The sequence below is a fragment of the Streptomyces sp. NPDC004732 genome (genome assembly GCF_040609235.1).
In the GTDB taxonomy this organism is placed as follows: Bacteria; Actinomycetota; Actinomycetes; order Streptomycetales; family Streptomycetaceae; genus Streptomyces.
The window spans coordinates 1-55,204 of record NZ_JBEXJR010000018.1 but is presented as its reverse complement, the minus strand read 5'-3'; the positions used below and the strand labels follow the sequence as shown (position 1 = coordinate 55,204).

The following is a 55,204-nucleotide window of genomic DNA, read 5'->3' as shown; positions in this document are numbered from 1 at the left end:
ATGACGCCGAGCGGCAGCTCGCGCGGGGCCACCACGGTCCGCGACAGCAGGTCCACCCAGACCATGAAGACGGCCCCGGCCAACGGGGCGACGGCGAGCACCCGGGCATGGGTGGCGCCGACCACCATCCGCACCAGGTGCGGCATGACGAGCCCCACGAAGCTGATGGCGCCGCTCACGGCCACCATCACGCCGGTGATCAGGGAGACGAGGACGAGCAGCGCCGTGCGGTGCCGGTCGGGGCTGACACCCAGGCTGGACGCGGTCTCGTCGCCGAGCGCCAGGACGTCGAGGGCCCTGCTGTACCGGTGGAGCACGGCGAGGCCCAGGAGCACGACCGCGGCGACGACGGGCAGCGCGCCCCAACTCGCCGCGCCGAAGCTGCCCATGGTCCAGTACAGGACCATCGACGTCGCCTCGCTGTCCGGCGCGAAGTAGATGATCACGCTCATCACGGCCTGGAACCCGAGGGACATCGCCACGCCCGTCAGGACGAGCCGCAGCGGCGAGAGCGCGCCCCGGCTTGAGGAGGCGACGTACACGAGGAACGAGGCCACGAGCGCCCCGACGAAGGCGCCGGCGGACACGGCGTACACACCGAGGGCGGCAAGCCCCCCGGTGACCGTGACACCGACCGCGCCGACCGACGCACCCGAGGACACCCCGAGCACGAAGGGGTCGGCGAGCGCGTTGCGCACCATCGCCTGGATGGCCACGCCGACCGCGCTCAGCCCGGCGCCCACCAGGGCCGCGAGGAGCACGCGCGGCGTGCGGATCTGCCAGATGATCTGGTACGTCGTCGTCTCGCCCGCGTCGATGTGCCCGCCGGTGAGGGCGGCCCACAGGAGGCGGGCGGTGTCGGCGGGCGTGACCACGGCTGCGCCGAGACCGATGGCCACGACCACGGAGACCAGCAGCAGGAGGAACAGGGCGACGCAGGTCAGCACGAGGACCCTGGGCGAGGAGAGCCGCTCCCGCAGGTCGGTTGGGGGGAGGTCGGTGGGGTGCGGGTCGGTGTGGGACAGGTCTGTGTGGCTGGTGGTGCTCACGTGGTGTCTGTCCTCTCCCCGACTGCGCCGACTCCGCCGACGGCCCCGTCCACCCCGTCCACCCCGTCCACCCCGTCCGCCCCGTCCGCACGGTTCGCGCGCAGTACCAGCGCCGCCGCGCCGAGCGCCGCGACGACCAGGGCGCCGAAGACCGCGGCGGTGCCGGGGTACCCGGCGAGGCCGAGGCCCGCGCCGCCGAGCGCCGCGCCCGCGAACACGCCGAGGCTCTGCCCCGCCGCGTTGAGGCTCAGCGCCGAGCCGCGCAGCGTCGTCCCGCAGCGCCGCACGATGAGGCTGACGACGCAGGCGGCGACGACGGCATGGCTCGCCGCGTGCAGCGCCGTCATGGCGAGGGCGAGCGGCAGCCAGTGCGTGAAGTAGAAGCCCACGACCGAGACGAGCGCGGCGACGAGGCCGACGGCCAGCAGGCGTTCCGTTCCGATGCGCGGCTCGGCCGAGTTGGTGAGCCGCCCGGTGAGGAGGTTGCTGACGAAGAACGACGCGCCGCTCAGCGTCCACACGAACGCGAAGAGCCCGGCATCGAGGTCGAACCGCTCCTCGTAGAAGGCCGCGAGATACGACAGATATCCCATGAACACCGCGGTGCGCAGGAACCCGATCAGCAGCACCGGCACCACGCCGCGCACCGCCGCCAGGGCCTTGAACGAGGCGAGGTAGCCCAGGCGCGGCCCGTCCGCGACGGCCTCCTCGTCCGGCCGCGCGTGCCGTCCCCGCCGGGCCACGAAGACCGCCGCGAGCAGCAGCGACAGCACGGTCACCGCGAACAGGTCGCCCTGCCAGCCCCAGAACAGCGCGGGCAGCGCGATGACCGGGGCGGCGAGCATCGCGGTCATGGACGTGGTGGCCGTGACCAGGGTCGCCGCGCGCCCCGCCGCCCTGCCGGTGCCGAAGCGGTCGGCGGCCGCGGCGGTGAGCGCCGGGTTCAGGACGGCCGTGCTGGCGCCGATGAGCAGGCAGAACACGGCGAGCAGCAGGAAGTCCCCGCTGGCGCCGAGGGCCGCCGAAGCGCCGAGCGCGGCGAGCGCGCCCGCCGCCGCCCACTCCCTGGGCACCCGGTCGATGAGCGGGGCCAGCGCCGTGCCGACCAGCAGGGCGGCGAGCCCGCCGAGTCCGCGCAGGCCGCCCATCGCCGCGACGCTGCTGCCCGCCTCGTCGGCGATGGGCACGAGGTACGTGCTGAAGACGGTGAACGGCAGCAGTCCGACCGCCGAGGCGAGCAGCACGGGCCAGAGCGTGCGCGCCATGCGCAGATCGCCGGGCGGCGCGTCCTCGTCGCGGTCTTCCGCGCGCTCCTCGGCGGCATCGGTGGCATCGGTGCTCACGCCGCCGCCCCGTTCGGCGCGAGGGCGGCGCGGTAGCGGTACATCGGGGTGGCGTCGGCGCTGAACTGGGAGAACGTGAACGGCTCCGCATTGAGTCCGGTGACACCCGCGCCGAGGAAGGCGCGGGCGACGGCGCTGCCGCTCTGTGCGTAGACGATCAACGGCACGCCGTGCTCGACGCAGTGCCGCAGGATCAGGTCGAACGTGCCGTTGCTGAGCGTCATACCGGTGGCGATCACGGCGTCGGCCCCCGCGAGCACTTCGGTCATGTCGTCGGTGACGGGCTCGCCCCACGCCGTCGTGCGCAGGTTCAGGTCGCAGGGCAGGCAGACGCCGCCCCGCTCGCGTATCGCCGCGACGAGCGGGTTGACCACGCCTATCAGGGCGACCCGCGCGCCGGGCTCGATGTCGAGCAGCCCGGCGACGGCGGCGTCGCGGGCTGCGGCGCGCTCCTCTGGCGTGCCGGTCGGCAGCATGACGCGCTCGGCGTCGTCCGCGTCGCGGTGCGGGAGCACCCGGGCGAAGTACGCGTCGAGCGCGGCGGTCCGCACGGGCGCGGCCTCGTCGCGGAGCAGCTTGTCCAGGGAGTGTCCTGAGGCGTTCTCGCAGAAGCCCGGGGCGAGTTCGCCCGCTTCGAAGGAGCAGGCGCCGAAGGAGTCGCCGACACGGAGCAGCAGGTAGTGGTTGTGGTACGTGACGTCGCCGCCGGCGAGCCGCGTGGTGTTGTAGAGCCAGAACGCGCTGGTGACGGTGAGGTCGGCGGGGTCGGGTCCGTGGGCGCCCGCCAGGACGGCGTCGATGAGCTCGGCGACGGTGTGGGGCGTGGTGTGCGACATGGGGGTGGGTGTTCTCTCTGGGATTGGCGGGGTCGGTGGGGTCGGCGGGGTTGATGGGGCGATGCGGAGGTTCACGAAGCGGTGGCGGGCCAGGCCGTCGTGGACCAGGGGTGCCGCAGCTCGTCGAGCGAGGTGATCTCGTGCGGCTTCAACGTGTCGATGTCCAGGGCCTGTTCGTGCCGGGCGTAGGCGCTCTCGACGTAGCGGTGACCGGTGTCGGCCGCGATGAAGACGTACGTGCGCGTGCCGTCCCTGCGCCGCTCCCACAGCGCGGTGAGGTACGAGGCACCGGCCGAGAGCCCGGCGAAGATGCCGCTGGTGCGCAGCAGGGCGACGGCGCCCGACACGGCGCTGTCGAAGTTCACCCAGTGCACGCGGTCGTACAGCTCGTGCCGGACGTTGCGGAACTCGATGGCGCTGCCGATCCCCGCGATGATCATGTCCGGATCCGCCACGTGCTCGGATCCGAAGGTGACGCTGCCGAAGGGCTGCACGCCGACGAGTGACACGTCGCGGCCCGCCTCGCGCAGATAGGTGGCGAGGGCCCCGGTGGAGGCACCCGAGCCCACGCCGCCCACCAGGGCGAGCGGCCCCGCGGGCAGGTCCTTGTCCATCTCCGCGGCCACGTCGCGGTAGCCGCGGTAGTGGATGTCGTCGTGGTACTGCCGCATCCAGTGGTACGAGGGGTTGTCCGCCAGGATCTCGGCGATGCGCCGCACCCTCAACTCCTGGTCGAGGCGCAGGTTCTTGGAGGGCGCGACCTGCTCCAGCGTGGCGCCGAGTATCTCCAGCTGCACCCGGGTCGAGTGGTCGACGGTGGTGGAGCCCACGATGTGGCACTTCATTCCGTACCGGTGGCAGGCGAGTGCGAGGGCCTGGGCGTAGATGCCGCTCGAGCTGTCGACGAGGGTGTCGCCGGGCCGGACGGCGCCCGACGCGAGCAGGTGCCGGACGGCCCCGAGGGCCGAATAGATCTTCATGGTCTCGAAGCGGAGGCAGGCCAGATCCGGTGCGAGGGATATGAGATCGGGTTTCTTCACCGCTTCGGCGATGTGTGCGTGCATGACGGAGTTCCCCCGTAGGGCGAGCGGGCAGGGAGGTGCGCCGGGGGAGTGCGGGCGGCCCCCGGGACGTCGAGAGCATCACACTAGATGAAAATGATTGTCAAGAGCGGTTGACTTCGGCACACTGGTCCGCGCGGGGTGCCGTGCCGGGTGCGCCGCGATGTCGAGAGGAGTTGCGTGAAGCTGTTCCAAGAGGTCGGAACCCGGTCTCGCCCGCCGCGCCGAGAGGCGCCGTCAACGGGGGTCGGCACTGCCTTCGGCACCTTCGGTGAGCTGCTCCAGGGTGTGCTCCCCGAGGAGGACGGGGACTTCCTCGTGACGCTGCCCGTGGCGCGCTGGACGATGGCCGCGTTCCGGCAGGGTTCGGTGTCGGGGGAGCTGGAGGTCCGGCCCGCGCACAAGACCAAGGCGCTCCAACTGGCGCGCATGATCGCCGACTTGGCGCCCGGCGAAGCGGGGCGCCCGCCCGGCGGCGTCCTCACCCTCAGCAGCGTGATCCCGGAGGGGAAGGGGCTCGCCAGCTCCTCCGCCGACCTCGTCGCCACCGCGCGGGCGGTCGGCCGGGCCCTCGGCGTCCCCATGCCGCCCGCCAGGATCGAACGGCTCCTGGCCCGCATCGAGCCCACCGACGGCGTGCTCTATCCCGCGATCGTCGCCTACCACCACCGCAGCGTCCGCCTCCGCGCGGTCCTCGGCTCGCTGCCCGCCATGGCGGTCGTCGGCGTCGACGAGGGCGGCTCGGTGGACACGGTCGACTTCAACCGCATCCCCAAGCCGTTCACGGCCGCCGACCGGTACGCCTACGCCGGGCTGCTCGGACGGCTCACCGACGCGGTGCGCGGCCACGACCTGGCCGAGGTGGGCCGGATCGCCACGCGCAGCGCCCTGATGAACCAGTCCCTGCGCCACAAAAGGTCGTTGGAACCGATGCGGGCCATCTGCCGCGAGGTCGGCGGCCTCGGCGTGGCCGTCGGGCACAGCGGTACGACCCTGGGGATCCTGCTGGACGCCACGGACCCCGCGTACACGCGCCGCGTGACGGCCGCGGCGGAGGCGTGCGGCGAGCTGGCGGGCGGGGTGTCGGTCTACCGGACCCTGAGCTTCGGCAACGTACCCGTCCCGCCGGGGGTGCCGTGACGCGGGCCCCGTCCGCAACGAGTGGCCACATGATCATGGTCCGCAAGGATCCGGCCAGTATCCGGTCCTGTGGGAACTCGGGCCCCACCGCTTCCGACTCCTGGAGCGGTGCGGACCGGCCGGTCCGCGACGTGGTGCGATTCAGGAGCGGTGATGGCTGAGGACTACCGGCGCAGATTCGTGCCGCCGCCCGCACTCTGCGGCTTTCTGTTGCTGATGGTGCTGGTCTTCGCCGCGTCGTACGCCGTGGGCAGGGCGGCCGGTCCTGTCGCGCCCGGCATGCACGACTCGACGACGGACTCCGGTCCGGGACCGGGCTCGGGGACCGGCAACGGTTCCGATTCCGGCAGCGGATCGGGCGGCATGGGCGGCATGCACGGCGGCGGCCACTGATGGGCGTCGGAGCGGCGGACGCCGTGGTGACCACCGACCTGGCCGTCGGCGGCATGACCTGCGCGGCCTGTGTGAAGCGGGTCGAGAAGCGGCTCGGCAGGCTGGACGGGGTGACCGCGACGGTCAATCTCGCGACCGGCCGCGCCCGGGTGAGCCACCCGCCGCACGTCACCCCCGACGAACTCGTCACCACCGTCCAGCAGGCGGGCTACACGGCGGAGCTGCCGGAACCGCCGCGGCAGCAGAAGCCCGGACGGCAACAAGAGGAACAGGGCCAACAAGAGAAGCAACAGCAAGAAGACCGCAACCGCCGACAACAGCGGCAACAGCTCCTGATCACCGCCCTGCTCGCCGTGCCCGTGCTCGTCCTCTCCATGGTCCCCGCCCTGCAGTTCCGCAACTGGCAGTGGCTGTGCTTTGCACTCAGCGCGCCCGTCGCGACGTGGGGCGCGTGGCCCTTCCACCTGCGCGCGCTGCGCGGCCTGCGGCACTCGGCGGCGACCATGGACACGCTGGTCTCGCTGGGTGTCGCGGCGTCCTTCGGCTGGTCCGCGTACGCGCTCTTCCTCGGCGGCGCGGGCGACCCCGGCATGACGATGCCGTTCACCCTGCTGCCGTCCGCCGACGACGGCACCGCGCACGTCTATCTGGAGGCGGCCGTCGGCGTCCCGCTGTTCGTTCTCGCCGGACGGTTCCTGGAGGCGCGGGCCAGGCACGGCACCGGACAGGCGTTGCGTTCCCTCGCGGGGCTCACGGTCAAGGACGTCGCCGTACGCGAGGGGGGTGCCGAACGGATCATCCCCATCGCACAGTTGGGCGTGGGCCAGGTCTTCGTCGTCCGGCCCGGCGAGCGGGTCGCCACCGACGGCGTCGTCGTGGAGGGCAGCTCCGCCGTGGATCTGTCCCTGGTCACGGGGGAGAGCGAACCCGTCGAGGTCGGGCCGGGCTCCGGGCTGACCGGCGGCGCCGTCAACGCGGGCGGGCTGCTCCTCGTCCGCGCCACGGCCGTCGGCGCCGACACCCAACTGGCCAGGATCACCCGGATGGTGACCGACGCCCAGGCCGGAAAGGCGCGCGCACAGCGGCTCGCCGACGAGGTGGCGGGCATCTTCGTGCCGGTGGTGCTCGCGCTCGCCGCCACGGTGCTCGGCTTCTGGCTCGGTGCCGGAGCGGACCCGCAGGCCGCCGTCACCGCCTGCGTGGCCGTGCTCGTCGTCGCCTGCCCGTGCGCCCTCGGCCTGGCCACCCCCACCGCCCTGATGGCCGCCACCGGCCGCGGCGCCCAGCTCGGCGTGCTGGTCACCGGGCCGCAGGCCCTCGAAGCCCTGCGGCACGTCGACACCGTCGTCCTGGACAAGACCGGCACCCTCACCTCGGGACACATGAGCGTCGTCGCGGTCACCGCGGCGCCCGACGGCATCGGCCGCGAGGCGGCGCTGCGGCTCGCCGGAGCCGTGGAGCAGGGCTCGGAACACCCCCTGGGCCGCGCGATCACCTCGTACGCGCGAAAGTCCCTGCCAGAGAAGCCCCTGCCAGAGAAGCCCCTGCCAGAGAAGCCACTGCCCGAGGAACAGCTGCCCGAGGTGCGCGGGTTCGGCGCCGTGGCCGGGCAGGGCGTCCGGGGCGAGGTCGACGGGCATGTGGTCGAAGTCCGCGCGCCCGGCGACGAGTTGACCGGACCGCTCGCCCGCGCCCTGACGGAGGCCGAGGACGCCGCGCACACCCCGGTCCTGGTCCTGGTGGACGGCGTCCCCGAGGCGGTCATCGCCGTCGGCGACCTGGTCCGCCCCGGGAGCTACCGCGCCGTGGACCGCATGCGGCGCCTCGGCGTGCGCCCCGTCCTCGCCACCGGCGACCGCGAGGCCACCGCCCGCGCCGTCGCGGGGAGCCTCGGCATCGACGAGGTGCACGCCCGCTGCACGCCCGAGGGCAAGGCCGCTCTCGTACAGGAGCTGAGGGAGCGCGGCCGCCGGGTCGCGGTCATCGGCGACGGGGTGAACGACGCCGCGGCGCTCGCCGGTGCCGACCTCGGCATCGCCATGGGCAGCGGCACCGACGTGGCGATCGGGGCCGCCGACGTGACGCTCGTCCGCGGCGACATCGAGGCCGTCGCGGACGCGGTCCGCCTCGCCCGCCGCACCCTGCGCACCATCCGGGTCAACCTCCTGTGGGCCTTCGGCTACAACGCCGTCACGGTGCCGCTCGCCGCCGTGGGCCTGCTGAATCCCATGGTGGCCGCGGCGGCGATGTCGGCGAGTTCCCTGCTGGTCGTCGGCAACAGCCTGCGGCTGCGCACCTGGCGGCCGACGCGCGGGCCGTCCCCGGGCAGGACTTCGCGCGCGGGCCTGGGAGGCCGACGATGAGCGACACACACTCCTGGCGGCCGTCCCGCCGCCGCATCCGCGAGGGCCTCGGCGGCGCGCTCGAACCCGTCGCCGCGTGTGCGGTGGCCCTGGGGCTGCTGACCGTGTGGACCGGGTCGGGCGCCGCGGGCAGTCCGGCCCACGTCGAGGTCGCCGCCGGGACGGTGTTCCTGCCGTTCGGCAGTACGCAGGAGAGCGCCGCGTTCTTCCGGATCTCCAACTCCGGCGGCTCCGACGACCGGTTGACCTCGGTGGCGTCACCCGTCCTCGACGACGTGATGCTCGGCCGGTACGCGCCTACGGGCCGCGGGGCCGCTGGGATGCGCATGGTGGACTCCGCCGCCGTCCCGGCCGGTGAGGGCCTCACCATGTCGCCGTACGGCGTGGACGTCATGGTGCGCATCCGTGAGCCGCTGCATCTGGGCGACCGGATCCCGTTCGTCCTGAAATTCCGGGAGGGCGGGACCATCAAGGCGGAAGCGGTCGTGATCCGCCCGTCCGTGGGCAGCGAAGGACGGCACGACTGAGCGGCAACGGGCGGCACGGTCGAGCAGGCGATGGGCGGCACCGCTGAGAGAGTGACGCGCATTCCGCACGTATCCGCCCGTCTCCGCTCTACTCTGTCCGAATGTCCGAGCGAAAAGATCAGGCCGAGCGGGTCACCGCCGCGTGGCAGCAGCTGACCGGCTGGCTACGGGTGCACGCCCCCACCTCGTACGCCTCGCTGCTCCCGCCCGCCACGGAGGAGGAGATAGGCACGGCCGAGGCCCTGTTGAGGGAGTACCTCGGATACGGACTGCCCGCGGAACTGGTTGCCGTGTGGCGGCTGTGCGGCGGTGTGGAGCATCAGTACATCGAGCCCAACGAGGACGAGGGCGAGGTCGGCTCCGGGGCGTTCCTGCCGGACGGGGTGCTCCTCGGCCCGGTCGACGCGCTGCGGCCACGGCTGCCGGGGACCGGCGAACGCGACTACTGGAACGGGGCCGAGGTGGTCCCGTGGCTCACGGGGGACGAGGCCGGGCCGGAGTACGGCCAGTACGTGTCCGCGCGAGGCGTCGGACGTTGGTCGACGACGGCGGGGCCCGAGGTGTCGGGACCGGCCCATGCGTCGGCCGCCGACTACCTCGAAGCCGTTCACCGCACGCTGGCCGAGGGACCGGGCGACCTGCTGGGCTCCGACGTCCCCGGCATCGTGTGGGGCTGCCTGGTCTGGGACGACCCGCGGGACCCGCGACTGGACGACGCCCTGCCGCACTGGACACCCCTTCACCAAAGTGCACGGCGTGGTTGCGAAACTGGTGTCGGCAACTGATGTGAATGTGAGCTGTCCGGTCATCCGACCCCAGGGGATGGGAGTGCCTTGTGAAGATCCTCATCAGCGCCGACATGGAGGGCGCCACCGGCGTGACCTGGCCGGCCGACGTGCTGCCCGGCACCCCGCAGTGGGAGCGGTGCCGGGCGATGTTCACCTCTGACGTCAACGCCGCCGTGCTCGGGTTCTTCGACGGCGGCGCCGACGAGGTGCTCATCAACGAAGCGCACTGGACCATGCGCAACCTGCTCCTCGAAGAGCTGGACGAGCGGGCCGAGATGCTCACCGGGCGGCACAAGTCGCTCTCCATGGTGGAGGGCGTGCAGCACGACGACGTGGACGGCATCGCGTTCATCGGGTACCACGCGGGCGCCGGAATGGAGGGCGTCCTCGCGCACACCTACCTCGCCAACCAGATCACCGGCGTGTGGGTCAACGGCGTCCGGGCCAGCGAGGGGCTGCTCAACTCGCACGTCGTCGCCGAGTTCGGCGTCCCCGTCGTGCTGGTCACCGGCGACGACCTCGCCTGCGAGGACGCCCTCGGGTACGCGCCCGGGGCGCTGAAGGTCGCCGTCAAGGACCACGTCTCCCGGTACGCGGCGGTCTGCCGCACCCCGGCCCGCACCGCAGGGGACATCCGCGGCGCCGCGAAGGAGGCCACCGCACTGGCGGTGCGTCACGAGCCGGTGGTCGGCGGGCCGTTCACCGTGGAGGTCGAGTTCGACGCCGAGCACCTCTCCATGGCGTCGACCGTGGTGCCGGGTGTGCGCCGTACGGGGGAGCGCAAGGTCGCGTACGACAGCGAGACGATGTACGAGGGGATCCGTACCTTCAAGGCGGTTACGACGATCGCCTCTGCCGCGGTGGAGGAGCAATATGGCTGACCAGCAGGATCAGGGACAGGAGCAGGAGCCCGGCGATCACGTGGACGCGCGGGCGCTCGACGAGGTCGTCACGTTCACCTCCGAGCTCATCCGCATCGACACCACCAACCGGGGAGACGGCGACTGCCGTGAGCGCCCCGCCGCCGAGTACGCGGCCGAGCGCCTCGCCGACGCGGGCCTGGAGCCGACGCTCCTGGAGCGCACCCCGGGCCGCACGAACGTCGTCGCTCGCATCGAGGGCACGGACCCGGGCGCCGACGCCCTGCTGGTCCACGGGCACCTGGACGTCGTGCCCGCCGAGGCCGCCGACTGGAGCGTCGACCCGTTCTCCGGCGAGATCCGCGACGGCATCGTGTGGGGCCGTGGCGCCATCGACATGAAGAACATGGACGCGATGATCCTGTCCGTGGTCAGGCGGTGGGCCCGGGCCGGTGTGCGGCCTCGGCGGGACCTCGTGATCGCCTTCACCGCCGACGAGGAGGCCAGCGCCGCCGACGGCTCCGGATTCCTCGCCGACCGGCACGCGGCGCTCTTCGAGGGCTGCACGGAAGGCATCAGCGAGTCCGGGGCCTTCACCTTCCACGACGGCAGGGGCAATCAGATCTACCCCATCGCCGCGGGCGAGCGCGGCACCGGCTGGCTCAAGCTCACCGCGCGCGGCAAGGCCGGGCACGGCTCCAAGGTCAACCACGCCAACGCGGTCAGCAGGCTGGCCGGTGCCATCGCCCGCATCGGCGAGCACCGCTGGCCGGTGCGGCTCACCCCGACCGTGCGCGCCTCGCTCGTCGAACTGGCCGCGCTCTACGGCCTGGAGACCGACCCCGAAGCGCCGGGGTACGACGTGGACGCCTTCCTGGAGAAGCTCGGTCAGACCGCCGACCTCGTCGCGCCGACCGTCCGCAACAGCGCCAATCCGACGATGCTGCAGTCGGGTTACAAGGTCAATGTGATCCCTGGTGAGGCAGTGGCCTATGTCGACGGCCGCTTTCTGCCCGGCGGCGAGGAAGAGTTCCAACGCACGCTTGACCGGCTCACGGGGCCTGACGTCGACTGGGAGTTCCACCACCGCGAGGTGGCGCTGGAGGCGCCGGTCGACTCGCCGACGTACGCGCGGATGCGGGCGGCCGTCGAGGAGTTCGCGCCGGAGGGCCACGTCGTGCCGTACTGCATGTCGGGCGGCACGGACGCCAAGCAGTTCTCGCGGCTCGGCATCACCGGCTACGGCTTCTCGCCGCTGAGGACACCGGAGGGCTTCGACTACCAGGCGCTCTTCCACGGAGTCGACGAGTGCGTCCCGGTCGACGCGCTGCACTTCGGCGTCCGTGTCCTCGACCGCTTTCTGCGTACGGCCTAGCAAAAATGGGGGAAGAGAAGGACATGATGCAGACCCTGGCGTACGGATCATGGCCGTCGCCGATCGACGCCGAGCTGGCCGCCGCCCACGACGGAGCCCCGGGATACGTCGGCTTCGTCGGCGCCGAGACCTGGTGGACCGTGCCACGGCCCACCGAGGCGGGCCGTCGCGCCCTGGTGCGGCGCCTGCCCGACGGCGAGGAGCGGTCGGTGCTGCCCGCGCCGTGGAACGTGCGCAGCCGCGTCGTCGAGTACGGCGGCCGCCCCTGGGCCGGGGCCGACCGCCCCGAGGGTCCGCTCGTGGTCTTCGTCGACTTCGCCGACCAGCGCCTGTACGCGTACGAGCCCGACGCCCCCGGCGCCGGACCGCGACCCCTGACCCCGGTCTCGGACGTCGGCGGCGGGCTGCGCTGGGCCGACCCCGTGCTCCGCCTCGACCGGGGCGAAGTCTGGTGCGTCCTGGAGGAGTTCACCGGCGAGGCACCGACCGATGTGCGCCGCGTCATCGCCGCGGTGCCGCTCGACGGATCGGCGGCCGGGGACCGCGGGGCCGTGCGCGAACTGTCCGACGACGGGCACCGGTTCGTCACGGGCCCCCGTCTGTCGCCCGACGGCGCCCACGTCGCCTGGATCGCCTGGGACCACCCGCGCATGCCGTGGGACGGCACGGAGCTGATGCTCGCCGAGGTGCGCGACGACGGCACGTTCGGCGCGGCGCGGGCCTTCGCGGGCGGCCCCGAGGAGTCGGTCGCGCAGGTCGAATGGGCCCACGACGGGCGGCTGCTGTTCTCCAGCGACCGCACCGGCTGGTGGAACCTGTACCGGGCGCATCCCCGCGACGGCGCAGACTCCGACGACACTGCAGGCGTACAGCCGCTCTGCCCGCGCCAGGAGGAGTTCGCGGGCCCGCTGTGGCAGGTGGGCTGGAGCTGGTTCGCCCCGCTGGACAGCGGACTGGTCGCCGTCGTGCACGGCAAGGGCGCCACCGCGCTCGGCATACTCGACCCCGAGACGGGCGAGGTCGTCGACGCGGCGGGCCCCTGGACGGAGTGGGCCTCGACGGTCGCCGCGCACGGATCGCGCGTGGCGGGCGTCGCCGCGAGCCCGCGCAGCGCGTACGAGGTCGTGGAGCTGGACACCTGCACCGGCCGCGCCCGGGTCGTCGGCGCCGCCCACGACGACCCGGTGGATCCCTCGTACTACCCGGAACCGCAGATCCGCACCTTCTACGGCCCGGCAGGACGCGAGATCCACGCGCACATCTACCCGCCGCACCACCCCGGCCACATCGCACCCGACGACGAACTGCCGCCCTACGTGGTGTGGGCGCACGGCGGCCCCACCGGCCGCGCGCCCCTCGTGCTCGACCTGGCCATCGCCTACTTCACCTCACGCGGCATCGGCGTCGCCGAGGTCAACTACAGCGGCTCCACCGGGTACGGCCGCGCCTACCGCAACCGGCTGCGCGAACAGTGGGGCATCGCCGACGTCGACGACTGCGCCGCCGTCGCCCTCGCCCTCGCCGACGAGGGGACCGCCGACCGCGCCCGGCTCGCCGTCCGCGGCGGCAGCGCGGGCGGCTGGACCACGGCCGCCTCGCTGACCTGCACGGACGTCTACTCCTGCGGGACGATCATCTACCCCGTGCTCGACCTCACCGCGTTCGCGTCGGGGGAGACCCACGACCTGGAATCGCGGTACCTGGAGTCGCTGGTCGGCCCGCTCGACGCCGTACCGGGGCGGTACGCGGAACGCTCGCCGGTGCGCCACGCCGAGCTGATCACCTCGCCGTTCCTGCTGCTCCAGGGCCTCGACGACGTCATCTGTCCGCCCGCCCAGTCGGAGCGGTTCCTCGCCAGGATGGAGGGGCGCGGCATTCCGCACGCCTACATCGCCTTCGAGGGCGAGGGGCACGGATTCCGCCGCGCCGACACCATGGTCCGCGCCCTGGAGGCGGAACTCTCGCTGTACGCGCAGGTGTTCAGGATCGATCTCGCGGGGCGTGTCCCCACTCTGGAGCTCGCCAAGTGAGACCTCTCGTACGTCCCGCGCGCCTCGTTCCCGGCGCGCGGGTGGCCGTCGTCGCGCCGAGCGGACCCGTCCCCGAGGAGAGCCTGGAAGCGGGCCTCGACATCCTGCGGGGCTGGGACCTGGACCCCGTCGTCGCGCCCCATGTGCGCGACCGCCACCCGGAGTTCGCCTACCTCGCGGGGGCGGACGCCGCCCGCGCCCGCGACCTGGAACAGGCGTGGTGCGACCCGTCCGTGGCCGCCGTGTTCTGCGCCCGCGGCGGGTACGGCGCACAGCGGATGGTGGACCTCGTCGACTGGGCCGCGCTGCGGCGGGCGACCCGGGCCGCCGGGCCCAAGGTGTTCGTCGGCTACAGCGACATCACCGCGCTGCACGAAGCCTTCGCCACCCGCCTCGGCATCGCCACCCTGCACGGGCCGATGACCGCCACGAACGGCTTCCTCAAGAACGAGCGGGCGCGGGAGCACCTGCGGACGACGCTCTTCGCCCCCGAGGAGGCCCGGGTGATCCGGGCGGGCTCCCCGCACGCGGCGGCGCTGACCGGCGGCCGGGCCCGGGGCGTCACGCTCGGCGGCTGTGTGTCGCTGCTCGCCGCCGACCTCGGCACGCCCACCGCCAGGGCCTCCGCCGGCGGCGGCCTGCTCTTCATCGAGGACATCGGCGAGGAGGCGTACCGCATGGACCGGATCCTCACCCAGCTCCTGCGCGCCCGCTGGCTGGACGGCGTGGCGGGGATCGCGCTGGGCTCGTGGGAGGAGTGCGGGGACCGCGACGAACTGCGGGCGCTCTTCGCGGACCGGCTCGGCGGGCTCGGGGTGCCGGTGGCCGAGGAGTTCGGGTTCGGGCACTGCGAAGCGGCGTTGACCGTGCCGTTCGGGGTGGCGGGTGAACTCGACGCGGACGCGGGCACGTTGACGCTGGAGGAGCCCGCGCTCGGCTGACCTCCCTTCACGGAATCTCCCCGCAGAAACCGCTGTCACAGCCGTTGACCTCTACATGACACGTGTCACAACATGACTCCGGCCGGTACTTACCGGCCAGTAGTCGCCGGTCAGTCGTCGGCCGTCCTCAGCGTGGAGGTCCCCTTGTCCCGTCGCCGTGCCCTGACCCTCGCCACCGCGGCGGCGCTCGCCGCGCCGCTCGCGCTCACCGCCCCGGCCCCGGCGAGCGCGACGGGCCAGTACACCGTCACCGCGCTGAAGTTCACCGTCCAGGCGGGCGGCAGGAGCTGCACGGTCGACGCGGACCTGTACCGGCCCGCGGGCGTGGACGCCGCGCATCCCGCCCCGGCCGTGGTCACCACGAACGGGTTCGGCGGCAGCAAGTCCGACGGGACCGCCGCGACCGGGAAGGCCTTCGCCGAGCGCGGCTACGTCTCGCTCGCCTACTCCGGCCTCGGCTTCGGCAAGTCCGGGTGCCTGATCTCGCTGGACGACCCGGAGATCGACGGCAGGGCCGCCGCCGGGCTCATCGACTTCCTCGGCGGCAAGCGGGCCGCCGACGACGGCACGCGGATCGACTACGTCACCGCCGACGGCGAGGGCGACCCGCGCGTCGGCATGATCGGCGGATCGTACGGCGGTGCCGTCCAGATGGCGACGGCCGCCGTGGACCACCGCGTCGACGCGCTCGTCCCGATGATCACCTGGAACGACCTGGCGTACTCCCTCGACCCGAACAACGCGGCCGACCGCAGCGTCCCCGGCGCCGCCAAGTGGCAGTGGATGAACGGCTTCTACCTCATCGGCGAGGGCCAGCCCCTGCTCGTCCCCAGCCTGGACCCCTCCCGCATCAACCGCCTGGGCTGCCTGCACTTCGTCACCAAGGCCTGCGACACGATCCGCACCCTCAACTCGGGCCGCTACCCGGCGGACAGGACCGAGGCGCTGCAGAAGTTCGCGCGGGGCGTCTCCCCGGTCTCCTACCTCGACAAGGTGAAGGCGCCGACGCTCCTCGTACAGGGGCAGGCCGACAGCCTCTTCAACCTCAACGAGGCCGAGGCGACGTACAAGACGCTCAAGAAGCAGGGCACCACCGCCAAGATGATCTGGCAGTCCTGGGGACACAGCGGCGGCCTGACCGACCCGGCGTCCGGCGAGCTCAACCTGGACGAGGGCAACCTGGAGACGTCGTACGTCGGCAAGCGGATCCTCGCCTGGTTCGACCGCTACCTCCACCAGAAGAAGGGCGTCGACACCGGGCCCGCCTTCGCCTACCGCCGCGACTGGATCGGCGACCCGGACAGCACCTACGCGACCGCCGCCGAGCTCCCCGCGCTCAGCCGCAAGCTCTACCTGTCCGGCGACGGCAAGCTCGTCGACAACCGCAAGAAGGTCGCCCGCGGCAGCCGCGAATACCGCAACTGGCTCATCCCCACCAGCCACTCCGAGTCCTCGCTCGCCGGGATGATCGGGCTGCCCGACCCGGCGCCGCACGACACCAGGGGCACCTATCTCGACTGGACGACCGAGCCCTTCGCCGACGCGGTGGACGTCGTCGGCGCGCCCCGGGTGACCCTGAAGGTGATCTCGCCGAAGACCGAGCGCGTGCAGCATTCCGGAGACGCCGCCGACAAACTCGTCCTCTTCGCCAAGCTGTACGACGTCGCGCCCGACGGCAAGAAGACCCTCGTCCACCGTCTCGTCTCGCCGGTACGGGTGCCGGACGTCACCAAGCCGTTCAAGGTGTCGCTGCCCGGCATCGTGCACCGGTACGAGAAGGGCCACCGGTTGCAGTTCGTGGTGGCGGCGAGCGACGGGGCGTACGGCGGGAACAAGGGCGTCAAGCCCGTCACCGTGACCAGCGCCCCCGAGGACACCGGCGTGCTCGACCTGCCGGTGGTCGGCCCCTGACGTCACCCGTACGGCTCACCGACCCACCCCGGAGACACCTCCACCGCGCGCTCCGCTCCCCGGCTGCCCATGCTGGGGAGCGGGGGAGGCCGGTGTACCTCCGACGGAAGGGTCCACAGCATGAGCCCCAACACCTCAACGGGCGGCTCCCAGGGCGGCGGCTCGGGCGGCGGGCTGATGACGCCCGGCAGGGTGGCCGTCGCCGCGGTCGTCGTCCTCACTCTCGTCTTCATCTTCGAGAACACCCGCAGCACCAAGATCCGCCTGCTCATCCCCGAGGTGACCGTCCCCCTGTGGATGGCGCTGCTCGGCACGGCGCTGATCGGCGCCCTGTGCGGGGCCTACTTCATGCGCAGGCGCAGGTGAGGGCGCGGCTCGCGCGGGCCTGCGCGGTGGCGGGCGGCGCGGCCGCGGCCACACTCCTTGCGGTCACCACGGCCGCCGCTGCCGGGCCCCCGGTGCCGGACTTCCGGGGCAAGACGCTGACCGGCGTCTACTCCGCCGTCGGCTTCCGCACCCAGGTCGACGTCCACGACCTCAGCGGCTTCCGGCGGCACGTCCTGTGGCCCGCCAACTGGAAGGTGTGCACCCAGTCCCCGGCGCCGGGGCAACGCCTCGAAGGCGAGGCCATCACCATCGGCGCGGTGAAGACCGGCGAACAGTGCCCCCGGACCTAAGAGCCTGTCTTTGAACCCCCGGGCCTCTCCCGCACCCCACTCCTGCGGCTAGCGTGGCGGGATGCCCGAACGTCTCATCCCGCTCGCCGAAGGCCCTCGCGTGGGCATACGTCACCTCACCCTCGCGGACGGCGCCGAGTTCACCGCACGTGCGAGCCAGAGCCGGGAGCTGCACCGGCCCTGGCTCTTCCCGCCGCGCACCGACGACACCTTCCGCGCGTACGCGGAGGGGCTCATCGCGGACCCGGGCAAAGCGGGGTACCTCGTGTACGAGAGGGACGGCGGTGGCGTCGCCGGATTCATCAACATCAACAACATCGTCCAGGGCGCCTTCCGCTGCGGAGCCCTCGGCTACGGCGCCTTCGCGCACGCCGCCGGGCGCGGTCTGATGAGCGAGGGGCTCGGGCTCCTCATGACGCACGCCTTCGAGGAGCTCGGCCTGCACCGCCTGGAATCCAACATTCAGCCGGGCAACGCACCCTCGATCGCACTGGTCCGCCGCGCGGGCTTCCGCCTTGAGGGCTTCTCGCCGGACTTCCTCTTCATCGACGGGGCCTGGCGCGACCACGAACGCTGGGCGATCACCGCCGACATGGCGCGGGCGGGGCGGACGGTCAGCGGCGCGACGGCTTCCGGTTGATCTTCATGGTGTCCATGTCCGTCGCCTTGGACCGCAGATCGCGGAAGCCGTGCCCCACGTCCTTGAGGATGTTTTCGGCCTTCTCCTCCGCGAGCGCCTCCGCCATCTCCTCGCCGTCCCCGGCGTCCGAGAGGACCACGAAGCGGTACGAGAAGTGCTGGAGCGCACGGTCGTAGGTGAGGGTGCCCTCCGGTGTGAACTGCATGTTCGCCAGGCCGTGTTCCTCGACGTCCGCGAGCAGAGCGGTCCGCGAAGCGTCCGTCAGCGCGTCCCACCTGCCCCGGACGATCACCCGGTAGGTGTGCTGCGTACCCATCTCCGCCCCGCTCTCCCGTTCGACGACACCGGCAGTGTTGAAAGGGCCAGCGTACGTCGCCGAGGATGGGCGGCATGCGGAATATCGTGCTCGTCGACGCACCCTCCAACCTGGGCCTGCGCCCGCCCGCCCCCGGCACCGTGCCCGGCTGCTACAAGCTGGCCGGAGCGCTGCGGGAGCGGGGCATCCTGCGGCGCCTCGGCGCCTTCGAGGGCGGCGTGGTGGTGCCACCCCGGTACGACCGCGGTGACTGGCAGGAGGGCGACGGCGTCTTCAACGCGGCCGCCATCGCCTCTTACACCCGTACGCTCGCCGACCGCATCGAGCACCACGTGCGCGGCGAGGACTTCGTCGTCGTGCTCGGCGGCGACTGCTCGATCCAGCTGGGTGCCGCGCTCGCCCTGCGCCGGATCGGGCGCTACGGCCTCGCGTCCATCGACGGCTCCGCCGACTTCCGGCACCCGGGCAACTCCGACCGGATCGGCGCCGCGGGCGGCGAGGAGCTCGCCATCGCGACGGGCCGCGGTCAGCGGGACCTCACCGACCTCGAAGGGCTGCGGCCCTACATGCGCGACGAGGACGTCTGCATCTTCGGCCTCAGGGACGGGGACGAGGACCGCGCGGAGTTCACCACCCTGAAGATCACCAATGCCACCGTCGGGGAGCTGCGGAAGTGGGGCGCCGAGAACATCGCGCGCGCCGTCGCCCAGACCCTGGAGGAGCCCGAACTCGACGGCTTCTGGGTGCACCTGGACGCCGACGTCCTCGACCCCTCGGTGATGCCCGCCGTCGACAGCCCCGACCCCGGCGGCCTGTTCGCCGAGGAACTCCTCGAACTGCTCCGGCCGTTCGTGCGCTCACCGCGCTGCGTCGGCCTCAACGTCACCATCTACGACCCCGACCTCGACCCGGACGGCAAGGCGGGCGACCTCCTCACCGATGTGATCGTGGAGGCTTTTGCACAATCCTGACCTGGGCGGGCTCTGGTCCACGACCCGCCGACCGTGTTCCATGGTGATCGTGAAGACGACCGTGCGACGCGACGTACTGACACTGCCCGCTGCCGCGCCGGGGCCCGAGAATCCGCTGCCGCCACTGCTGCCGCTGCGGAACGTGCACACCCTGGACGAGCGCGCCAAGGAAGGGCTGCCGCGCGACATGGCGCGGCAGCTCGGGTACGAACCGCTGCGTTCACCGCTGCCCACCCGGGTCCTCGACGCATACGGACGCGAGCGGACCGAGACGGCGCTCGACGTGCTCGTCGTCGAGAACGCCCGGCTGCGCGCCACCGTCCTGCCCGGATACGGTGGCCGCGTCCACTCCCTCCTGCACAAACCCACCGGGCGTGAACTGCTGTACCGCAACCCGGTGCTGCAGCCCGCCGCCTTCGCGCTCAACGGCGCCTGGTTCTCCGGCGGCATCGAGTGGAACATCGGCGCCACCGGCCACACCACCCTGTCCTGCGCCCCCGTGCACGCGGCGCGCGTGCGGGCGCCCGACGGCGGCGAGATGCTGCGCCTGTGGGAGTGGGAGCGGCTGCGCGACCTGCCCTTCCAGGTGGACCTGTGGCTGCCCGAGGACTCCGACTTCCTGCACGTCGGCGTCCGGATCCGCAACCCGCACGAGAAGCCCGCCCCCGTCTACTGGTGGTCGAACATCGCCGTGCCCGACGAGCGCAGAGTGCTCGCCCCGGCCGACGAGGCCTGGCACTTCGCGTACACGGGCGCGCTGCGCAAGGTCCCGGTGCCGGAGTTCGAGGGCGCCGACCGGACGTATCCGCAACGCAGCGAGTACCCCGCCGACTACTTCTACGACGTGCCGGACGGTGAGCGGCGCTGGATCGCCGCGCTCGACGACGAAGGGCACGGACTCGTCCAGACCTCCACCGACCTGCCGCGCGGCCGCAAGCTCTTCCTCTGGGGGACGGGGACCGGCGGCCGACGCTGGCAGGAGTGGCTCACCGAACCCGGCACGGGCGGCTATGCGGAGATCCAGTCGGGCCTCGCCCGCACCCAGCTGGAACACGTACGCCTCGATGCCGAGACCGAGTTCAGCTGGCTTGAGTCGTACGGACCGCTGTCCGCGGCACCGGAGCGCGTGCACGGGGAATGGGCGGACGCCCGCGGCGAGGTAGCGGCGCGGCTCGCCGACGCGCTGCCCCGCGAGGCGGTCGACACGGCCTACGAGGCGTGGCTGACCTGCGCCGACGCCGAGCCCGGCGAGGTGCTCGCCACCGGCTCTGGATGGGGTGCGCTCGAAGTCCTGCGCGCCGAGTACAAGCTGCCGGGGACGCCCTTCGCCGAGTCGACGCTCGGGCCCGACCAGGCGCCGTGGCTGGAGCTGCTGCACACGGGCGTCGTCCCCGAGCCGCGCAAGGTCGTGCCGCCCGGACCGACGCCGGTCGCGCCGCACTGGCGGGACATGCTGGAGACGGCGCCCGCGCGCCCGCTCGCCGAGTACCACCTGGGCATCGCCCAATGGCACGCGGGCGACCGGGCGCAGGCCGTGCGCAGCTGGGAGCGCGGACTCGAACTGGCCCCCTCCCGCTGGCCGTTGCTGCGCTGCCTCGCCGTCGCCGACCACGCCGAGGGCAACACGGAGCGGGCCGCCGACCGGTACGCGGAGGCCTTCGACGACCTGTGCCAGGAGCGCCGCGACGACGGGTCCGCGTGGACCGCCGCCACCGCGGCGCTCGGCAGGGAGGCCGTCACCGAACTGCTCGCCGCCGACCGCACGGAGGCGGCACGCTCGGTCTGGGACCGCCTGCGCGAAGCCACCCGCGCCGAGGGCCGCTTCCGTCTCCTCGAAGCCCAACTCCTCTACGCGGAGGGCGACATGGCCGGAGTCCGAGCCGTCTTCGAGTCCGGCTTCGAGGCGTCGGACCTCCGCGAGGGAGCGGAGACGCTGGGCGACCTGTGGACGGCGGCGACGGGCGAGGCGATACCGGCGCGCTACGACTTCCGGATGCGTCCGGCGGAGGGATAGGGCTCCGGCGCGGCGGTATCGCCCGGGTGGTCTCGCGTCAGACCAGTTCGCCGTCGCGGGCCACCACCCGGCCGCCGTGCACCACCATGTCCCGCTGCGGCATGTCCACGATCGCCTGCGGGACGCCCTCACCGCGTACGAGGATGAAGTCGGCCGGGGCGCCCGGGGTGAAGTCCGCGTGCTTCAGGCCCATGACGTCCGCGCCGCCGTGGGCACCCACGCGGTAGCAGTCCGTCAGCTCCTCGTCGAGGCGGACGTCGGTGACCCAGCCGAGGATGTGCGTGCGGTGCAGCATGTCCGCGTTGCCGAACGGGCTCCACGCGTCCCGCACGCCGTCGGAGCCGAGCCCGACGCGCACCCCGTGCTCGTTCAGCTTCGCGATCGGCAGGACCAGCGACTCGTTCGGCGCCACCGTCGTCAGGGAGATGTCGAGCTCGCCCAGGTCGGCCGCCATCGTGCCCAGCTCGCCGTCGGACAGGTTCGGCAGGCAGAAGACGTGACTGACCGTCACCTTGCCGTGCAGGGACAGCGCGCGGGTGCGGTCGATGATGGCACGCAGGACCTTCGTGCCCTTCTCGTCCCGGTCGTGCAGGTGGATGTCCACACCCACTCCGTGCCGGTCCGCGAGGCCGAAGACGAGGTCGAGCTGCTCGTCCATCGCGTGGTCGAAGCTGATCGGGTCGATGCCGCCGATGAAGTCGACGAGGCCGGAGCGGGCGGCCTCCTCCAGGAGTTCCGCCGTGCCGGGCGCGCGGACCACGCCGTGCTGCGGGAACGCCACGATCTGCACGTCGAGCGCGTGCCGCAGCCGGTCCCGCGCATGCGCGACGCCTTCGAGGCCCGCCAGGTCGTAGGCCGGTGCGACATCGGCGTGGGCCCGCATCGCACGGGTGCCCCGGGTCACGGCGTGCGCCATCAGGCCGTACGCCCGCTCCCCGACCGGACGCTGCTGGCTCTTGAACAGCTCCACGTCCTGGGCGACGTAGTCCGCGATGCCGCTCGCGGGCTTCCGCGTCACCCAGGAGCCGCCCCACGTCGTCTTGTCGGGGTGGATGTGCGCGTCCACGAGGGAGGGCAGCGCGGCCCGGCCGCCGCCCTCGACGACCTTGGCGCCCTTGGGGGCGGGCCGGTCGGAGATCCGGCCGTCGACCACCGTGAGGTCCACGGGCGTCCGCGCGCCGAGCGGGCGCACATTGCGGAAGACGACGGCCTTCCCGTGGTCGCGGTCACCGGACTCGCGAGCGTCACCGGACTCGCGCGCGTCGGCGGCCGCGGCCGTGCTGCCGGACGACAGCGCGGCTCCGGTACCGGCCAGGGCGGCGGCACCGGCGAGCATGCCGCGGCGGGACAGGGGTGTCATGGGGACTCCTTCGGGGCGTGCGGGCAGAGGGCAGAGGGCAGAGCGACAGGGGAGGGGAATCGCCGTCAGAGCGCGAAGCCCGAACGGATCACGCGCGCGGGCTTCTTGAGGACCGTGACGTCCGACAGCGGGTCGCCGTCCAGGAGCAGCGCGTCGCCCGCGAAGCCGCGCGCAAGCCGTCCCACCCGGTCTTCGAGGCCCAGCAGGCGCGCCGCGCCCGTGGTCGCCGTGCGGATTGCGTCGAGGGCGGAGAGCCCCGCCTTGCGCATCAGCTCCACCTCGCGGCCGATGGGGTCCACCTCGCCGCCGGAGGAGTCCGTACCGGCCGCGAGCGGCACGCCCAGCTCGTGGGCGGCGAGCACCGCGCGTTCGAGCACCGGCAGATAGGTGCGGCCGCGCTCGGCGAGCACCGGGTCGGAGGACTCGGCGAGCCCGGCGATGGCGGTGAGGGTCGGTGTGAAGTACGTTCCCCTGCGCCGCATTTCGCGCAGTGTGTGCTCGCCGACGAACGCCCCGTGCTCCAGCGAGCGCACGCCCGCCATGACGGCGTCGTGGCACCCCTTCTCGCTGTAGCTGTGGCACAGCACGCCCTTGCCGCCGCGCTTGGCGGCCGCGACGACGGCGGAGAGCTGCTCGCGGTCGTACACCTGGGCCAGCGGATCCTGCTCGGGGAGCCCGGCGCGTTCGTTGACACGGGTCTTGATGACATCGGCGCCGCGGGCCAGGTTCACCTCGACGACGCGGCGCAGCGCCTCGGGCGAGCGCACCCCGTCGCGCAGCGTGGCGAGCGGGGTGAGGTCGGGGTCGGCGAGGACCGTGTCGCCGAGGTCGGGTGTGACGAAGATGCCCGCGGCGCGCAGCCGGGGAGCCAGGTGCGGGGCCCGGCGCGCCAACTCCCTTACGGCGATGTCCTGGTAGAAGTTGGTCGAGCCGCTGCGGGCGGTGGTCGCGCCCTTGAGCACGGCGTCCCGCGCCTCGGCGGCGGTGTTCAGGTGGATGTGCGCCTCGACGAGGCCGGGCATGACCCACTTGCCGTGCGCGTCCACCACCTTGGCGCCCTCCGGCACATGGGTCCTGCCGCGGGCCCCGGCGGCGCGGACGACCCCGCCGACGATGACGACCACGGCGTCCTCGGTGACCTCGCCGGTCGCGGGGTCGAGCAGGGTGCCGCCGTCGATGACCAGGTCGCCGCGGGTGTGCCTGCCCGCGTCCGTGGCGGGGGCCGACGCGGCGGGCGTAGCGGCAGCGGCAGCGGCGGGCGGTACGGAGGCCGAGAGCGCCGCCGTGGTGCCCGCGAGCGCCGCCGCACCCGCGAGGATCCCGCGCCGGGTGAGCCGGGAAGGGGGCGGCGGGGTGTTCTCAACGCACATCGGGCGACTCCAGGGGAGGGGGGAGCGGAGGGGACGCGTCCGCCAGTTTGTATACCAAGGGTCTGAGCGGCGGCAAGGGTGGAGTGAAGGTGCGGGATGAATTGCGAGGCAAGTACCGAATACCCCAAGGGGTGCGATGTTCCTGGTATACAACCGGCCTGAGGGCTCAGGAGGCGAGGGGATCAGGGCCGCTATAGCGTGACGGGCATCCGCCGCAACGGGGACAGCGAGGAGACCGCCATGTCACTGCAGGTGAGCGCCGTCATGCTCGGCGTCGAGGACCTGGAACGCGCCAAGAAGTTCTATGTCGACGGCCTGGGCTGCGAGGTCGACCAGGACTATCCCGGATTCGTCCGGTGCAGCCTGGGACCGGGGTCCTCGATGCTGGCGCTGTACGAATGGGAGGCCGCCGCGCGTGACGCGGGCGTCCCCGCTGAGGGGTCCGGTTTCCGCGGCGTCTCGCTCCACCACCTCACCGACTCCCGGGGCGAGGTGGACGAGACCGTGGAGGCGGCGCGGGCCGCCGGTGGCACCGTGGTGAAGGAACCGGCCGCCACGGAGTGGGGCGGCTACTTCGGATACTTCAGCGACCCGGACGGCCATCTGTGGAAGGTCGCCACCACCGCCTGACGGCGGGCCGCGGGCCGCGGGCCGGTCAGCCGGAATCGCCGCCCGCCTCGAAGAGCGACCGCAGCGCGACCGCCTGGCTGTCCCGCACGTGGAGCAGCGTGCTCGCCGCTGCCGTGTCCTCGTCGCCCGCCGCGATCTGCCGGTAGATGAGCCGGTGCTGGGCCCGCATGTGGTCCGGCTCGGCGCGGATGCCGAACAGGAGCTGCAACTGCCAGCTCAGCTGCTCCATCGTGCGGGCGAGCAGCGGGTTGCCGGACAGGGCGACGATGCCCTCGTGGAACGCGGTGTGGGCGGCGACCTCGCGCGCCCCGTCGTCCGCGTCCGACGCCCGCTCGGCGTGGCCGAGAGTGGCGCGGAGCGCGGCGAGCCCAGGCGGCTCCTCCGGTGCGCAGCGCGCCACCCGGCGGGCCGAGAGCCGGGACGCCTGGACGGCGAGCGGCTCCCACACCTCGTACAGATGCCGTACGTCGTCGGGCTCCAGGCGGCGCACCCGCACACCGCTGTGCGGCAGGAGTTCGAGCAGGCCTTCGGCGACCAGTGAGCGCAGGGCCTCGCGGACGGGGACGCGGGACATCCGCAGCTCCTCGGCGACCTCGCGCTCCACCAGCCGCGCGCCGAGGGCGTAGCGCCGGTCGACGATGCGCTGCCGGACGGCCTCGCGGGCCTGGGCGCTCAGCGACGTCCGTTCGGCGCCGCCCGCAGCCGGGGCGCCGGTCGCCGGGGTGCCGGTCGCGCCACTCGCCGTACTGCCCGCCACGTGCACCGTCCTCCGCTCGGCCCGGGCCCGCGGCCCGGCGGGACGCCTGCCCCGCCGTGGAGGATACGGGTCAGCCTTCGGTGACGCGGCGGTCCACGTACTCGAACACGGAGCCGTCCGGGTGCATCGCGATGAGGTTGCGGCCCGCGGGGGTGGGGACCGGGCCCGCGATGACCCGCGCACCGGACGCGTTCAGGACCATGTACGCCTCGTCGACGTCCTTCACCGCGATGGTCGCCGAGACCTTGCGGAGCACCTCGATCTCCGCCTCCGGGCCGCTCATCAGCAGGAAGCAGCCGATCGCCGCGACGGAGACGCCGCCGCGCTCGAAGCGCATGGCCTTGCCGCCCGCGAGCCTTTCGTAGAACGCGACCGAGGACTCCAGGTCCTCGACGCAGATCCGCAGCGTGGTTCCCAGGATCTCCATGATTGGAACGCCCTCACCTCTTCGACCTGCCACCGGCCTCTCTGACCCGGCACCGGCTCCGCAACGATTTCATGATTGCCCGTCCGCCCGCCACCGCCTCCGGAGAGAAGATCCGCCAACTCCCGTACGCCCCAAGCGCGTCGGAAGCACGCCGGAAGCACGTCGGAGGGCGGCACCGTGCGGTGCCGCCCTCCGTTCGCTGTGCTGCCGCCCTCAGTCAGGACTGGGGACGGCTGCCGTGGTTCGCGCCGTTCTTGCGGCGGGCCTTCTTCTTACGGCGTCGCTTCGAGGACATGGATACCTCCGTCTTTCCGATGGTGCTTCCCGGGTGCGAATCCGGACGATCACGCCCCGCCTACCCTAGGGGACAACAGGTCATGGTGTGTCCTGCGTCACCCTGTGGGGTGGGGACGCACGCGGGGTGTTCTCCGTTAAGCCGCTGGTGCGCCGGGTACCCGGGCGCCATGACTGGTCCAGAGAATCCACTGTCCGGCCTCGACAAGGGCCTGACCGACGAACTGGTGCGGACGATCCGCGCCGAACTGCGCGAAGAGCTCCGCGAGCAGACCAGGAAGCAGCGGCGCAAGGCCACGCTCTACGCGGCGTCCGGCGCCGCCGCCCTCTACGCGGGCGCCGCGGCCGCGGTAGCCGTCGGCCTGGCCATCGCCCTCGGCCTGCCCGGCTGGGCCGCGGCCCTCATCGTGGCCGCCCTGCTCGGCGCGGCGGCGCTGCTGCTGCGCAACGCGGCCCAGCAGGGTCACGGGCGGGACACCGGGACGACGCCCGGCGCCGGGGCACTGCCCGAGCCGGGCGGCAGCGGCCTGACCGCCCCCGCCACTCCCGCCACTCCTCCCACTCCCGCAGCCCCCGTCGCCCCGCCGGGCGGACTCGCCGCGCCCGAGGTGCCGCCCATGCCGCCCACCGCGCCTCCGACGGGCCGCGCCGACGTCCCTGGCCGCGGTCGGTAGGAGGCGGCAATAGGCGACGGGTTCAGGCGGCGGCCGTCGCGGTGGTGACGGCGACGCGGGCCGCCTTGTGGGCGGGCCACAGCGAGGCGAGGAGCGCGACCGCCATGGCGACGGCGATGCCGCAGGCCAGGCGTCCCCAGGGCAGCACGAGCGTGTACCCGGCGACGGTGTCCTGGAGCGTGCGGCCGAGTGCCCAGCCCAGGAAGACGCCGAGCACGGTGCCGAGGACCGCGCCGAACGCGCCGACGATGAGCGCCTCCCAGCGGATCATGCGGGTGACCTGGCCGCGGTCGAGGCCGACGGCGCGCAGGATGCCGATCTCCTTCTGCCGTTCCAGGACCGAGAGCGCCAGGGTGTTGGCGACGCCGAGCCCGGCGATCAGGGCCGCCACGGTGAGCAGGGCGTAGAAGACGTCGAGCTGGTCGCCGATGCCGCCGCTGTACTCGGCCTGGACGGCGGGCCGGTCGAGGACGGTGAGGGCCGGGTCGTCGCCGAGTGCGTGGGTGAGTGCGCGGTACGTGGCCGGGCTCGCGCCACCGTCGGCGGCGACCAGGACGAGGTGCGTGTTCGGAGCCTTGTCGTAGCGGGCGATGAGGGAGTCGGCCGCCGTGATGCTGGGGAGCAGGTTGCTCTGCGGGTCGGCGCGGTAGACGGCTCCGATGGTGACCCGGCCGCTCGTCTCGCCCCGGCGCACGGACAGGCGCTGGCCGACGTGCCAGCCCGCCTCCTCCGCCTTGTAGTCGGCGACCGCGATCTGCCCTCGGGTGAGCGAGTCGAGCGACCCGCTGACCAGGTCGTAGCGCATCAGCCGTCCCACGGCGGCGGGGTCGACGCCGGTCAACACGGCCGGGCGGCCGCCGAGTTGATAGCCGGTGGACTGGTCGAGACCGCTGACCGTCGTGCCGGGCGTCGTGGCCGCGGCCTTCGTGTTGGCGGCGGTCAGCCGCGCGCTGTCGACCGCTGGCTTGACCAGGTAGTCCGCGGTGAAGTCATGCGTGGTGGCCCGCTCCAGGTAGTGGCTGGCGGAGGCGCCGAGGACGGACAGGCCGGAGGCGAGCGCCAGCGCGATGGTGAGCGCGGCGGCAGTGGCGCCCGTACGACGCGGATCGCGGGTCGTGTTGCGGGTGGCGAGGACGCCCTGCACCGGGCTGAGCCGCAGCAGCAGCGGGCGCAGCAGCGCCACGAACGGCCGCGCAAGCAGCGGGATCAGCCCGAGCACACCGACCACGGCGGACAGGGTGCCCACCCCGATGGCGGTGCGCGCGTCGCTGCCCGCGCCCACCGCCCCGTACACCACGACCAGGACGCCGACCGCGGTCAGCACGGCGCCCACGGCGGTGCGCCGGGAGCGGGCGATGGCGGGCGCCGGGGTCTCGCTGCTGGTGAGCGCCGTGACGGGCGCGATGGCCATGGCCCGGCGGGCGGGCAGCCACGCGGCGACGACCGTGAGCGCGGTGCCGAGCAGGAGGGTGCCGAGCAGGGTGGCGGGCGACAGGACGAGCGGGCCCGCCGGGGTGCCTGCCGTACCGAGGGCCTGGTTCAGCACGGCGGCGACGCCGGTGCCGACGGCCAGGCCGAGCACCGAGGAGGCGGCGCCGACCAGGACGGACTCGGCGAGCAGGATGCGGCGCACCTGCCGCCCGGAGGCGCCGAGCAGTCGCAGCAGGGCCAGTTCGCGGGTGCGGCGTCCGATCAGCATCGTGAACGTGTTGGAGATGAGGAAGGCGGCCACGAACAGCGCCACCAGCGAGAATCCCAGCAGGATCTGACCCATGGTGTCCTGGTCGCCGGAGGCGAGGTTCGCCTGGATGCGGCCGAGCATGGCACCGGTCGCCGCGCTGGCTCCCTTGGGCAGCAACGGGCCGATGCGGTCGGCGAGTTCGGGCGCGGCGGTGCCGCTCTTCGCGGTCAGCTCGATGCTCTGTACGTGTCCGGGTGCGGCGTAGAGGCGCTGGGCGGCCCGTGTCGTGAACAGGGTGAGGGTGCCGCCGTCGGTCAGGCGGTGCCCGTCGGAGGCGAAGACGCCGCTGAGCCGGTACGTCGCGGCGGACTGCCCGGTGCCGATGCGCACGCGGTCGCCCACGCGGTGGCCGCCCTGCGCCGCGGTGGCCGCGTCGAGGGCGATCTCGTCGTCGTGGGCCGGGCCGTGGCCCGCGGTGAAGCGGTAGGCGGCGTCGGTGCCGTCCGGGCCCGGGGCGTAGTTGCTGCCGCGGTGGGAGCTGCCGTCGCCGAGCAGCCGTCCTTCGCGGTCGGCCACGGCGGCGGAGCCGTCGACGCGGCCCGCGGCGTGTGCGACTCCCGGGACTTGGGCGAGCCGGGACACGAGCCGCTCGTCGAGGCCGGTCGCCGCCCCGCCGCCCGGCACGGCGTCGACGCCGACGTTGACGGCGATGCGGTCGTAGCCCGCCGCGGCATGCTCGGCGGCGGCGCCGGACCGGGTCTGGCTGAAGACGAGACTCCCGGCGGCGAACGCGACACCGAGGACGACGGCGAGGGCGGTCATCAGCAGACGCGCCTTGTGCGCGAGGACGTTGCGCAGTGCGGTACGGAACATGGGAAACGGATCCTGAGGCAGGTGGGTCTTTTGGGGGGTGGGAGGGGGGTGTGCGGCGGTGCCGCGTCAGCCGGTAACTGCGCGCGGGTCGAAGTCCTTCATGCGCTCAAGGACACGCTCCGCGCCGGGCCGCACCATCTCGTCGACGATCCGCCCGTCGGCGAGGAAGACGACACGGTCCGCATATCCGGCGGCGACGGGGTCGTGGGTGACCATGACGACGGTCTGGCCGAGGTCGCGCACCGAGTCGCGCAGGAAACCGAGGATCTCCGCCCCGGTCCGCGAGTCGAGGTTGCCGGTCGGCTCGTCGGCGAAGACGATCGCAGGCCGGGCCGCGAGCGCGCGGGCGACGGCGACGCGCTGCTGCTGCCCGCCGGAGAGTTCGGCCGGGCGGTGGTGCAGCCGCCCGGTCAGGCCGACCATGGCGATCACATGGTCCAGCCACTGCCGGTCCGGGCGGCGCCCGGCGATGGTCAGGGGCAGCGTGATGTTCTCCAGGGCGGTCAGTGTGGGCAGCAGATGGAACGCCTGGAAGACGAAGCCGATGCGGTCCCGGCGCAGCTCGGTCAGCTGCCGGTCGTCGAGCCGGTCCAGCTCCGTGGTCCCGATGCGCACGGACCCGGACGTGAACGAGTCCAGGCCCGCCACGCAGTGCATCAGGGTCGACTTGCCGCTGCCGGACGGGCCCATGATCGCGGTGAACTCGCCCTGCCGGAACGCGATGTCGACCCCGTCGAGGGCGCTGACACGGGCCTCGCCGCTGCCGTAGATCTTGTGCAGATCGCTGGTGGCCGCGGCGACGTGGCCGCGGGCGTGGGCGTGGGCGTGGGCTTGGGCTTGGACGGCGGTCATGGAGGACTCCTGCTCGGTGCGTGGCGTGCGTGGCGTGCACGTCGAAGGCTCCGTGAGCGGTGTATCAGCGGCTGATCCGCGCCCGCGCCGTGGCGTATCAGTTCCGCGGCAGGTGCAGCACGGCGACGGCTCCGCCGCCCTCGGCGTCGCTCAGCCGCAGCTCGGCGCCGAGTACGCGGGCCTGGCCCAGGGCGATGGTCAGGCCAAGACCGTGGCCGCCGCCGCGCTCCTGCGCACCGGTGCGGAAGCGGCGCGGCCCCTCCCGCAGCAGGTCGGCGGGGAAGCCGGGGCCGTGGTCGCGGACGGCGACGCTGTGCTCGGCGACGGTGACCTCGACGGGCGCACGGCCGTGCCGGTGCGCGTTGACGACGAGATTGCCGACGATCCGTTCGAGCCGCCGCGGATCGGTCCGCACCACGGGCTCGGCCGTCGTGACGACCTCGGTGGACAGTCCCGTGCGCGCGACCGCCTCCCGCACCACCGCGGCGAGGGGGACGGGGGCCCGGGACGCCTGTTCCGCGCCCGCGTCGAGCCGGGAGACCTCCAGCAGGTCCTCGACCAGGTCGCGCAGATCGCGGATCCGGGCCCGCAGCAGATCCTCGGTCTCGCCGGGCGGCAGCAGATCGGCGGCGGCCAGCAGACCGCCGACCGGGGTCCGCAGCTCGTGCGCGACGTCCGCGGTGAACCGCCGCTCGGAGTGCAACTGCCGCCCCAGGCTGTCCGCCATGGCATCGACGGCGGCGGCGATGCCGGAGATCTCGTCGCGCCCCCCGGTGGGACCCGTACGGGCGTCCAGGTCCCCGGCGGAGATCCGGCCCGCGGTCTGCGACACACGGTGCAGCCTGCGCCCCAGGACGCCGGAGCCGAGGACCGCGAGCGGTGTCACCACGGCCAGGGCCACCAGGGAGGCGACCGTCATACTCATGTCGAGGCGCCGGAGGTCGTGCAGCCGGGGGCCCATGTTCACCTGGTAGGCAAGGACCTTGCTGCCCGGGCCGCCGACCCGCTGGGCCGCCCACATCGAGGGGCCGACGCTACCGTCCACCCGCCGGTCGTCGGCGGTGTGCCGTGCGCCGTCGGACGGTTCGCGCAGCGCGGTGGGCAGATCCGCCGGATCGATCTGGACGCCGTCGGCCAGGACGCCGCCGCGCCGGTAGGTGTCCACCGCCGAGTAGAGGCTGTTGAGCGCCTCGGCCTCGGCGCGGGCGTTGATGTCCCACCGGGTCCAGACGTGCACCATGACGCCCACGGTGGCGGCGACGAGACCGGCGCTGGCCGCCGCCAGTGCCGCGATCTTCCACCGCACCGGCACTCCGCCCCGGTCGGACCGGAACGGGCGGGTGTCGTGCTGCGCCGCGTCAGCCTGTGTCGCGTCGGTCCGCCCCGCGTCGGTCCGTCCCGCGTCAGTCCGTGCCACGTCAGCGCCTGAGCTTGTAGCCGAAGCCGCGGACCGTCTCGATCCGGTCCCGCCCGATCTTCCTGCGCAGCCGCTGGACGCACAGGTCGACGACGCGGGTGTCGGCGTCCCAGCCGTAGTCCCACACATTGCGCAGCAGCGCATGCCGGTCGAGGACGATCCCAGGCTCGGCCGCGAATTCAAGCAGCACCTTCAGCTCGGTGGGTGTCAGGGCGACCGGCGCATCCCTGACGGTCACCACCATGCCGCCCATGTCGATGCGCAGCTCCCCGAACTCCACGACACCGGGCCCGGACTGCGGCGTCTGCTCCGTCCCCTGGCCGTCCGTGGGCCGCGGGTAGGTCGCGCGGCGCAGCAGCGAACGGATCCGTGCGACCAGGACGTAGGTGTCGACGGGCTTGACGACGTAGTCGTCGGCCCCGGCCTCCAGCCCGGCGACCACATCCAGTCCGTCGCCGCGCGCGGACATCATCAGCACGGGTACGAGGCTGGTCTCGCGCACCTTGCGGCACAGTCCGATGCCGTCGAGGCCGGGCAGCATCACGTCGAGGATCAGCAGGTCGAAGTCCTGCTCCCGGAAGTGCTCCAGCCCTGCCAGGCCGTCGCCCGCGGTCCGCACCCGATAGCCGTACCGCTCCAGGGCCGTACCGAAGGAGCGACGCATCAGGTCGTCGTCCTCCACCAGCAGAATGCGCTCGGCGTTTTCGGGCGGCGGACTGGACGACATGAGGGAGGGGCCTTTCGAACGGCTCGACGACTCGATGGAGCGGAAGGTGCGGACGAGGAGGTCGGGGCGGCACTGCTGATCCCGCCGGTGTCCCGTTCGAACCATATGCGAGACATGGCACGTCGAACCGCCCGAGCCCGCGCCCGAGCCGCGCCCGACCCCGAGTCATCGATACAGCAGCCCGGCCGCAGCCACGTATCAACCGATGCTCAACCGCGCATCACACGACCCGGAACTCCTCGACCTCCCCCGTCCGCAGCTGCAGACCGTGCCCGATGCCGCCGTCCGGGCGGATCACGCCCCCGGTCGGGTCGAGCGCCCCGTCGAAGAACATCGACTCGATCCGCACGTGATCGTGGTACCACTCGACGTGCCGCAGGTTCGACACGCACGCGGCGACCGCGGCATGCGCGTGCGGCGCGCCGTGCGCCGAGACCTCCAGGCCGTGCGACTGCGCGAGGGCCGCGGCACGCAGCCACTCCGTGAGACCGCCGCAGCGCGTCGCGTCCACCTGGAGGCAGTCCACGGAGGGGATCATGCGGGCGAAGTACGGGAGGTCGTACCCGTACTCTCCCGCCGTCACGTCACACACCAGCGCGTCCCTGACCAGCGCGAGCCCCCGCAGGTCGGCCGACGACACCGGCTCCTCGAACCAGCCCACGCCGTGCTCGGCGAGCACCCGGCCCACCCGCACCGCCTGCTTGCGCGTGTAGCCGCCGTTCGCGTCGACGTACAGCTCGGCCTGCGGGCCGATGACGTCCCGCGCGGTGCGGACCCGGGACACGTCGCGGGCGGCCGCCCGGCCCCAGCCCTCCCCGACCTTTATCTTGACGCGCGGTATGCGCTGGCCGTGCACCCAGCCGTTGAGCTGCGCCGCCAGATGCGTGTCGTGGTACGTCGTGAAGCCGCCGCTCCCGTAGACGGGAACCTCGTCGCGGGCCGCCCCGAGGAGGCGTACGAGAGGCAGCTCCAGGAGGCGCGCCTTCAGGTCCCACAGCGCGATGTCGACCGCCGAGATCGCGCACCCGGCGGCACCGGCCCGGCCGGTGTTGCGGACCGCCTTCGTCATCTCGTCGTGCGCGGCGGGGATGTCGAAGGCGTCGAGGCCCTGGACCACGGGGGTGAGCAGCTCGTCCGCCAGGGTGGCCACGGACGCGGGGGCGTAGGTCCAGCCGGTCCCCGTCGCGTCGCCCGCCGTGATCTCGACGACGACGATGGTCGTGGTGTCCCAGGACAGGGTGCCGTCGGCCTCCGGCGCGTCCGCGGGCACCGTGTACGCGGAGACGGCGGGTCGTTCGATGGGGACTTCCTGCTTCATCGGACCGTTCCTCAGTCGTGCCCGTCGGGAGCCGACGGCGCGAGCCGTCACCGGGAAGGGCGGGCGGGGCGGGGCGGATACGGCTGCGGGTAACCCCGGGAGGCGGGCGCAAACGGCGGTCGCGCGGCGTCCCTCCGGCGTGGTATTCGCGCCCAGCACAGGGGAGTGAGGCGGTCCGGACCGGGGTTTGGCGTCCGCCGCGCAGGGGCACGCGGGGGGTCACGACCCCGCCGGATTCGACCCCTTTCGACCCGCCGGAGGAGCACTGTGAGCCGATCCCGCATCGTCGTCGTCGGAGCCGGCTTCGCCGGTTACCGCACCGCCCGCACCCTGTCCCGGCTGGCCCGTGACAGGGCCGACATCACCCTGCTCAACCCGACCGACTACTTCCTCTACCTGCCGCTCCTGCCCCACGTCGCCACCGGTGTCCTGGAGCCCCGCCGGGTCACCGTCTCCCTCTCCGGCACGCTGCCCCACGTGCGCCTCGCGCTCGGTGAGGCCGACGGAGTCGACCTGGAGCGGCACCGGGTGACGTACACCGACCCCGAAGGGGGACGCGGCGAGCTGCCGTACGACCGGCTCGTCCTCAGCGTGGGCAGTGTCAACAAGCTGCTGCCCGTGCCGGGCGTCGCCGAGCACGCACACGGCTTCCGCGGCATGCCCGAGGCGCTGTACCTGCGCGACCACATCACCCGCCAGACAGAGCTCGCCGCCGCGGCACCGGACCCGGAGACATGCCGGGCCCGCTGCACGTTCGTAGTCGTCGGCGCGGGCTACACCGGGGTGGAACTCGCCGCCCACGGAAGCCTGTTCACCGACGCGCTGGTCCGCAAGCAGCCGCTGCGACAGGGCATACGGCCCCGCTGGCTGCTGCTGGACATCGCGGGCCGCGTGCTCCCCGAACTCGACCGGCGTCTTTCGGTCACCGCCGAGCGCGTCCTGAGGCGGCGCGGTGTGGACGTCCGCACCCGGACCTCCGTCAAGGAGGCCACATCGGTCGGGGTGCTCCTGGACGACGGAGACGCCGTCGACACGCGCACGCTCGTCTGGTGCGTCGGCGTACGTCCCGATCCGCTCGTCGCCGGACTCGGACGGCCCCTGCAGAAGGGGCGCCTGTGCGTCGACACCTGCCTCCAAGTGCCGGGCCACCCCGAGGTGTTCGCGTGCGGCGACGCGGCGGCCGTGCCCGACCTGACCAGGCCCGGCGAGGTCACCCCGATGACCGCGCAGCACGCCTGGCGGCAGGGCGCGACGGCCGGGCGCAACGTCGCCGCGTCCCTCGGCATCGGCACGCGCCGCGCCTACCGCCACCGCGACCTGGGCTTCACCGTCGACCTCGGCGGCGCCCAGGCCGCCGCCAACCCGTTCGGCGTGCCGCTGTCGGGCCCGCTCGCCGGAGCCGTCACCCGCGGCTGCCACCTCGCGGCCCTGCCGGGAAACCGTGTCCGCGTCGCCGCGGACTGGCTCCTGGACTCCGTACTCCCGCGCCAGGCGGTCCAGTTGGGCCTGGTCCGTTCGTGGTCGGTGCCTTTGGAGTCGGCGTCCCCCGAACTGGCCCGCCTGCCGCGCCCGGACGCCCACGACAACGACCGTCACCCGCAAGCCCCCGGCCATTCGCCACCCAAGGAGGAGCCCGATGACGAACAACAGTGACCAACTCGAAGCCGTCGCACGGCAGTTGCGGGTCGATTCGGTGCGGGCCGCGGCCGCCGCGGGATCCGGCCACCCGACCTCGTCCATGTCCGCGGCCGATCTGATGGCGGTGCTCATCGGGCGCCATCTGCACTACGACTTCGACCGGCCCGACCACCCCGGCAACGACCGGTTCATCCTCTCCAAGGGCCACGCCTCACCGCTCCTCTACGCCGCGTACAAAGCGGCGGGGGCGCTCACCGACCATGAGCTGCTCACCTTCCGGGGGCGGGGCAGCCGTCTCGAAGGGCACCCCACACCCCGTGCCCTGCCCTGGGTCGAGGTCGCCACCGGCTCGCTGGGGCAGGGGCTGCCCGTCGGCGTCGGCATGGCCCTGTCCGGCAAGCGGCTCGATCGGATCCCCTTCCGCGTCTGGGTGCTGTGCGGCGACAGCGAGCTGGCGGAAGGATCGGTGTGGGAGGCCGCGGAGCACGCCGGGTACGAGCACCTCGACAACCTCACCGCGGTCGTCGACGTCAACCGGCTCGGCCAGCGCGGACCGACCCGCCACGAATGGCAGTTGAGCGCCTACGCCGACCGCTTCAGGGCCTTCGGCTGGCACGTCGTCGAGACCGACGGACACGACGTCGACGCCGTCGACCGCGCCTGCCAGGAGGCGCGCTCCACCGTGGGGCAGCCCACCGTCGTCCTCGCCCGCACCGTCAAGGGCCGGGGCGTCGCCTCCGTGGAGAACCGCGAGGGCCTGCACGGCAAGCCGCTGCCGGACCCGGAGGCGGCCGTCGAGGAACTGGGCGGCGTACGCGACGTACGCGTGCAGGTGCGCAGCCCCGCCGCCGCCCGTGCCATGCACGCCGTGCGCAGCGGCCACCTCGAACTCCCGCGGCACGCCCTGGGTGAGGCCGTCGCGACCCGCACCGCCTACGGCCAGGCGCTCGCCGCGCTCGGCACCGCACGCGGTGACGTGGTGGCCCTGGACGGCGAGGTCGGCGACTCGACCCGGACGGAGTACTTCGCCAAGGAGCACCCCGACCGGTTCTTCGAGTGCTACATCGCCGAACAGCAACTCGTCGCCGCAGCAGTGGGGTTGGCGGCGCGCGGCTGGGTGCCGTACGCGTCGACGTTCGCCGCGTTCCTCACCCGCGCCCACGATTTCATCCGGATGGCCGCGGTGAGCGGCGCCGACATCAACCTCGTCGGCTCGCACGCCGGTGTCGCGATCGGGCAGGACGGCCCGTCCCAGATGGGCCTGGAGGACCTGGCGCTCTTCCGCGCGGTGCACGGCTCCACGGTCCTGTACCCGTGCGACGCCCACCAGACGGGGCAGCTCGTCGCGTCGATGGCCGGGCTCGACGGGATCAGCTACCTGCGTACGTCACGGGGGGACGCGCCCGTCATCTACGGGCCCGAGGAACAGTTCCCCATCGGCGGCTCCAAGGTGCTGCGCGCCAGTGACGAGGACCGGCTCACCGTGGTCGCCGCGGGCGTCACCGTCCACGAGGCGCTGGCCGCCGCGGCGGCACTGGACCGCGAGGGCATCGCGGTGCGCGTCGTCGACCTGTACTCCGTCAAGCCCGTCGACCGCGCCACCCTGCGCGAGGCGGCCGAACGCACGGGCTGCCTCATGACCGTCGAGGACCACCGGGAGCAGGGCGGTCTCGGCGACGCGGTCCTCGATGCGTTCACCGACGGCAGGCCCGTGCCGCGGCTGGTGCGGCTCGCGGTGCGGACGATGCCCGGCTCGGCGTCGCCCGAGGAGCAGTTGCACGCCGCGGGCATCGACGCGCAGTCGATCGCGGCGGCGGCCCGCCTCCTGGTGGAGGAGGGGGTGGTCCGCTGAGTCGGCTGAGTACGCTGAGCCCGCTGAGTGCGAGGCGCCCGGAGGCGGCGGTCAGTGGGAACGCCCCGCCCGGAACCAGGAGTTGGCCGCCGGGCGGAACATCAGCACCGTCGCCGTGAGCGCGGCGGCGAGGTGCAGCACACCGCCGACCCCGGACAGGACGTCGACGAAACCCGGTGGCCACCGCGACGAGCTGAGCGCCGGACCGAGCAGGGACAGCGCGCCGGTCGCCCCGAGCCCGCCGACCAGCGCCCAGCGCGCCCAGCGCACGCCCTGGCGCATCCGCACCGCCAGCAGGACCGTCGCCGCGAGCACCGCCATGTGGAGCGGCAGGAGCGACAGGAGAGGGAGGCCGCCGACGGCCGTCATGAAGACGCCCGCGGCGGCCGCGGTGAGCCAGAGCGCGAAGGCCGTCTTCACTGCGCCGGGAGCCGGTGCCCCGTCGGGGCCCGGGAGCATGCGGGCCAGGGGCAGCGCCAGGGGGCGCGGCTCGTGGGAGCGGGGCCGGGGGCGAGGGGCGCGGGGGAGACCGGTGCCGGGCGTCGCGTGCGTGGTGCGGGTCGGGTCGGTGTGGTGCGTCATGGCGGGCCTCCGGGGCGCGGGATCGATGGCGGGGCCGGTCTTGGGACCGGGTGGGAGATCGGTTGTGGAACCGGGTGGGGATCGGTTGTGGGACTTCGATCCTTCCGGTCCTGCCGCCTCGGGGCACGCCCGTCGGCCCCCGGTTTCCGGGTGGTGCCAGCCACCCTCCCGACCAGGGCGAACCCCACCCCGCACCACTGAATCTCAAGCTGCGCGGGCTACGCGGCCGAGTGTCGCGGTATCCGGCCGCACACGGACCGACCACGTTTGGCCAAGGCTCATCGGGTAACTCGGTCGTCGAGGTGAACATGGTCAATACGCCACGTAAGACCACAGACGGCAAGTCATCAGCTCAAAAGACATCCGAGAGCAAGGCGCCGGAGAGCGAGAAGGCATCGCTGCCGGGCCCCATGGCAGTCCTCCGCAACGCTCGCGAGCAGCTCGCGGAGCTGACCGGTATGACACCCGAATCGGTGTCTTCCTTCGAACGCACCGAAGACGGCTGGCTGTTGGAGATCGAGGTCCTCGAACTGTCCCGTGTCCCCGACACGATGAGCCTCCTCGCGAGCTACGAGGTGCAGTTGGACCCGCAGGGCGAACTCACGGGCTACCGCCGCCTGCGCCGTTACGAGCGCGGGCGCTCGGAGCCCCGCGGCACCGGCGCCCATTAGGACCGAAGGACCGAAAGACAGACCGCAAGACAGACCGCAAGGAACCCCCAGCGAACCCCGAGAGCAGAACAAGACCAAGGAGGCACCGTCGGCATGACCGTAGTCCCGGCACAACAGTCCGGCGGCGGAGGCGGCACCAGTGGCCTGTACGACGTCGTGGAGCTCATCCTCGACCGAGGACTCGTCATCGACGCCTTCGTACGCGTTTCGCTCGTCGGCATCGAGATCCTGAAGATCGATGTCCGTGTCGTCGTCGCGAGCGTCGACACCTATCTCCGGTTCGCCGAGGCGTGCAACCGCCTCGACCTGGAGACCGGACAGAAGAAGGACCCCGGACTGCCCGGCCTCGTCGGCGAGATCACGGAGTCCGGTGCCAAGGGCAAGTCCAAGGGCGCGCTCTCCGGAGCCGCCGAGACCATATCGGACGCTTTCAAGCAGTCCCGTGAAGAGGGCGATCGGCAGAGCGAGGAGCGGCCGCGGGCCCGGCGCTCGACCTCCCGCCGGAAGGAGGAGCAGGAGTGACCACGTACGTGTACGGCATCGCGAGCAGCTCCCATCCGGCGCTGCCGGACGGCATGGAGGGCATCGGCCGACCGGCCTGCCCCGTGCGCGTCCTGAAGAACGGCGACCTCGCCGCCATCGTGAGCGACGCCCCCGAGGACCTGAAGCCCAAGCGGCGTGATCTGCTCGCGCACCAGAACGTCCTGTCGGAGGCCGGTGCCGCGGGTGCCGTGCTCCCGATGCGCTTCGGCAGCCTCGCACCGGACGACGACACGGTCGTCTCCGTGCTCGGAGAGCGCGCCGGACACTACGAGGAGCGGCTGCGTACGCTCGACGGCAAGGTCGAGTACAACGTGAAGGCCACCCACCACGAACAGGCCGTACTGCACCAGGTTCTCGCCGAGAACCCGGAGCTGCGCGCCATGGTCGAGGCCAACCAGCGCCAGGGCGGCGGCACCCACGAGCAGAAGCTGCAGGTGGGCGAGATGATCACCGCCAGCGTGCGGGCCCGCGAGACGAGCGACGCCGTCCAGGTGCGACGCGCGCTCGAACCGGCCGCCGAAGCGGTCGGCGAGGGCCCCGAGAGCACCGGCTGGCTGGCGAACATCTCGTTCCTCGTGAACCGCAAGACCGCCGAGGGCTTCCTCTCGGCCGTCGAGGAACTCCGGGCCACGCAGCCGCACTTGGACCTGCGGGTGCACGGTCCGCTGCCCCCCTACAGCTTCGTCGACCCGGGGCCTTCCGAGCCCGCGGAGTGACGGCGACGGCATGGGGCTGATCGGCGAACTGCTCCTCCTGCCTCTGGCTCCTGCCCGCGGCTCCCTCTGGGTGCTCAGGCAGGTGGTCGACGAGGCGGAGCGGCAGTACTACGACCCCTCGGCGATCCGTCGTGAACTCTCGCGCCTCGAGGAACTCCTGGAGGCGGGGGAGATCGACGAAGCCGAGTTCGAACGGTGCGAGGACGAGCTCCTCGACCGACTGCAGCACAGCACAGGACGGGACTTCTGATCATGAACCGACTAGCAGTGGGCCTGGCCGTGGGCGCGGGATACGTCCTCGGACGCACGAAGAAGGCCAAATTCGCGTTCGCCGTCGGCAGCATGGTGGCGGGCAAGCGGCTCAATCTGAGCCCGAAGGCGCTGGGTCAGCTGGTGACCCAGCAACTGGAGAACAATCCGCAGTTCAAGGAGATCGGCGACCAACTGCGCCAGGACTTGAGGGGCGTGGGCAAGGCCGCCACCGGATCCCTCCTCACCCGGCAGCTCGACGGCCTCGCCGACCGTCTGCACGACCGCACCCTCGGCGTCCAGGACCGCATATCAGGTGTGGTGCCGGACGACGTCAAGGACGTCAAGGGTGTGAAGAGCGTCGTCGGCAAGGACGACGAGGAGGAGGCCGAGGGCCGCAACGAGGACGAGGTCGGCGAGGACGAGGGCGAGGAGTCCACGTCCGATTCCGAGTCCACGTCCGATTCCGATTCCGCGTCCGGGAGCGGTTCCGGGCCCCGCTCCGAGCGGTCCGGGCAGCGCAAGAAGCCACCGGCGAAGAGGGCCGCACCGAAGACGGGAGCGAAGCCCGCCTCGAAGCCCGCCCCGAAGGCGGCCGCGAAGAAGGCCCCGGCCAAGAAGACCGCGCAGAAGACGGCCCGGAAGAGCACGGCCGCTGCCGCCGGAGGCACCGCCCGCAGGGCCACCTCGTCGGCCCGATCGGGCGGCGGCAGGACGAAGGGAGGCAGCGACCATGGCTGAATCGCAGCTGAGCAACATCACGCACAGCCCGGCCGCCGACCGCCTGAAGGAGGAGGCGCAGGCCTACCTCATGGCGCAGGCCGAGCGCATGCTCGTCGGCGTCGGTCACCGGCTCGGCGGTGCGACCGTCAAGCTGAACGACATCGCGGAGGGCAAGAGCCCCGGCTTCGGCAAACTGGCGGCCCAGGCGGGCAAGAAGGTCGCCGAGGGCAAGGGCCCGGTGCGCAGCGCGCTGGAACTCGGCGGCAGCCACCTGAAGGACAAGGTCACCGACGCCTTCAAGGGCCTCGGCGGCAAGCGCAAGAAGGGCGGCGCGGGCCAGAAGCCCACCGTCATCCTGGAGTACGTCGACGTCGGCGTCCCGCTGCGCGAGGCGTACGACCAGTGGACCCAGTACCAGGAGTTCTCCACCTTCGCCAAGGGCGTCAAGGGCGCCACCGTGGCGAGCGACACGGACTCCGACTGGAAGCTCAAGGTCTTCTGGTCCAACCGCAGTTGGAAGGCGCACACCACCGAGCAGGTGCCGGACCAGCGCATCACCTGGACCTCCGAGGGCGGCAAGGGGACGACGAAGGGAGTCGTCACCTTCCACTCGCTCGCCGAGAACCTCACCCGGGTGCTGCTGATCATCGAGTACTACCCGAAGGGCCTCTTCGAGAAGACCGGCAACATCTGGCGCGCCCAGGGCCGCAGGGCCCGTCTGGACCTCAAGCACTTCGCCCGGCACATCACGCTGCGCGGCGAGGCGAGCGACGGCTGGCGCGGAGAGATCCGCGACGGCGAGGTCGTCGTCAGCCACGAGGACGCGGTGGCCGAGGAATCCGAGGGCGAGTACGAGTCCGATGAGGAGCACCCGGAGGACGAGCCGGAGTCCGAGTACGACGAGTACGACGAGGGCGACGAGGGCGACGAGGGCGAGCCTGCGGAGGAGTACGAGGAAGAGGAGGAGGCCGAGGAGGGCGCCCCCGAGGAGGAGGCCGAGGACGAGCCCGAGGGCGAGTACGACGAAGAAGAGGCCGAGTACGAAGAAGAGCCCGAGGCCGACGACGAGAGGCAGCGCGAGTACGCCGGGTCGGCCGGTGGTGGGCGGGACCGTCGATGACGGCCTCCCCCGGCAGCGGGCTCCCCGGCCCGTACGGTAGCGGCGGTGGCGGGGCCAACCTCGCCGACATCCTGGAACGCGTCCTGGACAAGGGCATCGTCATCGCCGGTGACATCAAGATCAACCTGCTCGACATCGAACTGCTCACCATCAAGCTCCGCCTCATCGTCGCCTCCATCGACAAGGCCAAGGAGATGGGCATCGACTGGTGGGAGGACGACCCGGCGCTCTCCACCGGGGCGCGCCGCGCCGAACTCTCCCGGGAGAACGCCGAGTTGAGGCAGCGCCTGGCGGAGCTCGAAGAACGGAAAGCCCTGGAGCCGGCCCAGAAGGAGACACGTGAGCGCCGCAAACGATGACGCGAACGGCGGCGGACCGCACCACGACGACCTGCGGTACGTCTACGCGGTCTGCCGCCCCCTCGCCGCACCGCTCGCCGCCGACCTCACCGGGGTCGGCGGCGAGCCGCCACGCCAGCTCGTCCACGGGGACCTGGTCGCCCTGGTCGGCCCGGTGCCGGAGCGGGACTTCGCGGAGAAGCCCCTGCGCGGGCACCTCGAAGACCTGGACTGGCTCTCCGGGACGGCCCGCGCGCACCAGCGTGTGATCGACGCGCTCACCACGGTCACCTGCCCGCTGCCCCTGCGCCTCGCGACCGTCTTCCGGGACGACAGCGGCGTACGCACCATGCTGGAGGACGGGGCTGAGCGCTTCCACCGCGTCCTGGAGCGGATCGACGGACGCGTGGAGTGGGGCGTGAAGGTCCACATGGAGAGCGACCACGTGGACAACGAGGTGAGCGCGGAGAGCGGTGGGGCCGTCTCCGGGCGGGACTACCTGCGTCGGCGGCGCAGTCGGCGCACGGCGCAGGAGGCGAACTGGCAGCGGGCCGAGGACTTCGCGCAGGCGCTGCACGAGCGGCTCGCGGGGCGGGCCGACGGTTCCCGGCTGCACGCGCCGCAGAACTCGGAGCTGTCCCGCGCGCCGGGCCGCAACGTGCTCAACGCGGCCTATCTGGTGTCCCGCACCCACTCCGAGGAGTTCGTCGAGCTCGTGGACCGCACCAAGGGCGATGAGCACGGGACGAGCGGCCTCCGGGTGGAGCTGACGGGGCCGTGGGCGGCGTACTCCTTCACGGGGGACGCGGGGGACGCGGGGGACTCGGGCGACGAAGAGGACACCTCCGTATGACCGTCGTCGAACGCCGGGAAGTCGCCCTGGTCGATCTGCTCGACCGGCTCCTCGCGGGCGGCGTGGTCATCGCGGGTGACATCACCCTGCGGATCGCGGACGTCGATCTCGTACGCATCGACCTGAACGCATTGATCAGTTCGGTGAACGAGCAGGTGCCCGCGCCGTGGCCGGAGACGGAGTAGCCCCATGAACACAGGCCGAGATGCGAACACCGACCGCCGGGGGCGCATGAACCTCGACCCCGACACCGTGGAGCGGGACCTGGTGAAACTGGTCCTGACCATCGTCGAGCTGCTCCGTCAGCTGATGGAGCGGCAGGCGGTGCGCCGCTTCGACACCGGTGAGCTGACCGAGGACCAGGAGGAACGGATCGGCCTCACGCTGATGCTCCTGGAGGACCGGATGGCCGAGCTCCGGGGCCGGTACGGGCTGCGGCCCGAGGACCTCAATCTGGACCTCGGGCCGCTGGGCCCGCTGCTCCCCAGGGAGTGAGGAGGGAGCGAGGCGTCACTTCCGGCAGAGGACCTCGCCGTGCAGTACCGCGAACCACGCGTCCTCGCGCGCGCCCCACTCCCGCCACGCCGCGGAGACCGCGTGCAGCCGCTCGGCGTCGGCGTGGCCGCCCTCCAGCGCGCGGTCGGCGTAGGCGGAGGCGAGGGTGCGGTCCGCCCACAGCCCGCTCCACCAGGCGCGCTCCTCCTCGGTGCTGTAGCACCAGGTGTCCGCGGTCGCGGTGACGTCCGTGAAACCGGCCGCCAGGGCCCAGGACTTGAGACGGCGCCCCGCGTCGGGCTCGCCGCCGTTGGCGCGGGCCACCCGCCGGTACAGGTCCAGCCAGTCGTCCATGGCGGGCAGTTGCGGGTACCAGGTCATCGCCTCGTAGTCCGCGTCGCGGACCGCGACGATGCCGCCGGGCTTGCAGACCCGCCGCATCTCGCGCAGCGCCCGCACCGGATCGCCGACGTGCTGGAGCACCTGGTGGGCGTGGACGACACAGAAGGAGTCGTCGGGATAGTCGAGGTCGTGCACGTCGGCGACCGCGAACTCCACGTTGTCCAGGCCGCGTTCGGCGGCGTGCGCGCGTGCCTGGTCCAGGATGCCGGGGGCGCTGTCCACGCCGGTGACCCGGCCGTCCGGGACCAGCGCCGCCAGGTCGGCGGTGATGGTCCCGGGGCCGCAGCCGATGTCGAGGACCGCCATGTGGGGCTTGAGCGAACCGACGAGATAGGCGGCCGAATTGGCGGCGGTGCGCCAGGTGTGGGAACGCAGCACGGACTCGTGGTGTCCGTGCGTGTAGACGGCGGTCTCCTCAGGCATGGCGGAGCTCCTTCGTGTGCGACTACGGGAACCGTACGCCGCCATGCCGAATAGTGAGACCTGCGTATCAATATATGGGCAGTGCTGTGGGCAGTGCGTGATGTGGACAGTGCCTGCTGGCCGAGGTCAGCGGACACCGGTCAGCGGGCGGTACACGGTCAGCGCCTCCGGCAGCTTGTCGATCATCAACGAGCCCTCCACGTGCGTCACTTCACCGTCGAACGCCACGGCCGTGCCCTCGCCGAGCCCGTCCACCCGCAGCCGGGGCAGCCGCGCGGCCGCCTGCGCGGGGGAGCGCACCTCGGGCCCCGTCACCGCGGCGGCCAGCAGCCGGGCGCCCGGCCTGCGCCCGCCGTGGACTATGCGCACGTCGAGCAGTCCGTCCGCCAGGTCGAGCCTGCGGCCCGGGGTGAGGCCCGGCCGGTGGTAGGTGCAGTTACCGGCGAACAGCAGCCACAGCGCCCGCTCCTTGCCGCGGAACTGGGCGACCATCGGACGCTCGTCGGAGCGCAGCACCTTGAGCGCCGCGAGCACCGACGCCGGTTTGCCGCCGATGCGCGGCGACCAGTGCTCGCGCTGCCGCACCAGCTCGGGGTACACGCCCAGGCTGAACGTGTTGAGGAAGTACCCCTCCTTGGGCTCCCCGGACTTCGACCCGTCCGCGGTGAAGCGGCCGACGTCGACGGCGACCGCGTCACCCGCCTCCACCGCGCCCGCCAGATCGCGGGCGTCCTCGACCCCGAGGTCGTACGCGAAGTGGTTGAGGGTGCCGCCGGGCAGCACCGCGAGCGGCAGGCCGTGGTGCAGCGCGACGCGGGCCGCTGCGTTGACCGTGCCGTCGCCGCCGCACACACCGAGGACCTGTGCGCGGGCCGCCGCCTTCTCCAGCTCGGCGCCCACGTCGGCGGGCTCGGCGACGACGACCTCCGCCTCCGGCAGCGCGTCCTGGAGCGCCTTCACGCGCTGTGGGGTGCCCGCCCCGGAGTTGGTCACCAGGACCAGACCGGCGCCGCCCGGCAGCGCGGGCGCCGTCACCCGGGGCCGTCCAGGCGGCGCCAGCTGCGCCCGCGTCGGGACCAGACCGCGCACCGCGAACGCCGCGCCCGCGCCCAGCGCGCCGCCCACCAGGACATCGCTCGGGAAGTGCGCCCCGGTGTAGATGCGGGAGACCGCGACGGCGGTCGCGAGCGGTGCCACGGCCGCGCCCCAGGCCCGTGACTCCAGCGCCACCCCCGTCGCGAACGCGGCGGCGGACGCCGCGTGGCCGGAGGGGAAGGACGTGGTGACCGGCTGGCGCTTGAGCTGGCGTATCAACGGCACCGAGTCGAGCAGCGGCCGCGCCCGGCGCACCGAGCGCTTGCCCAGCGTGTTGATCGTCGCGGAGGCCAGGGCCAGCGAGGCCACGCCGCGCAGGGCGGCCCGCCGGGCCCGCGGGGTGCTGGTCGCGGTGATTCCCGCGGCCACCGCGAACCACAGCGCACCGTGGTTGGCGCTCTGGCTGAGCCGGGGCAGCACCCGGTCGGCGCCGGGCCAGTGCCGGGTGGCGACCGCTTCGAAGAGCCTGCCGTCGAAGGAGACCAGACGGGCCTTGACCGGGCGGTGCCCGGCGGCGGGACGGGACAGGTCGAGACCGGAGACGTCCGGGGAGTCAGCGCACATGGCGCTCACGTACCCCCACCTGTGCCGTTCAGGCCGCCCCGACAGGGAAACGGTTTGCCCGGGCACCCGTCGGCCACGGAGAATCCCGCTCATGGGACATCTGGAAGCCGCACACCTCGAGTACTACTTGCCGGACGGGCGGGCGCTGCTCGGTGATGTGTCCTTCCGGGTCGGCGAGGGCGCGGTCGTCGCCCTGGTCGGGGCGAACGGCGCGGGCAAGACCACCCTGCTCCGGCTGATCTCCGGCGAGCTCCAGCCGCACGGCGGCAGTGTCACCGTGAGCGGCGGCCTCGGCGTGATGCCGCAGTTCGTGGGCTCCGTGCGTGACGAGACCACCGTGCGCGACCTGCTCGTCTCCGTCGCCCAGCCGCGGATCCGCGCGGCCGCGAAGGCCGTGGACGCCGCCGAGCACGAGATCATGACGGTGGACGACGAGGCCGCCCAGATGAAGTACGCGCAGGCGCTCTCCGACTGGGCGGAGGTGCAGGGGTACGAGGCGGAGACGCTCTGGGACATCTGCACCATGGCCGCGCTCGGCGTGCCGTACGACAAGGCCCAGTTCCGCGAGGTCCGCACGCTCTCCGGCGGTGAGCAGAAGCGCCTGGTCCTGGAGTCCCTGCTGCGCGGCACCGACGAGGTGCTGCTCCTGGACGAGCCGGACAACTACCTCGACGTCCCCGGCAAGCGCTGGCTCGAAGGGCAGCTGAAGGAGACCCGCAAGACCGTCCTGTTCGTCTCCCACGACCGGGAGCTGCTCGCCCGCGCCGCCGAGAAGATCGTCAGCGTCGAGCAGAGCCCCGAGGGGGCCGACGCGTGGGTGCACGGCGGCGGCTTCGGGACGTTCCACGAGGCCCGCAAGGAACGCTTCGCGCGCTTCGAGGAGCTGCGCCGCCGCTGGGACGAGAAGCACGAGCAGCTGAAGAAGCTGGTCCGCACCCTGCGCCAGGCCGCCGACGTCAGCCACGAAATGGCCTCGCGCTACCACGCGGCCCAGACCAGGCTCCGCAAGTTCGAGGAGGCGGGGCCGCCGCCCGAGCCGCCGCGCGAGCAGGACATCACCATGCGACTGCATGGAGGACGGACCGGAATCCGGGCCGTGACCTGCGAGAACCTTGAGCTCACCGGTCTGATGAACCCCTTCGACCTGGAGGTCTTCTTCGGCGAGCGGGTCGCCGTCCTCGGCTCGAACGGCTCGGGCAAGTCGCACTTCCTGCGGCTGCTCGCGGGCGACTCCGAAAATCCCGTCGCGCACACCGGCACCTGGAAGCTCGGCGCGCGCGTCGTGCCAGGACACTTCGCGCAGACCCACTCCCACCCCGAGCTGATGGGCCGCCCGCTCCTGGACATCCTGTGGCGCGAGCACGCGCAGGACCGCGGCGCCGCGATGTCCCGGCTGCGGAGGTACGAGCTGACGCAGCAGGCCGAGCAGAACTTCGAGCGGCTCTCCGGCGGCCAGCAGGCCCGCTTCCAGATCCTGCTGCTCGAACTGGAGGGCTGCACGGCCCTGCTCCTCGACGAGCCCACGGACAACCTCGACCTGGAGTCCGCCGAGGCCCTCCAGGAAGGCCTGGAAGCCTTCGAGGGCACGGTCCTCGCCGTCACCCACGACCGCTGGTTCGCCCGCTCCTTCGACCGCTATCTGGTCTTCGGCAGCGACGGCCGGGTCCGTGAGACGCCGGAGCCGGTGTGGGACGAGCGGCGGGTCGACCGCGTGCGGTAGACCCGCCGCCCGTGCCACGGCCCGTGCCGCCCGCCTCAGCCGAAGAAGGCCGGGGAGGCCGGCTTCGTGGGCTTGCTGCCGGGCGTCGCCCGGCACGTCACGTCCTTCGCGGGCAGCCTGCCGGTGACCAGGTAGTCCGTGGCGGTGTCCTCGGCGCACCGGTTGGCCGGGCCCGCGGCCATGCCGTAGATGACGCCGTGCCCCTCGCCCTCGTCGACGGTCAGCAGCCGGGACCCCTTCAGCGCGCGGTGCATGCCGCGCGCCGTCGACAGCGGGGTCTGCGAGTCCCACTCGTTCTGCACGATCAGCGTGTCCACGTCGTTGTCGACCTTGGTGAGGGGCTCCACCGGCCGGTCCCAGAAGGCACACGGGTTGATGCTGGAGGCGAAGTCCCCGAAGAGCGGGTAGCGGGCGGCGTCACGGACCGAGTCGCGGCGGTACGTCTCCGGATCGCGCGGCATGGGCGCGTCACCGCACACGACGGTCCAGAGCGCCGACACCAGGTTGTCCGTGCTCTCCGGCTCGGTCGGGAAGTCGGGGACCGGCTTGCCCGCGGCCGCGTCCTTCAGCATGCCGACGAGCTCGGCGGCGCTGCGGGCGGTGAAGAACTCGCGGCGCAGGAAGCCGCGGATGTCGGTGCCGGTGAGCTTGGCCGTGCCCACGTCGATCGGATCGCGGTCGGCCCGCTTCACCAGGCCCCAGAAGGTCTCGGAGACTTCGGCCGGAGTCTTCCCCAGGTCGTACGTCGCCGAGTGCGCGGCCGTCCACCGCGTCCAGCGGGCGAACGCGGGCTCGACCTCCGGCGCCCACACCTGGAACATCTTCCGCCACATCATCTTCGGGTCGACGGCGCTGTCGAGGACGAACCGGTCGGCCCGCCGGGGGAACAGCTGTGTGTAGGTGGCCCCGAGCGCGGTTCCGTACGAGACGCCGTAGTACGAGATCTTCTTCTCGCCGAGGACGGCCCGCAGGACGTCCATGTCCCGCGCGGTGTTGCGCGTGGTCATCTGCGAAAGGGCCGGGCCCGTTTCCTTGCGGCACTTGTCCGCCACGGTCTTCGCCCAGGCGACGTTCTCGCCGAACGGCCGGTAGGAGCGCGGGAACCGCTTCTCTTCGTCGGTGAGCCCGCAGTTGACGGGCGTGCTCGCGCCGATGCCGCGGGGGTCGAACCCGATGAGGTCGTACCGGTCGGTCACGGACTTGGGCATGGTTTTGGTGAAGTAGAGCGGCAGGTCGAGCCCCGGGCCGCCGGGCCCGCCGGGGTTGGAGAGCAGGACGCCGCGGCGCTTGTTCGTGTCGCCCGCCCGGATCCGGGATATCGCGAGGTCGATGGCGGTGCCGCCGGGGTCGCGGTAGTCGAGCGGGACCTTGATGGTGGCGCACTGGTAGACGGCGGGCGTATCGGCGCCGCACCGTTTCCAGTCCGGGGTCTGGCCGGTGAAGCGGGTCAGCGGGCGGCTTTCGGTGTCCTGCCGGGGCGCGGCCGATGCGGGCAGCGCGGCGAGGCCGGGGGCCAGCACGGCGGTGACACCGAGGGCGAGGAGCGGTAAGCGGCGGTGGCGTCTCGGTACGGAGTGGGGCACGTGGGCGGTCCTTCCCGTCGGAATTGTTCTGCCGACCGGGTTGACGCGGAAACAGCGCCCCCCGCCTCCCCAGGGGGCACCGCTGTTTCAGGACATTTCCAGGGCGGCTGTACGCGCCGGTTCGGCCGTGCGGTGCGCGCGCGGACCGTGCGCGGTGCATCCTGGGTAGTACGGGCCCAGCGGGTACCCGGGAAGCAGGGAGCGCGGCCACCGAGCGATCGGAGCGATCCATGAACGGAGTCGATCCGGGCAGGCTGGACGACCAGCAGCTCATCAAGGAGCTGGAGACGATCCACCGCACCCGCCACAGCACCCTGCTGCACGGCTCGAACGACGCCCTGCGGGCGCACAACGACCGCATGGCGCAACTCGAAGGCGAGTACCTGCGCCGCCACCCGCGCAGGTCGGTGGCCGGTGGGAGAACCCGCGCGGGCGCGCGGGAGAGGGGAACCACAGCCACATGACGGACCACTCGAACCTGCTGGCACTGCACGGCGAGGCGCTCGACCTCTTCACCGACCGCGTGCACGCCGTCCGCGCCGACCAGTGGGACGCGCCCACCCCCTGCACGGACTGGACCGTGCACGACCTGGTCAACCACCTCGCGTCCGAACAGCTGTGGGTGCCGCCGCTGCTCCGCGACGGTGCCACCACACAGTCCGTCGGCGACGCCTTCGACGGCGACATGCTCGGCCCCGACCCGGTCGCCTCCTGGGACACCGCGGCCGCCGCCTCCCGCGCCGCGTTCCGCGAGCCGGGCGCCCTGGACCGCACCGTCCACCTCTCCTTCGGAGAGACCCCCGCCCCCTTCTACGGCGGGCAGATGACCACCGACCTCGTGGTGCACACCTGGGACCTGTCCCGTGCGATCGGCGCCGACGAGACGCTGCCCGTGCAGCTCGTGGACTTTGCGCTGCGCGAAGTGACGCCGTACGCGGACGAGTTGGCGAAGAGCGGCCTCTTCGCCCGGGCGGTGGAGCCGCCTGCCGGCGCCGACGAGCGGACGAGGCTGCTGAGCCTCCTCGGCCGCCGGGTGTAGCAGACCGCACAAGACCCCACGAAACCGCACAACTCGGCGTTGCCAATCTTTCGGCTCGCGAACAGAGGGAACCTGATGTTCATGAGAGTCGGAGTGGTGGATGTGGGATCGAACACGGTGCGACTGGTCGTCGCGGATGCCGACGGGCAGGTGCCGTTGCCGGTCCACACGGTGAAGAGACGTCTGCGGCTCGGCGAGCATCTGGACGAGGAGGGGCGCCTCGCCGAGGAGCCGGTCAGGGAACTGGTCACCGCGGTGCGCGACGTACAGGAAGAGGCACAGCGGTGGGGGGTCGTCGAGCCGTTCGCCTTCGTCACCTCCATCGTGCGCGACGCCCCGAACCGGGCCGAGGTGCTGGAAGCAGTGGAGGCCGGGACCGGAATCCGGCTGCGCACGTTGTCGGGTGAGGCCGAGGCGGAGCTGACGTTCCTCGCCGCCCGCAGGTGGATGGGGTGGCGCGCGGGGCCGCTGGTGCTCTTCGACATCGGCGGCGGATCCCTCGAAGTGGCCTTCGGCCGCAGCCGCCTGCCCGACTACGCGGCCTCCCTGCCGCTCGGCGCGAGACGGCTGACGCGGGACCTCTTCGACGGCCAGGACCCGCCGCGCGAGGAGGACCTCAAGGCGGTGCGCCGCCAGGTGCGCCACCAACTGCGGGACGTGGCCGCCCGGATCCGCTGGGAGATGCCGCACACGGCCGTCGCCACCTCGCGCACGTTCCAGCAGCTGGCCAGATTGTGCGGGGCCGCACCCGGCCGCTACGGACCGTTTGTGGAGCGGCAGTTGGGGCGCGTCGCACTCGGCAAGGCGCTCAAGGAGCTGGCCGGGATGCCCGCGGAACGACGCGCGCAGCTGCCGGGCATCTCGGCGGCGCGGGCGGTGCAGAGCGTCGCCGGCGCGGTGGTCGCCCACACGGCGATGAAGCTCACCGGCATCGAAGAGGTGACCGTCTGCCCCTGGGCCCTGCGCGAAGGCATCCTGCTCCGCTACATCGAGGACGGCGACGCGGACTGGTGGGCCGGGGAACACGTGCACATGGGCGACGCGAACCGCACGGGATCGATGCTGCTGCCGCTGACCGCCGAGACCTGCGCGACGTGAGGGTCAGACCCTGTTGCTCCCGTCGGGAGCCGCGCGGCTGATGTCGGCGAGTGCCGACGTCGGATCCTCCGAAAGCGCCAGGTCGCCGAGGCTCACCATGCCCACCGGATGGCCGTCCTCGACGACGGGCAGCCGTCGCACCGCGTGGTCGCGCATCAGGCCGATGGCTTCCGAGACCGCGTCGTCGGGGGTCACCATCACGGGATCGGGCGTGCAGACGGCCTGTGCGCTCACCGTCAGCGGATCGGCGCCGTCGGCCACGGCACGCAACGCGATGTCCCGGTCGGTGAGCACGCCGAGGACCCGGCCCTCCGACGCGACGAGGACGTCGCCGATGTCCTGGGCGCGCATCAACTGTGCCGCCTCGACGAGAGAGGCGTCGGGGCGTACGGCCACGACGCCCGGCGTCATGACGTCCCTTACGTAATCAGCCATGGCTTGAGCCCTTCCTGCATACGTCCTTCATGTGTTCGGCGTGGTCACTCCGGCCGCAGTACCCCTGAGCCACAGAGCCATGCCTCGCCCGGCGGGAAGGTGACAAAACGGTGGCCCCGTCCGGGTGTTCGGCCGCCCCGGCGGGAAACCCGGGCGTGTTTGTCGCAGGGAGCGCGGGGCAGGCGGAAGAGCAGTGCTTCGGACCGGAGGCACGTCCGTGGGAGCGTCCGTGACGCTCGCCTCCCCGGGTGTGCCCGTGGCGGTCCGGCGTGCACGCACTCCCACGGTGACCGTCCATCCCAAGGCACCCATGAGGGAGTTGCGACGCACCATGCGATCCCACAGCACCGCTGCAGTGGCCACGAGGCCCAAACGTCATCCGCACGACGACGCCCCCGACACCGCGGAAGCCTTCGCCCGCCTGGTCGAACTGGCGCCGGGACCCGAGAGGGACACGCTGCGTCAGGAGGTCGTCCAGGCCTGGCTGCCCATGGCGGAACGCCTCGCGGGGCGGTTCCGCAACCGCGGTGAGTCCCTCGACGACCTGCGGCAGGTCGCGGCCCTCGGCCTGGTGAAGGCCGTCGACCGCTACGACCCGCGGCGCGGCACCGCGTTCGAGAGCTACGCGGTCCCCACCGTCACCGGTGAGATCAAGCGGCACTTCCGCGACCACATGTGGACCCTGCACGTGCCGCGCCGCGTCCAGGACCTGCGCAACCGCGTGCGGTTCGCTCGCCAGGACCTCGCCCAGACGGTCTCCGGGCGCGCCCCCACCACCGCCGAGATCGCCATCCACGCGCAGATGAGCGAGGAGGACGCGAAGGCCGGTCTGGAGGCGCTCGACAGCTTCACCGCGCTCTCCCTGGACGCCGAACTGCCGGGCAGCGAGGACGGCTACTCGCTGAGCGACGCCCTGGGCGGCCCCGACCCCGCGCTCGACGTCGTCGTCGACCGCGAGGCCGTCAAGCCGCGCATCGCGCAGCTCCCCGAGCGCGAGCGGACCATCCTCTACATGCGGTTCTTCGGCGACATGACGCAGAGCCGCATCGCCCACGAGATGGGCATCTCGCAGATGCACGTCTCGCGGCTGATCAGCCGCTGCTGCGACCGGCTGCGCGACCAGGTCATGCGGGACGCGGCCTGACGCCTCAGCGGATGCCGCGCCGCATGGCGAGCGCCATGTGCCGGGACATCACGTCGACCGCCCGCGCCTCGGCCATCGAGAAGGCGAGCCGCGCGCCGCTCCTGAAGAGCGTGAGGACACCCTCCACCGGACCGTGCGTGCCGGCGGTCAACGGCACACAGAGCAGGGACGTGACCTCGGCGCGGACGAGGACGTGCGCGCCGGTCGTGTCCCTGCCGAACGCGTCCGGATCCTCCGGGCGCACCTGCAGAGAAGCCGCCCCGCCGCGTGCCGCCTCAACGACGAGGGGGCAAGCGGCGGGGTCCTGCGCGAGGACGTCGGCGGCCGGGGCGTCCGGCGGTCCGAGGACCGTCGCGCGCCGCAGCCGGGCGGCGCCCTCGTCGGCGACCACCCAGTCCGCGAACCGCCCGTGCAGGACCGCGGCCGCCGCCTCCAGGACCCCCGCCCGGTCATCGTCCGCCACGGTGAGCAGCGCCGACGTCATGGCGTCCATGAGGTCGAGCTGGGCCGCGTGCCGGGTCGCCTCGCCGAGATCGGGGACGGGCCCCTGCACGCTCGGCCGGCGCGGCCCGCGGTCCTCCGTCGGCTGCAGCACGACGAGGACCGCCGTGCGGGGCTCGGCGCCGGGGCGCAGCGCCGTGAGGGTCGCGCGGACCGGGGTGCCGGGGTTCTGCTGGAGGTGCACGTTCAGGCTCCGGTCGCCCTCGCCGCGGGCGACCGCCGCGGTCTGCGAACGGAACGCGACCCGGTCCGCGTGCACCAGGAACCCGGTCAGCGGCCGTCCCGTCGCATATCCCGCGCGGACGCCGGTCAGGCCGGTGGCGGAGAAGTTCATCCGCCGGACGACGGTCTCCCTGTCGACGAGTGCGACCGGCAGCGGCATCCGCTGGAACAGGGACCGCAGCAGCCGCTGCTCTTCGCGGTCCGAAGTGGCGTCGTCCCACTGGCCGTTCACGGCAAGTCGCTCGTACGTGGGCCACAACTGGGCCGCCACGTGGTCGAGTTCGAAGAGCGCGGCGTCGAGTACGGTGCCGAGGTCGCCGGAAGGGACGGAGCGGGCCGACTTCAACTCCGCAGTGCGGCGCACGAAATCCGCGAGCTCTTCACCGAACTCTTCCATTTGAGACATGCGACGAACCTAACCGCTGCGACCGTTTTCCGTAGGCCCTGACGGGAAGCCGAGGGGGAGAGGAGGAACAGTCATGGCGCCCTTGCCCGACCCGGACCTGCTTCGACCTGAATCATCCCTGCCCGGCCGCAGGCTGTCCGAACTCGCCGAACAGGCCGTGCGCTGCACCCCCGCATGCTGCGGCGCGAGCACGACGGTGTCCGACGGCGGCGACGAGCACCCCATAGCCGTCACCCACCCCGATCTCGCCGGGCTCGTCTCGGTGCAGCTGCGCTCCGGCGACGGCCCCATCCCCGCCGCCGAGGAGCGGGGTGCGCCCGTCGACGCCGAGGACCTGCTGCGGGACGAACGGTGGCCCGCGTACCGCGCGATGGCCCTCGACGCGGGCGTACGCTCCTGCGTCACGCTGCCCTTCCAGCGCGGCGGGCTCACCGTCACCCTGACCCTGTTCGGCTTCCGTCCCGGAGCGTTCGACGATCCCGGGCGCGGGCCCGCCCAGGCGCTCGGGGACCTCGCCACGACGAGCTTCGTGCGCGACCGGCACTACCGCGCCGCGCTCACCGAGCTCGACCAGCTCACCACGGCCCTGCGGACGCGTCCCGTCGTGGACCAGGCGTCCGGAATCGTCATGCACGTCCTGGGGTGTGACGCGGACACCGCCTTCGGGGTGCTCCGGCGGATCTCCCAGACCACCAACCGCAAGCTTGCGGACGTCGCGGCCGCGCTCGTCGAGACGCGGGGCCGCGGCCTGGAGGGCGAACTGGTCTCACTGGCCCGCTGAGGACTGCGACAGGGGCCCGAACCGGTCGGCACGGACCGGTTCGGGCCCCTCGCGTCGCTCCCGCCCCCGGGCGCACAAGCGGTACGGAACGCTCACCCGGGCGGGGGCCAGCGCGGGCGGGAGGGGCGGCGCCGCGTTGTGATGGGCACGTACGGCAGGCGGCTGCGGCAGGAACGTGTGAGAGGCGCCTACGGAGATGTCCCGGAATGTCCTGGGTACGCACCGGTGCGACGGGGCATGACCAGGGCAGAGACACGCGAGTGCACGGAGGTACGGATGAGGCGGACGGAGACGGAGGGCCGCGGGCCCGTCCGGTACGGGCCGCCCCAGCCGGAGCCCGGCCTGCCCCTGCGTGACCAGGTGCATGATCGCGAAGACGTAGCCGATGGGGCCGAG

At 72.7% G+C, this 55,204-nt stretch carries 55 protein-coding genes (1 of these 55 cut by a window edge); 35 read left to right on the top strand and 20 right to left on the bottom strand.

Going from position 1 to position 55,204, the window contains the following annotated elements; genetic code table 11:
- From ABZV77_RS37690 to ABZV77_RS37675, 4 genes are all read right to left on the bottom strand, one after another.
- Positions 1-947, bottom strand: the 5' portion of a protein-coding gene (locus ABZV77_RS37690; protein WP_356267201.1) for an iron ABC transporter permease. 73 nt of this gene lie to the left of the window's left edge; only the first 947 of its 1,020 coding nucleotides appear in the window; the start codon lies at positions 945-947; its stop codon lies beyond the left edge, outside the window.
- 98 nt (positions 948-1,045) lie between these two features.
- Positions 1,046-2,392: an MFS transporter gene (locus ABZV77_RS37685; RefSeq protein WP_356267026.1), complete on the bottom strand. Its 1,347-nt coding sequence runs from the start codon at positions 2,390-2,392 to the stop codon at positions 1,046-1,048.
- Positions 2,389-3,228 (bottom strand): DUF364 domain-containing protein, encoded by an 840-nt coding sequence (locus ABZV77_RS37680; protein WP_356267024.1) that lies wholly within the window; start codon positions 3,226-3,228, stop codon positions 2,389-2,391. The genes ABZV77_RS37685 and ABZV77_RS37680 overlap by 4 nt, the downstream gene beginning before the upstream one ends.
- 71 nt (positions 3,229-3,299) lie before the next feature.
- Positions 3,300-4,292, bottom strand: a complete 993-nt coding sequence (locus ABZV77_RS37675; RefSeq protein WP_356267022.1) for a pyridoxal-phosphate dependent enzyme — start codon at positions 4,290-4,292, stop codon at positions 3,300-3,302.
- Between the two features lie 177 nt (positions 4,293-4,469).
- Here ABZV77_RS37675 and ABZV77_RS37670 point away from each other — a divergent pair, with 177 nt between their 5' ends.
- The 13 genes from ABZV77_RS37670 to ABZV77_RS37610 all read left to right on the top strand — a co-directional run bounded on the left by ABZV77_RS37670 (position 4,470) and on the right by ABZV77_RS37610 (position 17,934).
- Entirely contained in the window at positions 4,470-5,429 is a 960-nt protein-coding gene (locus ABZV77_RS37670; RefSeq protein WP_356267020.1) for a kinase, read from the top strand.
- A 153-nt stretch (positions 5,430-5,582) separates the two neighbouring features.
- The gene (locus tag ABZV77_RS37665) at positions 5,583-5,822 is read left to right on the top strand and encodes a hypothetical protein (protein WP_356267018.1); all 240 of its coding nucleotides are present in this window, start codon (positions 5,583-5,585) and stop codon (positions 5,820-5,822) included.
- On the top strand, positions 5,822-8,185 hold the full coding sequence (locus tag ABZV77_RS37660) for a heavy metal translocating P-type ATPase (RefSeq protein ID WP_356267016.1): 2,364 nt from the start codon (positions 5,822-5,824) through the stop codon (positions 8,183-8,185). Before ABZV77_RS37665 ends, ABZV77_RS37660 begins: the two co-directional genes overlap by 1 nt.
- Entirely contained in the window at positions 8,182-8,712 is a 531-nt protein-coding gene (locus ABZV77_RS37655; protein WP_356267014.1) for a copper chaperone PCu(A)C, read from the top strand. The genes ABZV77_RS37660 and ABZV77_RS37655 overlap by 4 nt, the downstream gene beginning before the upstream one ends.
- 101 nt (positions 8,713-8,813) lie before the next feature.
- Positions 8,814-9,497 (top strand): hypothetical protein, encoded by a 684-nt coding sequence (locus tag ABZV77_RS37650; protein ID WP_356267012.1) that lies wholly within the window; start codon positions 8,814-8,816, stop codon positions 9,495-9,497.
- 50 nt (positions 9,498-9,547) lie between these two features.
- Positions 9,548-10,381, top strand: coding sequence for a M55 family metallopeptidase (locus ABZV77_RS37645; RefSeq protein WP_356267010.1), 834 nt, complete (start codon positions 9,548-9,550; stop codon positions 10,379-10,381).
- On the top strand, positions 10,374-11,735 hold the full coding sequence (locus ABZV77_RS37640; RefSeq protein ID WP_356267008.1) for a M20/M25/M40 family metallo-hydrolase: 1,362 nt from the start codon (positions 10,374-10,376) through the stop codon (positions 11,733-11,735). Before ABZV77_RS37645 ends, ABZV77_RS37640 begins: the two co-directional genes overlap by 8 nt.
- A 26-nt stretch (positions 11,736-11,761) precedes the next feature.
- Positions 11,762-13,765, top strand: a complete 2,004-nt coding sequence (locus ABZV77_RS37635; protein WP_356267199.1) for a prolyl oligopeptidase family serine peptidase — start codon at positions 11,762-11,764, stop codon at positions 13,763-13,765.
- Positions 13,762-14,706: an LD-carboxypeptidase gene (locus ABZV77_RS37630; protein ID WP_356267006.1), complete on the top strand. Its 945-nt coding sequence runs from the start codon at positions 13,762-13,764 to the stop codon at positions 14,704-14,706. The genes ABZV77_RS37635 and ABZV77_RS37630 overlap by 4 nt, the downstream gene beginning before the upstream one ends.
- Positions 14,707-14,850: 144 nt before the next feature.
- Positions 14,851-16,617: a CocE/NonD family hydrolase gene (locus ABZV77_RS37625; protein WP_356267005.1), complete on the top strand. Its 1,767-nt coding sequence runs from the start codon at positions 14,851-14,853 to the stop codon at positions 16,615-16,617.
- A 120-nt stretch (positions 16,618-16,737) separates the two neighbouring features.
- A complete protein-coding gene (locus ABZV77_RS37620) occupies positions 16,738-16,983 on the top strand; it encodes a LapA family protein (protein WP_356267003.1) in 246 nt (81 codons plus the stop codon).
- Complete coding sequence (locus tag ABZV77_RS37615) at positions 16,980-17,294, top strand: hypothetical protein (protein WP_356267001.1); 315 nt, start codon at positions 16,980-16,982, stop codon at positions 17,292-17,294. Before ABZV77_RS37620 ends, ABZV77_RS37615 begins: the two co-directional genes overlap by 4 nt.
- Positions 17,295-17,355: 61 nt before the next feature.
- Positions 17,356-17,934 carry a GNAT family protein gene (locus ABZV77_RS37610; RefSeq protein ID WP_356266999.1) on the top strand — a complete coding sequence of 193 codons (579 nt, stop codon included), beginning with the start codon at positions 17,356-17,358 and terminating at the stop codon, positions 17,932-17,934.
- On the opposite strand, the gene ABZV77_RS37605 is transcribed toward ABZV77_RS37610, so the two are convergent.
- On the bottom strand, positions 17,909-18,250 hold the full coding sequence (locus ABZV77_RS37605) for a DUF6204 family protein (RefSeq protein WP_356266997.1): 342 nt from the start codon (positions 18,248-18,250) through the stop codon (positions 17,909-17,911). The genes ABZV77_RS37610 and ABZV77_RS37605 overlap by 26 nt on opposite strands.
- Positions 18,251-18,324: 74 nt before the next feature.
- On the opposite strand from ABZV77_RS37605, the gene ABZV77_RS37600 reads away from it, so the two are divergent.
- Both ABZV77_RS37600 and ABZV77_RS37595 read left to right on the top strand, forming a co-directional pair.
- A complete protein-coding gene (locus ABZV77_RS37600; RefSeq protein ID WP_356266996.1) occupies positions 18,325-19,221 on the top strand; it encodes an arginase family protein in 897 nt (298 codons plus the stop codon).
- Positions 19,222-19,261: 40 nt separating this feature from the next.
- Positions 19,262-21,235, top strand: a complete 1,974-nt coding sequence (locus tag ABZV77_RS37595) for a DUF5107 domain-containing protein (RefSeq protein WP_356266994.1) — start codon at positions 19,262-19,264, stop codon at positions 21,233-21,235.
- Between the two features lie 37 nt (positions 21,236-21,272).
- Here the strand turns inward: ABZV77_RS37595 and ABZV77_RS37590 are convergent, their stop codons facing one another.
- On the bottom strand, positions 21,273-22,595 hold the full coding sequence (locus ABZV77_RS37590; RefSeq protein ID WP_356266992.1) for an amidohydrolase: 1,323 nt from the start codon (positions 22,593-22,595) through the stop codon (positions 21,273-21,275).
- Between the two features lie 65 nt (positions 22,596-22,660).
- Positions 22,661-23,965 (bottom strand): amidohydrolase family protein, encoded by a 1,305-nt coding sequence (locus ABZV77_RS37585; RefSeq protein ID WP_356266990.1) that lies wholly within the window; start codon positions 23,963-23,965, stop codon positions 22,661-22,663.
- 240 nt (positions 23,966-24,205) lie between these two features.
- On the opposite strand from ABZV77_RS37585, the gene ABZV77_RS37580 reads away from it, so the two are divergent.
- Positions 24,206-24,595, top strand: a complete 390-nt coding sequence (locus ABZV77_RS37580) for a VOC family protein (protein ID WP_356266988.1) — start codon at positions 24,206-24,208, stop codon at positions 24,593-24,595.
- A 25-nt stretch (positions 24,596-24,620) separates the two neighbouring features.
- Here the strand turns inward: ABZV77_RS37580 and ABZV77_RS37575 are convergent, their stop codons facing one another.
- Positions 24,621-25,352 carry a GntR family transcriptional regulator gene (locus tag ABZV77_RS37575; protein ID WP_356266986.1) on the bottom strand — a complete coding sequence of 244 codons (732 nt, stop codon included), beginning with the start codon at positions 25,350-25,352 and terminating at the stop codon, positions 24,621-24,623.
- 70 nt (positions 25,353-25,422) lie between these two features.
- Positions 25,423-25,779: a VOC family protein gene (locus ABZV77_RS37570; RefSeq protein WP_356266985.1), complete on the bottom strand. Its 357-nt coding sequence runs from the start codon at positions 25,777-25,779 to the stop codon at positions 25,423-25,425.
- Positions 25,780-26,243: 464 nt separating this feature from the next.
- On the opposite strand from ABZV77_RS37570, the gene ABZV77_RS37565 reads away from it, so the two are divergent.
- Positions 26,244-26,747, top strand: a complete 504-nt coding sequence (locus ABZV77_RS37565; protein ID WP_356266983.1) for a phage holin family protein — start codon at positions 26,244-26,246, stop codon at positions 26,745-26,747.
- A 22-nt stretch (positions 26,748-26,769) separates the two neighbouring features.
- On the opposite strand, the gene ABZV77_RS37560 is transcribed toward ABZV77_RS37565, so the two are convergent.
- The 5 genes from ABZV77_RS37560 to ABZV77_RS37540 all read right to left on the bottom strand — a co-directional run bounded on the left by ABZV77_RS37560 (position 26,770) and on the right by ABZV77_RS37540 (position 33,615).
- Positions 26,770-29,301 (bottom strand): FtsX-like permease family protein, encoded by a 2,532-nt coding sequence (locus tag ABZV77_RS37560; protein ID WP_356266981.1) that lies wholly within the window; start codon positions 29,299-29,301, stop codon positions 26,770-26,772.
- Positions 29,302-29,367: 66 nt separating this feature from the next.
- Entirely contained in the window at positions 29,368-30,153 is a 786-nt protein-coding gene (locus tag ABZV77_RS37555; RefSeq protein ID WP_356266979.1) for an ABC transporter ATP-binding protein, read from the bottom strand.
- Positions 30,154-30,250: 97 nt separating this feature from the next.
- Positions 30,251-31,570: a HAMP domain-containing sensor histidine kinase gene (locus tag ABZV77_RS37550; protein ID WP_356266978.1), complete on the bottom strand. Its 1,320-nt coding sequence runs from the start codon at positions 31,568-31,570 to the stop codon at positions 30,251-30,253.
- Position 31,571: 1 nt separating this feature from the next.
- The gene (gene cseB, locus ABZV77_RS37545; RefSeq protein ID WP_356266977.1) at positions 31,572-32,297 is read right to left on the bottom strand and encodes a two-component system response regulator CseB; all 726 of its coding nucleotides are present in this window, start codon (positions 32,295-32,297) and stop codon (positions 31,572-31,574) included.
- A 220-nt stretch (positions 32,298-32,517) separates the two neighbouring features.
- On the bottom strand, positions 32,518-33,615 hold the full coding sequence (locus ABZV77_RS37540) for an enolase C-terminal domain-like protein (protein ID WP_356266975.1): 1,098 nt from the start codon (positions 33,613-33,615) through the stop codon (positions 32,518-32,520).
- Positions 33,616-33,882: 267 nt separating this feature from the next.
- Between ABZV77_RS37540 and ABZV77_RS37535 the strand changes: the two genes are divergently transcribed.
- Positions 33,883-35,268, top strand: coding sequence for an NAD(P)/FAD-dependent oxidoreductase (locus ABZV77_RS37535; protein WP_356266973.1), 1,386 nt, complete (start codon positions 33,883-33,885; stop codon positions 35,266-35,268).
- Positions 35,252-37,105 carry a transketolase gene (locus ABZV77_RS37530; protein ID WP_356266971.1) on the top strand — a complete coding sequence of 618 codons (1,854 nt, stop codon included), beginning with the start codon at positions 35,252-35,254 and terminating at the stop codon, positions 37,103-37,105. The genes ABZV77_RS37535 and ABZV77_RS37530 overlap by 17 nt, the downstream gene beginning before the upstream one ends.
- A gap of 51 nt (positions 37,106-37,156) precedes the next feature.
- Here ABZV77_RS37530 and ABZV77_RS37525 read toward each other — a convergent pair whose 3' ends face one another.
- Positions 37,157-37,687 carry a hypothetical protein gene (locus ABZV77_RS37525; RefSeq protein WP_356266970.1) on the bottom strand — a complete coding sequence of 177 codons (531 nt, stop codon included), beginning with the start codon at positions 37,685-37,687 and terminating at the stop codon, positions 37,157-37,159.
- 308 nt (positions 37,688-37,995) lie between these two features.
- Between ABZV77_RS37525 and ABZV77_RS37520 the strand changes: the two genes are divergently transcribed.
- The 10 genes from ABZV77_RS37520 (at position 37,996) to ABZV77_RS37475 (ending at position 43,395) form a co-directional block, all read left to right on the top strand.
- Positions 37,996-38,358, top strand: a complete 363-nt coding sequence (locus ABZV77_RS37520) for a gas vesicle protein (RefSeq protein WP_356266968.1) — start codon at positions 37,996-37,998, stop codon at positions 38,356-38,358.
- Between the two features lie 93 nt (positions 38,359-38,451).
- Positions 38,452-38,880, top strand: coding sequence for a gas vesicle structural protein GvpA (locus ABZV77_RS37515; protein WP_356266966.1), 429 nt, complete (start codon positions 38,452-38,454; stop codon positions 38,878-38,880).
- Positions 38,877-39,617 (top strand): GvpL/GvpF family gas vesicle protein, encoded by a 741-nt coding sequence (locus tag ABZV77_RS37510; RefSeq protein WP_356266964.1) that lies wholly within the window; start codon positions 38,877-38,879, stop codon positions 39,615-39,617. Before ABZV77_RS37515 ends, ABZV77_RS37510 begins: the two co-directional genes overlap by 4 nt.
- A gap of 10 nt (positions 39,618-39,627) precedes the next feature.
- On the top strand, positions 39,628-39,867 hold the full coding sequence (locus ABZV77_RS37505; RefSeq protein ID WP_356266962.1) for a gas vesicle protein GvpG: 240 nt from the start codon (positions 39,628-39,630) through the stop codon (positions 39,865-39,867).
- Positions 39,868-39,869: 2 nt separating this feature from the next.
- Positions 39,870-40,607, top strand: a complete 738-nt coding sequence (locus ABZV77_RS37500) for a hypothetical protein (RefSeq protein WP_356266961.1) — start codon at positions 39,870-39,872, stop codon at positions 40,605-40,607.
- Positions 40,600-41,709 (top strand): SRPBCC family protein, encoded by a 1,110-nt coding sequence (locus ABZV77_RS37495; RefSeq protein ID WP_356266959.1) that lies wholly within the window; start codon positions 40,600-40,602, stop codon positions 41,707-41,709. Before ABZV77_RS37500 ends, ABZV77_RS37495 begins: the two co-directional genes overlap by 8 nt.
- Positions 41,706-42,068 carry a gas vesicle protein gene (locus ABZV77_RS37490; RefSeq protein WP_356266957.1) on the top strand — a complete coding sequence of 121 codons (363 nt, stop codon included), beginning with the start codon at positions 41,706-41,708 and terminating at the stop codon, positions 42,066-42,068. Before ABZV77_RS37495 ends, ABZV77_RS37490 begins: the two co-directional genes overlap by 4 nt.
- Entirely contained in the window at positions 42,049-42,900 is an 852-nt protein-coding gene (locus tag ABZV77_RS37485) for a GvpL/GvpF family gas vesicle protein (protein ID WP_356266955.1), read from the top strand. Before ABZV77_RS37490 ends, ABZV77_RS37485 begins: the two co-directional genes overlap by 20 nt.
- Positions 42,897-43,085 (top strand): gas vesicle protein, encoded by a 189-nt coding sequence (locus ABZV77_RS37480; protein WP_055567556.1) that lies wholly within the window; start codon positions 42,897-42,899, stop codon positions 43,083-43,085. The genes ABZV77_RS37485 and ABZV77_RS37480 overlap by 4 nt, the downstream gene beginning before the upstream one ends.
- A gap of 4 nt (positions 43,086-43,089) precedes the next feature.
- Positions 43,090-43,395: a gas vesicle protein K gene (locus ABZV77_RS37475; RefSeq protein ID WP_356266953.1), complete on the top strand. Its 306-nt coding sequence runs from the start codon at positions 43,090-43,092 to the stop codon at positions 43,393-43,395.
- A 15-nt stretch (positions 43,396-43,410) separates the two neighbouring features.
- On the opposite strand, the gene ABZV77_RS37470 is transcribed toward ABZV77_RS37475, so the two are convergent.
- Both ABZV77_RS37470 and ABZV77_RS37465 read right to left on the bottom strand, forming a co-directional pair.
- Positions 43,411-44,220 (bottom strand): class I SAM-dependent methyltransferase, encoded by an 810-nt coding sequence (locus ABZV77_RS37470; protein WP_356266951.1) that lies wholly within the window; start codon positions 44,218-44,220, stop codon positions 43,411-43,413.
- 126 nt (positions 44,221-44,346) lie between these two features.
- A complete protein-coding gene (locus ABZV77_RS37465; protein ID WP_356267197.1) occupies positions 44,347-45,879 on the bottom strand; it encodes a phosphatase PAP2 family protein in 1,533 nt (510 codons plus the stop codon).
- Between the two features lie 91 nt (positions 45,880-45,970).
- On the opposite strand from ABZV77_RS37465, the gene ABZV77_RS37460 reads away from it, so the two are divergent.
- On the top strand, positions 45,971-47,599 hold the full coding sequence (locus ABZV77_RS37460) for an ATP-binding cassette domain-containing protein (protein ID WP_356266949.1): 1,629 nt from the start codon (positions 45,971-45,973) through the stop codon (positions 47,597-47,599).
- 35 nt (positions 47,600-47,634) lie between these two features.
- Here ABZV77_RS37460 and ABZV77_RS37455 read toward each other — a convergent pair whose 3' ends face one another.
- The gene (locus ABZV77_RS37455) at positions 47,635-49,182 is read right to left on the bottom strand and encodes an alpha/beta hydrolase (RefSeq protein ID WP_356266947.1); all 1,548 of its coding nucleotides are present in this window, start codon (positions 49,180-49,182) and stop codon (positions 47,635-47,637) included.
- Positions 49,183-49,412: 230 nt separating this feature from the next.
- On the opposite strand from ABZV77_RS37455, the gene ABZV77_RS37450 reads away from it, so the two are divergent.
- The 3 genes from ABZV77_RS37450 to ABZV77_RS37440 all read left to right on the top strand — a co-directional run bounded on the left by ABZV77_RS37450 (position 49,413) and on the right by ABZV77_RS37440 (position 51,319).
- Entirely contained in the window at positions 49,413-49,646 is a 234-nt protein-coding gene (locus tag ABZV77_RS37450; protein ID WP_356266945.1) for a DUF6158 family protein, read from the top strand.
- A complete protein-coding gene (locus tag ABZV77_RS37445; RefSeq protein ID WP_356266943.1) occupies positions 49,643-50,221 on the top strand; it encodes a TIGR03086 family metal-binding protein in 579 nt (192 codons plus the stop codon). The genes ABZV77_RS37450 and ABZV77_RS37445 overlap by 4 nt, the downstream gene beginning before the upstream one ends.
- A gap of 81 nt (positions 50,222-50,302) precedes the next feature.
- Complete coding sequence (locus ABZV77_RS37440; protein ID WP_356266941.1) at positions 50,303-51,319, top strand: Ppx/GppA phosphatase family protein; 1,017 nt, start codon at positions 50,303-50,305, stop codon at positions 51,317-51,319.
- A 3-nt stretch (positions 51,320-51,322) separates the two neighbouring features.
- Here ABZV77_RS37440 and ABZV77_RS37435 read toward each other — a convergent pair whose 3' ends face one another.
- Positions 51,323-51,754, bottom strand: a complete 432-nt coding sequence (locus ABZV77_RS37435) for a CBS domain-containing protein (protein WP_356266939.1) — start codon at positions 51,752-51,754, stop codon at positions 51,323-51,325.
- Positions 51,755-52,085: 331 nt separating this feature from the next.
- On the opposite strand from ABZV77_RS37435, the gene ABZV77_RS37430 reads away from it, so the two are divergent.
- A complete protein-coding gene (locus tag ABZV77_RS37430) occupies positions 52,086-52,898 on the top strand; it encodes an RNA polymerase sigma factor SigF (RefSeq protein ID WP_356266937.1) in 813 nt (270 codons plus the stop codon).
- 4 nt (positions 52,899-52,902) lie between these two features.
- On the opposite strand, the gene ABZV77_RS37425 is transcribed toward ABZV77_RS37430, so the two are convergent.
- Positions 52,903-54,027 (bottom strand): PAS domain-containing protein, encoded by a 1,125-nt coding sequence (locus ABZV77_RS37425; RefSeq protein WP_356266936.1) that lies wholly within the window; start codon positions 54,025-54,027, stop codon positions 52,903-52,905.
- A gap of 73 nt (positions 54,028-54,100) precedes the next feature.
- Here ABZV77_RS37425 and ABZV77_RS37420 point away from each other — a divergent pair, with 73 nt between their 5' ends.
- A complete protein-coding gene (locus ABZV77_RS37420) occupies positions 54,101-54,808 on the top strand; it encodes an ANTAR domain-containing protein (RefSeq protein ID WP_356266934.1) in 708 nt (235 codons plus the stop codon).
- The last annotated feature ends 396 nt before the right edge of the window (positions 54,809-55,204 follow it).

Coding starts and splice junctions, on each gene's coding strand:
- ABZV77_RS37585 (WP_356266990.1), bottom strand. CDS start 23,965: ATGTGCGTTGAGAACACCCCGCCGCCCCCTTCCCGGCTCACCCGGCGC.
- ABZV77_RS37680 (WP_356267024.1), bottom strand. CDS start 3,228: ATGTCGCACACCACGCCCCACACCGTCGCCGAGCTCATCGACGCCGTC.
- ABZV77_RS37610 (WP_356266999.1), top strand. CDS start 17,356: ATGCCCGAACGTCTCATCCCGCTCGCCGAAGGCCCTCGCGTGGGCATA.
- ABZV77_RS37580 (WP_356266988.1), top strand. CDS start 24,206: ATGTCACTGCAGGTGAGCGCCGTCATGCTCGGCGTCGAGGACCTGGAA.
- ABZV77_RS37435 (WP_356266939.1), bottom strand. CDS start 51,754: ATGGCTGATTACGTAAGGGACGTCATGACGCCGGGCGTCGTGGCCGTA.
- ABZV77_RS37430 (WP_356266937.1), top strand. CDS start 52,086: ATGCGATCCCACAGCACCGCTGCAGTGGCCACGAGGCCCAAACGTCAT.
- ABZV77_RS37560 (WP_356266981.1), bottom strand. CDS start 29,301: ATGTTCCGTACCGCACTGCGCAACGTCCTCGCGCACAAGGCGCGTCTG.
- ABZV77_RS37540 (WP_356266975.1), bottom strand. CDS start 33,615: ATGAAGCAGGAAGTCCCCATCGAACGACCCGCCGTCTCCGCGTACACG.
- ABZV77_RS37480 (WP_055567556.1), top strand. CDS start 42,897: ATGACCGTCGTCGAACGCCGGGAAGTCGCCCTGGTCGATCTGCTCGAC.
- ABZV77_RS37555 (WP_356266979.1), bottom strand. CDS start 30,153: ATGACCGCCGTCCAAGCCCAAGCCCACGCCCACGCCCACGCCCGCGGC.
- ABZV77_RS37600 (WP_356266996.1), top strand. CDS start 18,325: ATGCGGAATATCGTGCTCGTCGACGCACCCTCCAACCTGGGCCTGCGC.
- ABZV77_RS37520 (WP_356266968.1), top strand. CDS start 37,996: ATGGTCAATACGCCACGTAAGACCACAGACGGCAAGTCATCAGCTCAA.
- ABZV77_RS37530 (WP_356266971.1), top strand. CDS start 35,252: ATGACGAACAACAGTGACCAACTCGAAGCCGTCGCACGGCAGTTGCGG.
- ABZV77_RS37525 (WP_356266970.1), bottom strand. CDS start 37,687: ATGACGCACCACACCGACCCGACCCGCACCACGCACGCGACGCCCGGC.
- ABZV77_RS37470 (WP_356266951.1), bottom strand. CDS start 44,220: ATGCCTGAGGAGACCGCCGTCTACACGCACGGACACCACGAGTCCGTG.
- ABZV77_RS37655 (WP_356267014.1), top strand. CDS start 8,182: ATGAGCGACACACACTCCTGGCGGCCGTCCCGCCGCCGCATCCGCGAG.
- ABZV77_RS37465 (WP_356267197.1), bottom strand. CDS start 45,879: ATGTGCGCTGACTCCCCGGACGTCTCCGGTCTCGACCTGTCCCGTCCC.
- ABZV77_RS37500 (WP_356266961.1), top strand. CDS start 39,870: ATGAACCGACTAGCAGTGGGCCTGGCCGTGGGCGCGGGATACGTCCTC.
- ABZV77_RS37420 (WP_356266934.1), top strand. CDS start 54,101: ATGGCGCCCTTGCCCGACCCGGACCTGCTTCGACCTGAATCATCCCTG.
- ABZV77_RS37635 (WP_356267199.1), top strand. CDS start 11,762: ATGCAGACCCTGGCGTACGGATCATGGCCGTCGCCGATCGACGCCGAG.
- ABZV77_RS37450 (WP_356266945.1), top strand. CDS start 49,413: ATGAACGGAGTCGATCCGGGCAGGCTGGACGACCAGCAGCTCATCAAG.
- ABZV77_RS37675 (WP_356267022.1), bottom strand. CDS start 4,292: ATGCACGCACACATCGCCGAAGCGGTGAAGAAACCCGATCTCATATCC.
- ABZV77_RS37565 (WP_356266983.1), top strand. CDS start 26,244: ATGACTGGTCCAGAGAATCCACTGTCCGGCCTCGACAAGGGCCTGACC.
- ABZV77_RS37515 (WP_356266966.1), top strand. CDS start 38,452: ATGACCGTAGTCCCGGCACAACAGTCCGGCGGCGGAGGCGGCACCAGT.
- ABZV77_RS37425 (WP_356266936.1), bottom strand. CDS start 54,027: ATGTCTCAAATGGAAGAGTTCGGTGAAGAGCTCGCGGATTTCGTGCGC.
- ABZV77_RS37590 (WP_356266992.1), bottom strand. CDS start 22,595: ATGACACCCCTGTCCCGCCGCGGCATGCTCGCCGGTGCCGCCGCCCTG.
- ABZV77_RS37620 (WP_356267003.1), top strand. CDS start 16,738: ATGAGCCCCAACACCTCAACGGGCGGCTCCCAGGGCGGCGGCTCGGGC.
- ABZV77_RS37605 (WP_356266997.1), bottom strand. CDS start 18,250: ATGGGTACGCAGCACACCTACCGGGTGATCGTCCGGGGCAGGTGGGAC.
- ABZV77_RS37665 (WP_356267018.1), top strand. CDS start 5,583: ATGGCTGAGGACTACCGGCGCAGATTCGTGCCGCCGCCCGCACTCTGC.
- ABZV77_RS37650 (WP_356267012.1), top strand. CDS start 8,814: ATGTCCGAGCGAAAAGATCAGGCCGAGCGGGTCACCGCCGCGTGGCAG.
- ABZV77_RS37490 (WP_356266957.1), top strand. CDS start 41,706: ATGACGGCCTCCCCCGGCAGCGGGCTCCCCGGCCCGTACGGTAGCGGC.
- ABZV77_RS37460 (WP_356266949.1), top strand. CDS start 45,971: ATGGGACATCTGGAAGCCGCACACCTCGAGTACTACTTGCCGGACGGG.
- ABZV77_RS37495 (WP_356266959.1), top strand. CDS start 40,600: ATGGCTGAATCGCAGCTGAGCAACATCACGCACAGCCCGGCCGCCGAC.
- ABZV77_RS37595 (WP_356266994.1), top strand. CDS start 19,262: ATGGTGATCGTGAAGACGACCGTGCGACGCGACGTACTGACACTGCCC.
- ABZV77_RS37505 (WP_356266962.1), top strand. CDS start 39,628: ATGGGGCTGATCGGCGAACTGCTCCTCCTGCCTCTGGCTCCTGCCCGC.
- ABZV77_RS37570 (WP_356266985.1), bottom strand. CDS start 25,779: ATGGAGATCCTGGGAACCACGCTGCGGATCTGCGTCGAGGACCTGGAG.
- ABZV77_RS37640 (WP_356267008.1), top strand. CDS start 10,374: ATGGCTGACCAGCAGGATCAGGGACAGGAGCAGGAGCCCGGCGATCAC.
- ABZV77_RS37475 (WP_356266953.1), top strand. CDS start 43,090: ATGAACACAGGCCGAGATGCGAACACCGACCGCCGGGGGCGCATGAAC.
- ABZV77_RS37660 (WP_356267016.1), top strand. CDS start 5,822: ATGGGCGTCGGAGCGGCGGACGCCGTGGTGACCACCGACCTGGCCGTC.
- ABZV77_RS37445 (WP_356266943.1), top strand. CDS start 49,643: ATGACGGACCACTCGAACCTGCTGGCACTGCACGGCGAGGCGCTCGAC.
- cseB (WP_356266977.1), bottom strand. CDS start 32,297: ATGTCGTCCAGTCCGCCGCCCGAAAACGCCGAGCGCATTCTGCTGGTG.
- ABZV77_RS37440 (WP_356266941.1), top strand. CDS start 50,303: ATGAGAGTCGGAGTGGTGGATGTGGGATCGAACACGGTGCGACTGGTC.